The organism is Mucilaginibacter sp. SMC90 (assembly GCF_022811725.1).
Taxonomy (GTDB): domain Bacteria; phylum Bacteroidota; class Bacteroidia; order Sphingobacteriales; family Sphingobacteriaceae; genus Mucilaginibacter.
The window spans coordinates 57,672-115,342 of sequence record NZ_CP094527.1; the positions used below are offsets into that span (position 1 = coordinate 57,672).

53 protein-coding genes (2 of these 53 cut by a window edge) are annotated in these 57,671 nt (G+C 43.6%); 30 read left to right on the plus strand and 23 right to left on the minus strand.

What is annotated here, in order from left to right:
* The 8 genes from MTO98_RS00240 to MTO98_RS00270 form a co-directional block, all read left to right on the plus strand.
* Nucleotides 1–1,369: the 3' portion of a TonB-dependent receptor gene (locus MTO98_RS00240; RefSeq protein WP_243484450.1), read on the plus strand. Its footprint begins 1,148 nt before the window's first position; the window shows 1,369 of its 2,517 coding nt (coding positions 1,149–2,517); its start codon lies beyond the left edge, outside the window; the stop codon is at nucleotides 1,367–1,369.
* 35 nt (nucleotides 1,370–1,404) lie between these two features.
* Nucleotides 1,405–1,572: a hypothetical protein gene (locus MTO98_RS00245; RefSeq protein WP_243484452.1), complete on the plus strand. Its 168-nt coding sequence runs from the start codon at nucleotides 1,405–1,407 to the stop codon at nucleotides 1,570–1,572.
* 121 nt (nucleotides 1,573–1,693) lie between these two features.
* The gene (locus tag MTO98_RS34380; protein WP_371825396.1) at nucleotides 1,694–1,960 is read left to right on the plus strand and encodes a hypothetical protein; all 267 of its coding nucleotides are present in this window, start codon (nucleotides 1,694–1,696) and stop codon (nucleotides 1,958–1,960) included.
* Nucleotides 1,902–2,672 (plus strand): alpha/beta fold hydrolase, encoded by a 771-nt coding sequence (locus tag MTO98_RS00250; protein ID WP_371825397.1) that lies wholly within the window; start codon nucleotides 1,902–1,904, stop codon nucleotides 2,670–2,672. Before MTO98_RS34380 ends, MTO98_RS00250 begins: the two co-directional genes overlap by 59 nt.
* Nucleotides 2,673–2,835: 163 nt before the next feature.
* Nucleotides 2,836–3,252, plus strand: a complete 417-nt coding sequence (tsaE, locus tag MTO98_RS00255) for a tRNA (adenosine(37)-N6)-threonylcarbamoyltransferase complex ATPase subunit type 1 TsaE (RefSeq protein ID WP_243484455.1) — start codon at nucleotides 2,836–2,838, stop codon at nucleotides 3,250–3,252.
* 52 nt (nucleotides 3,253–3,304) lie between these two features.
* A complete protein-coding gene (locus tag MTO98_RS00260) occupies nucleotides 3,305–4,531 on the plus strand; it encodes an alanine dehydrogenase (RefSeq protein ID WP_243484456.1) in 1,227 nt (408 codons plus the stop codon).
* Between the two features lies 1 nt (nucleotide 4,532).
* Nucleotides 4,533–5,216: a M15 family metallopeptidase gene (locus MTO98_RS00265; RefSeq protein ID WP_243484458.1), complete on the plus strand. Its 684-nt coding sequence runs from the start codon at nucleotides 4,533–4,535 to the stop codon at nucleotides 5,214–5,216.
* Nucleotides 5,217–5,326: 110 nt separating this feature from the next.
* Nucleotides 5,327–6,337: a YihY/virulence factor BrkB family protein gene (locus MTO98_RS00270; protein WP_243484460.1), complete on the plus strand. Its 1,011-nt coding sequence runs from the start codon at nucleotides 5,327–5,329 to the stop codon at nucleotides 6,335–6,337.
* 146 nt (nucleotides 6,338–6,483) lie between these two features.
* On the opposite strand, the gene hisS is transcribed toward MTO98_RS00270, so the two are convergent.
* Entirely contained in the window at nucleotides 6,484–7,860 is a 1,377-nt protein-coding gene (hisS, locus tag MTO98_RS00275; RefSeq protein ID WP_243484462.1) for a histidine--tRNA ligase, read from the minus strand.
* 235 nt (nucleotides 7,861–8,095) lie between these two features.
* Nucleotides 8,096–9,148 (minus strand): hypothetical protein, encoded by a 1,053-nt coding sequence (locus MTO98_RS00280; protein WP_243484464.1) that lies wholly within the window; start codon nucleotides 9,146–9,148, stop codon nucleotides 8,096–8,098.
* A 620-nt stretch (nucleotides 9,149–9,768) separates the two neighbouring features.
* On the opposite strand from MTO98_RS00280, the gene MTO98_RS00285 reads away from it, so the two are divergent.
* The 3 genes from MTO98_RS00285 (at nucleotide 9,769) to MTO98_RS00295 (ending at nucleotide 13,044) form a co-directional block, all read left to right on the plus strand.
* Nucleotides 9,769–10,509 carry a DUF1080 domain-containing protein gene (locus MTO98_RS00285; protein WP_243484466.1) on the plus strand — a complete coding sequence of 247 codons (741 nt, stop codon included), beginning with the start codon at nucleotides 9,769–9,771 and terminating at the stop codon, nucleotides 10,507–10,509.
* Nucleotides 10,510–10,639: 130 nt separating this feature from the next.
* Nucleotides 10,640–12,376: a GMC family oxidoreductase gene (locus MTO98_RS00290; RefSeq protein ID WP_243484468.1), complete on the plus strand. Its 1,737-nt coding sequence runs from the start codon at nucleotides 10,640–10,642 to the stop codon at nucleotides 12,374–12,376.
* A 20-nt stretch (nucleotides 12,377–12,396) separates the two neighbouring features.
* Nucleotides 12,397–13,044, plus strand: a complete 648-nt coding sequence (locus MTO98_RS00295; protein ID WP_243484470.1) for a gluconate 2-dehydrogenase subunit 3 family protein — start codon at nucleotides 12,397–12,399, stop codon at nucleotides 13,042–13,044.
* Between the two features lie 239 nt (nucleotides 13,045–13,283).
* Here the strand turns inward: MTO98_RS00295 and MTO98_RS00300 are convergent, their stop codons facing one another.
* Nucleotides 13,284–14,849 carry an alpha-amylase family glycosyl hydrolase gene (locus tag MTO98_RS00300; protein ID WP_243484472.1) on the minus strand — a complete coding sequence of 522 codons (1,566 nt, stop codon included), beginning with the start codon at nucleotides 14,847–14,849 and terminating at the stop codon, nucleotides 13,284–13,286.
* 311 nt (nucleotides 14,850–15,160) lie between these two features.
* On the opposite strand from MTO98_RS00300, the gene MTO98_RS00305 reads away from it, so the two are divergent.
* Nucleotides 15,161–16,279, plus strand: coding sequence for a Zn-dependent alcohol dehydrogenase (locus MTO98_RS00305; protein ID WP_243484474.1), 1,119 nt, complete (start codon nucleotides 15,161–15,163; stop codon nucleotides 16,277–16,279).
* Between the two features lie 8 nt (nucleotides 16,280–16,287).
* Nucleotides 16,288–17,085: an alpha/beta hydrolase family protein gene (locus MTO98_RS00310; RefSeq protein ID WP_243484476.1), complete on the plus strand. Its 798-nt coding sequence runs from the start codon at nucleotides 16,288–16,290 to the stop codon at nucleotides 17,083–17,085.
* Between the two features lie 369 nt (nucleotides 17,086–17,454).
* Here the strand turns inward: MTO98_RS00310 and MTO98_RS00315 are convergent, their stop codons facing one another.
* A complete protein-coding gene (locus MTO98_RS00315; RefSeq protein ID WP_243484478.1) occupies nucleotides 17,455–18,066 on the minus strand; it encodes an imm11 family protein in 612 nt (203 codons plus the stop codon).
* A gap of 220 nt (nucleotides 18,067–18,286) precedes the next feature.
* Between MTO98_RS00315 and MTO98_RS00320 the strand changes: the two genes are divergently transcribed.
* Nucleotides 18,287–18,739, plus strand: coding sequence for a GreA/GreB family elongation factor (locus MTO98_RS00320; protein WP_243484479.1), 453 nt, complete (start codon nucleotides 18,287–18,289; stop codon nucleotides 18,737–18,739).
* A gap of 309 nt (nucleotides 18,740–19,048) precedes the next feature.
* Entirely contained in the window at nucleotides 19,049–19,432 is a 384-nt protein-coding gene (locus tag MTO98_RS00325) for an RNA-binding protein (protein ID WP_243484481.1), read from the plus strand.
* 152 nt (nucleotides 19,433–19,584) lie between these two features.
* On the opposite strand, the gene MTO98_RS00330 is transcribed toward MTO98_RS00325, so the two are convergent.
* Complete coding sequence (locus MTO98_RS00330) at nucleotides 19,585–20,793, minus strand: GAF domain-containing sensor histidine kinase (RefSeq protein ID WP_243484483.1); 1,209 nt, start codon at nucleotides 20,791–20,793, stop codon at nucleotides 19,585–19,587.
* A 214-nt stretch (nucleotides 20,794–21,007) separates the two neighbouring features.
* Between MTO98_RS00330 and MTO98_RS00335 the strand changes: the two genes are divergently transcribed.
* From MTO98_RS00335 to MTO98_RS00365, 7 genes are all read left to right on the plus strand, one after another.
* Nucleotides 21,008–21,853 carry a dienelactone hydrolase family protein gene (locus MTO98_RS00335; RefSeq protein WP_243484485.1) on the plus strand — a complete coding sequence of 282 codons (846 nt, stop codon included), beginning with the start codon at nucleotides 21,008–21,010 and terminating at the stop codon, nucleotides 21,851–21,853.
* 81 nt (nucleotides 21,854–21,934) lie between these two features.
* Nucleotides 21,935–22,909, plus strand: coding sequence for a lysylphosphatidylglycerol synthase domain-containing protein (locus tag MTO98_RS00340; protein WP_243484487.1), 975 nt, complete (start codon nucleotides 21,935–21,937; stop codon nucleotides 22,907–22,909).
* Nucleotides 22,893–24,023: a glycosyltransferase gene (locus MTO98_RS00345; RefSeq protein ID WP_243484489.1), complete on the plus strand. Its 1,131-nt coding sequence runs from the start codon at nucleotides 22,893–22,895 to the stop codon at nucleotides 24,021–24,023. Before MTO98_RS00340 ends, MTO98_RS00345 begins: the two co-directional genes overlap by 17 nt.
* Nucleotides 24,024–24,235: 212 nt before the next feature.
* Nucleotides 24,236–25,495 (plus strand): ABC transporter permease, encoded by a 1,260-nt coding sequence (locus MTO98_RS00350; protein ID WP_371825398.1) that lies wholly within the window; start codon nucleotides 24,236–24,238, stop codon nucleotides 25,493–25,495.
* Between the two features lie 39 nt (nucleotides 25,496–25,534).
* Nucleotides 25,535–26,773, plus strand: coding sequence for a PP2C family protein-serine/threonine phosphatase (locus MTO98_RS00355; protein ID WP_243484492.1), 1,239 nt, complete (start codon nucleotides 25,535–25,537; stop codon nucleotides 26,771–26,773).
* 232 nt (nucleotides 26,774–27,005) lie between these two features.
* Nucleotides 27,006–27,602, plus strand: coding sequence for a ribonuclease HII (locus MTO98_RS00360; RefSeq protein WP_243484493.1), 597 nt, complete (start codon nucleotides 27,006–27,008; stop codon nucleotides 27,600–27,602).
* 57 nt (nucleotides 27,603–27,659) lie between these two features.
* On the plus strand, nucleotides 27,660–28,862 hold the full coding sequence (locus MTO98_RS00365) for a glycosyltransferase family 4 protein (RefSeq protein ID WP_243484495.1): 1,203 nt from the start codon (nucleotides 27,660–27,662) through the stop codon (nucleotides 28,860–28,862).
* A 252-nt stretch (nucleotides 28,863–29,114) separates the two neighbouring features.
* Here the strand turns inward: MTO98_RS00365 and MTO98_RS00370 are convergent, their stop codons facing one another.
* The 4 genes from MTO98_RS00370 to MTO98_RS00385 all read right to left on the minus strand — a co-directional run bounded on the left by MTO98_RS00370 (nucleotide 29,115) and on the right by MTO98_RS00385 (nucleotide 33,738).
* Nucleotides 29,115–30,083 carry a transglutaminase family protein gene (locus MTO98_RS00370; protein WP_243484498.1) on the minus strand — a complete coding sequence of 323 codons (969 nt, stop codon included), beginning with the start codon at nucleotides 30,081–30,083 and terminating at the stop codon, nucleotides 29,115–29,117.
* 125 nt (nucleotides 30,084–30,208) lie between these two features.
* The gene (locus tag MTO98_RS00375) at nucleotides 30,209–31,144 is read right to left on the minus strand and encodes an alpha-E domain-containing protein (protein WP_243484499.1); all 936 of its coding nucleotides are present in this window, start codon (nucleotides 31,142–31,144) and stop codon (nucleotides 30,209–30,211) included.
* Between the two features lie 99 nt (nucleotides 31,145–31,243).
* Nucleotides 31,244–32,692 carry a circularly permuted type 2 ATP-grasp protein gene (locus MTO98_RS00380; protein ID WP_243484501.1) on the minus strand — a complete coding sequence of 483 codons (1,449 nt, stop codon included), beginning with the start codon at nucleotides 32,690–32,692 and terminating at the stop codon, nucleotides 31,244–31,246.
* Between the two features lie 194 nt (nucleotides 32,693–32,886).
* Nucleotides 32,887–33,738, minus strand: coding sequence for an AraC family transcriptional regulator (locus tag MTO98_RS00385; protein WP_243484503.1), 852 nt, complete (start codon nucleotides 33,736–33,738; stop codon nucleotides 32,887–32,889).
* A gap of 95 nt (nucleotides 33,739–33,833) precedes the next feature.
* Between MTO98_RS00385 and MTO98_RS00390 the strand changes: the two genes are divergently transcribed.
* Complete coding sequence (locus MTO98_RS00390; RefSeq protein WP_243484506.1) at nucleotides 33,834–34,844, plus strand: zinc-dependent alcohol dehydrogenase family protein; 1,011 nt, start codon at nucleotides 33,834–33,836, stop codon at nucleotides 34,842–34,844.
* A gap of 119 nt (nucleotides 34,845–34,963) precedes the next feature.
* Here the strand turns inward: MTO98_RS00390 and MTO98_RS00395 are convergent, their stop codons facing one another.
* The 6 genes from MTO98_RS00395 to pdeM form a co-directional block, all read right to left on the minus strand.
* Nucleotides 34,964–36,496 (minus strand): SulP family inorganic anion transporter, encoded by a 1,533-nt coding sequence (locus MTO98_RS00395; RefSeq protein ID WP_243484507.1) that lies wholly within the window; start codon nucleotides 36,494–36,496, stop codon nucleotides 34,964–34,966.
* 314 nt (nucleotides 36,497–36,810) lie between these two features.
* Nucleotides 36,811–37,245, minus strand: coding sequence for a hypothetical protein (locus MTO98_RS00400; protein ID WP_243484509.1), 435 nt, complete (start codon nucleotides 37,243–37,245; stop codon nucleotides 36,811–36,813).
* Between the two features lie 252 nt (nucleotides 37,246–37,497).
* Nucleotides 37,498–38,283 (minus strand): succinate dehydrogenase/fumarate reductase iron-sulfur subunit, encoded by a 786-nt coding sequence (locus MTO98_RS00405; protein ID WP_243484511.1) that lies wholly within the window; start codon nucleotides 38,281–38,283, stop codon nucleotides 37,498–37,500.
* A gap of 117 nt (nucleotides 38,284–38,400) precedes the next feature.
* Complete coding sequence (locus tag MTO98_RS00410) at nucleotides 38,401–40,335, minus strand: fumarate reductase/succinate dehydrogenase flavoprotein subunit (protein WP_243484513.1); 1,935 nt, start codon at nucleotides 40,333–40,335, stop codon at nucleotides 38,401–38,403.
* A 42-nt stretch (nucleotides 40,336–40,377) separates the two neighbouring features.
* The gene (locus MTO98_RS00415; protein WP_243484515.1) at nucleotides 40,378–41,169 is read right to left on the minus strand and encodes a succinate dehydrogenase cytochrome b subunit; all 792 of its coding nucleotides are present in this window, start codon (nucleotides 41,167–41,169) and stop codon (nucleotides 40,378–40,380) included.
* Between the two features lie 182 nt (nucleotides 41,170–41,351).
* Entirely contained in the window at nucleotides 41,352–42,008 is a 657-nt protein-coding gene (gene pdeM / locus MTO98_RS00420; protein WP_243484517.1) for a ligase-associated DNA damage response endonuclease PdeM, read from the minus strand.
* Between the two features lie 171 nt (nucleotides 42,009–42,179).
* On the opposite strand from pdeM, the gene MTO98_RS00425 reads away from it, so the two are divergent.
* On the plus strand, nucleotides 42,180–42,554 hold the full coding sequence (locus MTO98_RS00425; protein WP_243484519.1) for a DUF6249 domain-containing protein: 375 nt from the start codon (nucleotides 42,180–42,182) through the stop codon (nucleotides 42,552–42,554).
* A gap of 98 nt (nucleotides 42,555–42,652) precedes the next feature.
* On the opposite strand, the gene MTO98_RS00430 is transcribed toward MTO98_RS00425, so the two are convergent.
* Entirely contained in the window at nucleotides 42,653–43,168 is a 516-nt protein-coding gene (locus tag MTO98_RS00430) for a DinB family protein (RefSeq protein ID WP_243484520.1), read from the minus strand.
* Nucleotides 43,143–44,360, minus strand: coding sequence for a HAMP domain-containing sensor histidine kinase (locus tag MTO98_RS00435; RefSeq protein ID WP_243484522.1), 1,218 nt, complete (start codon nucleotides 44,358–44,360; stop codon nucleotides 43,143–43,145). The genes MTO98_RS00430 and MTO98_RS00435 overlap by 26 nt, the downstream gene beginning before the upstream one ends.
* 263 nt (nucleotides 44,361–44,623) lie before the next feature.
* Between MTO98_RS00435 and gltX the strand changes: the two genes are divergently transcribed.
* Nucleotides 44,624–46,147, plus strand: a complete 1,524-nt coding sequence (gltX, locus tag MTO98_RS00440; protein WP_243484524.1) for a glutamate--tRNA ligase — start codon at nucleotides 44,624–44,626, stop codon at nucleotides 46,145–46,147.
* Nucleotides 46,148–46,287: 140 nt separating this feature from the next.
* On the opposite strand, the gene MTO98_RS00445 is transcribed toward gltX, so the two are convergent.
* The 5 genes from MTO98_RS00445 to MTO98_RS00465 form a co-directional block, all read right to left on the minus strand.
* Entirely contained in the window at nucleotides 46,288–47,004 is a 717-nt protein-coding gene (locus MTO98_RS00445) for a 2-phosphosulfolactate phosphatase (RefSeq protein WP_243484526.1), read from the minus strand.
* Nucleotides 47,005–47,093: 89 nt separating this feature from the next.
* Nucleotides 47,094–48,173, minus strand: coding sequence for a glycine cleavage system aminomethyltransferase GcvT (gcvT, locus tag MTO98_RS00450; protein ID WP_243484527.1), 1,080 nt, complete (start codon nucleotides 48,171–48,173; stop codon nucleotides 47,094–47,096).
* 726 nt (nucleotides 48,174–48,899) lie between these two features.
* Nucleotides 48,900–49,388 carry a thioredoxin family protein gene (locus tag MTO98_RS00455; RefSeq protein WP_243484529.1) on the minus strand — a complete coding sequence of 163 codons (489 nt, stop codon included), beginning with the start codon at nucleotides 49,386–49,388 and terminating at the stop codon, nucleotides 48,900–48,902.
* 39 nt (nucleotides 49,389–49,427) lie between these two features.
* Nucleotides 49,428–50,444: a Gfo/Idh/MocA family oxidoreductase gene (locus tag MTO98_RS00460; RefSeq protein ID WP_243484531.1), complete on the minus strand. Its 1,017-nt coding sequence runs from the start codon at nucleotides 50,442–50,444 to the stop codon at nucleotides 49,428–49,430.
* A 120-nt stretch (nucleotides 50,445–50,564) separates the two neighbouring features.
* A complete protein-coding gene (locus tag MTO98_RS00465; RefSeq protein WP_243484533.1) occupies nucleotides 50,565–51,170 on the minus strand; it encodes a DUF4142 domain-containing protein in 606 nt (201 codons plus the stop codon).
* Nucleotides 51,171–51,369: 199 nt separating this feature from the next.
* Here MTO98_RS00465 and MTO98_RS00470 point away from each other — a divergent pair, with 199 nt between their 5' ends.
* Nucleotides 51,370–51,975, plus strand: a complete 606-nt coding sequence (locus MTO98_RS00470) for a hypothetical protein (RefSeq protein WP_243484535.1) — start codon at nucleotides 51,370–51,372, stop codon at nucleotides 51,973–51,975.
* 24 nt (nucleotides 51,976–51,999) lie between these two features.
* Here MTO98_RS00470 and MTO98_RS00475 read toward each other — a convergent pair whose 3' ends face one another.
* Complete coding sequence (locus tag MTO98_RS00475) at nucleotides 52,000–53,067, minus strand: tellurite resistance/C4-dicarboxylate transporter family protein (RefSeq protein WP_243484537.1); 1,068 nt, start codon at nucleotides 53,065–53,067, stop codon at nucleotides 52,000–52,002.
* 154 nt (nucleotides 53,068–53,221) lie between these two features.
* On the opposite strand from MTO98_RS00475, the gene MTO98_RS00480 reads away from it, so the two are divergent.
* From MTO98_RS00480 to MTO98_RS00495, 4 genes are all read left to right on the plus strand, one after another.
* Nucleotides 53,222–54,892 (plus strand): molybdopterin-dependent oxidoreductase, encoded by a 1,671-nt coding sequence (locus tag MTO98_RS00480; RefSeq protein WP_243484539.1) that lies wholly within the window; start codon nucleotides 53,222–53,224, stop codon nucleotides 54,890–54,892.
* A 450-nt stretch (nucleotides 54,893–55,342) separates the two neighbouring features.
* On the plus strand, nucleotides 55,343–56,740 hold the full coding sequence (fumC, locus tag MTO98_RS00485) for a class II fumarate hydratase (RefSeq protein ID WP_243484541.1): 1,398 nt from the start codon (nucleotides 55,343–55,345) through the stop codon (nucleotides 56,738–56,740).
* 55 nt (nucleotides 56,741–56,795) lie between these two features.
* Entirely contained in the window at nucleotides 56,796–57,371 is a 576-nt protein-coding gene (locus MTO98_RS00490) for a hypothetical protein (RefSeq protein WP_243484543.1), read from the plus strand.
* Nucleotides 57,371–57,671: the start of a S1/P1 nuclease gene (locus tag MTO98_RS00495; protein WP_243484544.1), read on the plus strand. Its footprint extends 494 nt past the window's final position; 301 of the gene's 795 nt are visible here — the first part of the coding sequence; its start codon is at nucleotides 57,371–57,373; its stop codon lies off the right edge, out of view. The genes MTO98_RS00490 and MTO98_RS00495 overlap by 1 nt, the downstream gene beginning before the upstream one ends.

Here is a 57,671-nt window from a genome sequence, read left to right on the forward strand (position 1 = left end):
GCTTTACCGCATCTATAACAACAGTAACTTCATATTAGGTAACGGAAACCTGGCAGTTAACCTGGGTTATCAATTCAGTCACCGTCGCGAATTTACGCACCCTGAAGCGGGTGATATTGCCGGACTTAACCTGCACCTTACTACCTATACCTATGATGTTAAGTATAACTTTAACATAGGTAATGACTATGAAACAACCTTTGGTATTAATGGTCAGTACCAAAACAACACCATTGGCGATGCCACGGATTTCCCGATCCCCGCTTATCATCAGTTTGATATCGGCCCTTTCTTCGTAATAAAAAAGAGCTTCGGCAAGCTTGATCTTTCTGCTGGTGCAAGGTATGATACCCGCTCGTTCAGCAACAACGCCGCCTATGTTAATACACTCGGCCGAAACGGATTTCCGCAGTTATACACAGGCAGCAATCCCGAAACAGCAGCAAACGTTACCAAGCAGTTTGATTCCTTTAACAAAAGGTTCAGCGGTTTTTCGGGCAGCTTCGGGGCAACCTATAATGTGTCGGATGCATTCCTGATCAAGGGCAATATTTCACGCGGTTTCAGGGCACCAAGTATTGCTGAGATCTCGGCCAACGGACCAGACCCGGGCTCGCAGATCTATCACATCGGCGATAAAAACTTTAAGCCTGAATTTAGCTTGCAGGAAGATATCGGTACCTTCCTAACCCTGCCCAACATTTCGGCCAGCGTTGAGGTGTTTAACAACAACCTGTCAAACTATATTTACCAGCAACAGGTATTAGCTGCCGATGGCAGTCCGGTTTATACTCAGGGTTATACCACATTTACCTATGTACAAAGCAAGGCCCGCATCTACGGCGGCGAAGTTAACGTGGATTTGCACCCCATATCATGGCTTCACTTTGAAAATGCCCTAAGCTTAACCTATGGCGAAAACAAAGGTAACGGCGGCCCGGTTGCTGATAGTTTAAAATACCTGCCTTTTATTCCGCCATTGCATACGCATTCAGAACTGCGCGGTACTTTTAACGGCGGCTTCGGTAAAGTTAAAAGCATTTATGCCTTTGTTGGCTTTGACCATTACAGCGCACAAGACCGCTTTTTCGCAGCATACGGAACAGAAACTTACACAGCGGGCTACAACCTGTTAAGTGCCGGTTTTGGCGGCAACATTGTTAACAAAGCTGGTCAGCCGGTTATTAAGCTTTTTGTTGAAGGCACTAACCTTGCCAATGTTAACTATCAATCAAACATGAGCAGGCTTAAATATTTTGACAATCCTAACGTGCCCGATGGTGTACGCCCTGGTATCTTTAATATGGGCCGCAACATCAGCTTTAAGGTTGTTGTTCCCTTCGGGTTCAACAGCAATAAGAAATCCTGATCGCGTTTAAACTATTAACTGAAAGTCCTGCCGTAATGGTGGGACTTTTTTGTTTGGAGGGTTTTCCGCTTTGTCATCCTGAACGCAGTGAAGGATCTTCTTCAACAAGCATGGCCGCTATACAGGGCGAAGAAGATGCTTCGTGCCTCAGCATGACAAAGGGCAAAGGGCCATTTTTCCCTCCGCTGGCGCAAGTCTTGTGAGGCAGCCTGTGCAAGGCAGGCTTGTGCCTCCTGTAGCAAACCTCATAGTCATCACCACGTCAAACTCCCCCTTTAGGGGGCCGGGGGGCAAACACTTAGCCTTATCACCTGTATTTTCTACATGCGCAAAATACTAACCCTCCTACTCCTGATATCTGCAAGCATCGCGGCCCGCGCCCAGTCCGATACCCTTTCTATCACACTCGAAAATGTAAAATATCCATACCCGGTAAACTTTATGCAGATAAAGGTTGAAGGACAGGACATCCGCATGGCCTATATGGATGTAAAGCCAGCCGCTCCCAATGGTAAAACTATCATGCTTTTCCATGGGAAAAATTTTGGTGGATATTATTGGAAAAGATGTGATAAAGCTATTAGCCGATAAAGGTTACCGGGTAATAGTTCCCGATCAAATAGGGTTTGGTAAATCATCAAAAGCATTTATTCATCATAGTTTTCACCTGTTGGCGAGGTTTAATAAAAACCTGCTGGATAGTTTGGGGATTCAGAAGATCACCTTAATGGGGCACTCTATGGGCGGGATGCTGGCTACCCGTTTTACGCTGATGTACCCAAACACAGTTGAAAAACTGCTGCTTGAAGACCCTATCGGCTTAGAGGATTACCGTACATTTGTACCCTATACCAGTGCCGAAGATGATTATAAAGCCGAGCTGAAAACCAGTTACGAAAGCGTTAAAAAATATTACCAAACATCATATTTTACTTCCTGGAAACCCGAATACGATTATTTAGTTGCCATTGCTGCAGGAGTAAGCAAGAGCGCCGATTTTCCCCGCTATGCCAAGGTTGCCGCGCTTACTTTTGAAATGATATACGAGCAGCCGGTTTGCTATGAGTTTGGTCTTATTAAAGTGCCTGTGATATTGTTTACCGGTAAAGAGGATAAAACAATAGTAGGCAAAGCCTTGCTTAACGATGAAGAAAAAGCCAAACACGGCCAATACAAAATATTGGGCCCTGAAACAGCTAAAAAAATCCCCGGTTGCAAGCTTATTGAGTTTGACAATTGCGGGCATATCCCGCATATTGAAGCAAAAGACGCTTTTTTTAAAGCGCTTACAGCTAATTTATAATTTAGGGATTTTGAGTATTTTTGGTAACCTTACTAATATATAAAACATGCGTCATTGCGAGGCACGAAGCAATCCCAAACTATACAGGGCGGCTCTGCTTAGTTGCTCTGCTAATCGGGGATTGCTTCGTTCCTCGCAATGACGTAAAAGAGAGTCAAACACTGTGCAACTATCTGTAAATTCATTATCCCAAATCCCTCAGGCCGCCGAAGCCATTCTGGCCAACTCGGCAGGGAACAAAATTTTTCTTTTTTATGGCGAAATGGGAGCCGGTAAAACTACGCTTATTAAAACGCTGTGTGAGCAATTGGGGGTAACCGAACAGGCTACCAGTCCAACGTTTTCCATCGTGAACGAATACATTGGCCGTGATAGCCGGATCTTTCATTTTGATTTTTATCGTCTTAAAAATCAAACAGAAGCATTGGATATGGGCTACGAGGAATATTTTTACAGTGGAGCCTACTGCTTTATTGAGTGGCCCGAAAAGATCCCCGATCTGCTCCCGGAGCATTATGCCAACATCCGGATCCAGGTTTTGGACAGCAATTCGCGAGGTATCAGCATCGAAAATATTTAGTTTATCATCCATCGTTTTTTATTATCTTCAACAGCCTTAAAAACAATACATCATGAGTTCAGGGATATACAGTGGGTTTTCGGATATTGCCAAGCAAGCAATGATGCAGCCCCAGGAGTCGTTGCTGGAGGTAAAAAGTAAAAAGAATAAGCTGTACATCGGCATTCCTAAAGAGGTTTCTTTCCAGGAAAACCGGGTGCCCTTAACGCCGCTGTCGGTAGCGTTACTGGTTAATAACGGCCATGATGTATTGCTGGAGAGCAACGCAGGGCAGGCCGCCAATTTTTCAGATAAGGATTACAGCGAGCAGGGTGCCCAGATAGTTTATGATACCAAAAAGGTTTACGAAGCAGATATTATCATAAAAATTGCGCCGCCCACAACCGGTGAAATCGAGATGATGAAGCCCGGACAGATATTGATCTCTACCCTGCAAATGGCTACGCTCAAGGCCGAAAATATCCAGGCGCTGATGGCAAAAAAAATTACAGCCTTAAGCTTTGAGCATCTTCGCGATGAAGGCAATATACTTACCGTGATCAGGGCAATGAGCGAGATTGTAGGTGCTACTTCCATACTTATAGCTGCCGAATATTTAAGCAATGTTTTTGAAGGCAAGGGCTTGATGCTGGGTGGCATAACCGGCGTTCCGCCAACCGAAATTGTGATCCTTGGCGCAGGTACGGTTGGCGAATATGCAGCACGTACAGCCATATCATTGGGTGCAGAGGTTAAGGTGTTTGACCCATCTATATACAAGCTTCGCCGCCTGCAAAACAATATCGGCAGCCGCGTTTTTACTTCGGTTGTACAGCCTATAGTATTGGAAAAGGCCATTACCTCGTGCGACGTAGCTATTGGCGCGCTCCGTGCAGAAGATGGCCGCAGTCCCTGCATTATTTCTGAAGCTACCGTTAGCCGTATGAAGCGCGATTCGGTGATCATTGATGTGAGTATTGACCAGGGCGGCTGCTTTGAAACATCTGAGGTTACTAACCATACCCACCCGGTTTTCCGTAAGTATGATGTGATCCATTATTGTGTACCTAATATAGCATCGCGTGTGGCCCGTACTGCCACTTATGCGCTCACCAATATTTTTGCACCTATACTGCTTGATATTGGCGATATGGGAGGGATCAAAAACCTCATCTGGCAAAAGTCTGGCGTACGTAATGCTGTTTATATTTACCAGGGACAGCTTACCAACAAACACATAGGCGAACGCTTTGCAATTCCCTGTAAGGATCTCGACCTGTTGATCGTATCACACAGATAATATGGTTCGCCGGTATTTGATATTATTGGTGTTTGTTGCCGGGGTATTACGTGTTAGCGCCCAGCATTATAAATACATTGATAGTACAAAAGTTTGCGGCATTGCCCGTTATAAACTACAGGTTAAAGCTAACCCTGATAAACAGCTGGTTGAAATAAAAAAATATATCCCCGAAATAACTTTGGACCTGCGGTACGCCACAACCAATAATTTTATGCACCGCCGCATGTATAAAATTGCCAAAGCCTATGCAAGGCTCCCGGTAGTGAAAGCGCTTCAGCAGGTTGAGGCCGAATTAAAAACACAGGGCCTTGGCCTTAAAATTTATGATGCCTACCGGCCTTATGCTGTCACGGTTAATTTTTACGAGCTTACGCCCGATACCAATTTTGTTGCCGATCCGCGCAAAGGGTCAAAACATAACCGCGGCTGTGCTATTGACCTGTCCCTTATTAGCCTGAAAACAGGTAAAGAACTGGATATGCCAACCGGCTTTGATAGTTTTAGCCGTAAAGCCGGCGCAAACTATATGGATTTATCCGCACAGCAAATAACCAACCGGGAAATGCTGAAAACAGTAATGGCCAAATATGGCTTCAGGGTAATATCAACCGAATGGTGGCATTACGATTTTACGGGCTGGGCCGGTTATGAGCTATTGGATATCCCTGTTGAGTGGCTGTAGCGCTTTTGAACTTCCATTTTAAAACTTACAACTTTTATTACCGTTGCCTAACAAAAGGCACCAATATTGCTTAGCCATATACAAACAGCGTTAACCTTTAATCTATCGGCATGAAGTTTTTTAGCAAAGAATATTTTAAACAACTATGGAAAGTGCTGCTGGCATCGTTCTCCGGGTTTTCAAAAGATAATGGCCTGAAATTAAGTGCATCTTTGGCTTATTACACCGTTTTTTCTATTGCCCCCTTATTGATCATTGTAATATCGGTAGCCGGTCTTGTTTTTGGGCAGGATGCAGCAACCGATCGTTTATATCCTCAAATTGTTCATTATGTTGGTAAAGGACCGGCGGCACAGATTCAGGATATACTAAAGCACCTTGCCTTGTCCGGAAAATCGGGCATAGCGGTTGTTATTGGAGTGGTTACACTTTTACTGGGCGCAAGCAGTATTTTTATCGAGATCCAGGATTCGCTCAACATGATCTGGCGGGTTAAAGCCAAGCCTAAAAGCGGCTGGGTACAGCTGTTAAAAAACCGCTTCGTGTCGTTTTCGCTGATCATTAGCCTGGGTTTTTTACTATTGGCTTCGCTTATAATCAACCTTATAATCAGTGCGCTTCAAAGCCAGATCCAGCGTTTCCTGCCGGGGATAGACTCGGTGACAAAAATATTTGTTGAGATACTTAACCTGGGCATAACCCTGGTTGTGATCACCACCCTGTTTGGTATTATATTTAAGTTTTTGCCCGATGTTAAGATCAAATGGCGTGATGTGCGTAGCGGGGCCATATTTACAGCTGTTTTGTTTATGCTTGGGCAGTATGCCATTAGTCTCTATATTCAATATACTGCCCAGGGCTCGGCCTATGGTGCTGCGGGTTCCATTATCATAATATTGGTTTGGATCTATTACACCTCGGCCATATTGTATATAGGGGCCGAGTTTACCCAGGTTTATGCCGAGGCCAGCGGAAGCCATATTGAACCTGCCGACTACGCAGTTCACATTCAACAAACGGAGGTTGAACATAAGGTAAAGACCCTCCCACCCCAAAACCCGCAACTTGAAGGAAACTTAAAAAAGGATGAGAAGGGAGATGGTAAAGAGGGCAAAGATTAACAACCCTTCATCCTCAGATAAAATATTAAATCCCGTAGCTGTGCATCCTTAAAATTGCACAGCTGCGGGATTCTTTTTTAGTGTTTAGAAATAATGCGGACCAAAATGTTTAACTGTTTACGTCCAGATCGGCGGCCTAAATGCAGTTAATTCTGGCTTACTTTTACTACGATCTCATCTGCAGTCAGTTTCTCCTGTACACCGCTTGCCATGTCCTTAAAGGTTAACAAGCCGGTTTGTATCTCATCGCCGCCGATAACAACCACGTATGGAACGTTTTTATTGTTGGCATACTCCATTTGCTTTTTGATTTTAGCGCCGGCCGGGTAAAGTTCGGCGTTAATATTGTTGCGGCGAAGTTGCTGTAATAGAGGCAGACTATAAAGTTCGCCCTCTTTATCGAAATTGCATATAAGTACCTGAGTGGTTTGGTTGCTGTCGGCAGGGAAAAGGTTAAGCTCTTCCAATACATCATAGATCCTGTCGGCCCCGAAGGAGATGCCGGCGCCGGTAAGGCCTTTTAAACCAAACATGCCGGTTAGGTCGTCATAGCGGCCGCCCCCGCCGATACTACCCATATTTACTTCGTTGGTTTTCACCTCGAAGATAGCGCCGGTGTAATAGTTCAATCCGCGGGCAAGGGTAATATCCAGTTCCAACTTGGCGGTTTGCAGCGGGCAGCGTTCTATATAGCCAAAAACAGTTTCTATCTCGTCGCAGCCTTTTAAGCCGATCTCGGATTGGGCCAGAGCCTCACGGAGGCTTGCCAGCTTCTCGGTATTGTTGCCTTCCAGCAGGATCACGGGTTTTAGTTTATTGATATCATCATCGGTAAAACCTTTTTCAAGCAGTTCTTTGATCACGCCATCAAGGCCTATTTTATCCAGCTTGTCGATAGCTACGGTCAAATCAATGATGTTATCAGCTTTGTCTATAACTTGCGCAATTCCTGATAGTATTTTTCTATTATTGATTTTTATGCTGAAATCTTTAAGGCCAAGTTTGGTTAATGCTTCGTCATAGATCATGATAAACTCAGCCTCGTTCAGTAGGGAATCAGAGCCAACCACATCCGCATCGCACTGGTAAAACTCGCGGTAACGGCCACGCTGAGGCCTGTCTGCACGCCAAACCGGCTGCACCTGGAAACGTTTGAACGGAAAGGTGATCTCGTTTTGGTGCTGTACTACATACCGTGCGAAGGGAACGGTAAGATCGTAACGGAGGGCTTTTTCGGAGATGGCAACCGCTACAGAATTTGAATTGCGTTCAATAAGTTTCTGTTCGTCAACCTTAGCAAGATAGTCGCCGCTGTTGAGTACTTTAAATATCAGCTTATCTCCTTCTTCGCCATATTTTCCCATTAAGGTAGATGAGTTTTCCATGGTCGGTGTTTCTATCTGCTGATAGCCGTATTTGCGGAAAACGGATTTAATAGTATCGAAAATATAATTGCGTTTCACCATTTCGGCCGGTGAAAAATCGCGGGTGCCTTTGGGTACTGATGGTTTAATGGATGCCATGCGGCAAATGTACAAAAAAGAGGGTTATGCGGTAGATTGTCGTGCCGGTTACTATGCATGCGGGCCACAAGCCGGGAGGCTTGCGGCAGCGATTAAAAAAAGAAAAGCGGTTTCGCATGCGAAACCGCTTTTCTTTTTTTAATCATGTCATTGCGAGGAACGAAGCAATCGCACGGGAGCATGGCCGCTCTGAATGGTATGCGATTGCCGCGCTACGCTCGCAATGACATTAAGCTTATCGTCCATGCGTGTGAAAGCTCAAGCTGCTTGCAAAGCCAATGGTAACATAACCATAGCTGTCTTCAAAAAACTGGTTGTAATCATCCTGGCCGCGGTAGCCTCCGCCAACCATAAGGGCGGCATCGGGCATAAACGGAAACTGGTAGTAATATTTCAGGCTTACGTTCAGGCGCTTTTTGAAATCAAAGCTTGAGTAATTATCATACTTGTCGGCAATGTAAGTAAAGTCGAACCGGATGCGCTGCCAGTTTTGGTATACTTTTTTTCTCTTGTCGGTTGGGTCCTCGTAGGCTTTGGCAAAGTTATACATGCGGCTACCGTTAATGCGGATAAAGCCATAATGATCTTTCAGGCCTTCGGATACACCAAGATTAAACAAACCGGCATGAACTTCCAGGCCCAGGTTATCATAACGGTTTATGATCAGGTCCTTTTTATCAAAGCGTTTACCGCTGTAATAAGTTAAAGTATAAAAGTTGGTGGTAAACTTGCCGCTGTCACGGTTAAAGCTGCCATCGGGGTTAAGTGACGGTCCGCGTACCCCGTTTGAGTGGTGCGAGTAACCGAACGAGAAGAATTTAGGATTGTACGTGTCTTCATTTACCCTGAAATATAGCGTGCCACCCGGCATAAAACTTGGTGATTTTACCGGTGCCCCCTGCGAGGCCAGCAGGCGGATCTTCACCCTTGCGGTAAACACGAAAAAGAAGCGTGATTTTGGCGTACTGAACAAAATAAAGTTAGGCGCCAGATCGGCAGTAAGCTGGGTTTTTACTTTGTTGAAGTAATCGTTCCCTCCTTCTGATACGCGCAGGTTTTGCTCATAAATATGATCGAAGGCCTGGTTAATGAGTCGCTTTTTCATCAGCGCGCTATCAGCCAGTGTATCTGCCGGTGCGGTGATATGGTTCACTGCAGCCGCTTTTAAATTATCGACAGCAACAAAAATGAACAGTGCACAAATTGCTTTTAGTGCAACCGTGAATTTGAAACGATGCGTTAAAGCCGACTTCTTAAAAGCCGGTTTTAAAAAATAAAAATTGATCAATGTAGTAAGTATTATTTTACCGATAAGTCTGGGTTGTAGTTAATTATAGCCAACCATGTGTGTTAACGTACGGTTAATTATAACGGCGCAATATTACTTATTATAAGTTTTTTTGCAATCGGGTATATGTCAGCATTAAGTAAATGTATCGGTAATCGGCATCTTGTGACATTAGCCGGAAATTATGAGTGTTTGCTGGCTGTTTCTGTGGCGCGAACGAATAAAAAATTTTTACACTAATTTTTTCGAATTAATCGAGTTACACGAATTTTTCGCTTGCATAAATTTGAAATTCGTGTAATTCGATTAATTGTGTAAAGTCTGAAAATAATTCGTGTGGAAATTTCTTATCGCGATTGCGAGCCGGCGCGAGTATTCGTGACTTTTTTGGGTTGCCTATCTACCGTAAATTGTCCATTGTAACCAAGCTTTTACCTCTGTTTTCGCAGGCTTATACTTTATTTTTGCGATAATCGTTTTAGCATTAAAAAAAAGCCAATATATTTAGCCCGACCTAAAAAAATGTTCGCTTAATTTGTAATTAAAACGTTTTATCAAGTCGTGAACTTTAAAAAGTTTTATACTATTTAAGTCACACACTTTTGTACAGAGCAAATACAATGAAACCAACAGGAGCCGCCTCAACCAACCAAAGCTATTCAAATGGCGGTTCTGATACTATTAAAAACAATTATAACTTTATGAAAAAGATCATGCTTGGCCTTATGGCTATCCCTGCCTTTTGCCTGTCGGTATCGGCGCAAACCAAACTGTTCGACGGCAAAACCACTACTGGCTGGCACACTTATTTGAAAAAAGATGTTGTAGGCTGGAAAGTTGTTGACGGCGCTTTACAGTTAGACCCGAAAGCCGAAGGCCATGGCGATTTGGTTACTGATGGTGAATATGAAAATTACGAACTAACCCTTGAATGGAACATCACCAAAGAAGGTAACAGCGGTGTTATTTTCGGTGTGCATGAAGACCCTCAATTTGGCGCAACCTACCTAACCGGCATGGAAATGCAGGTGCTTGACAACAAAGATGCGGAGGATAACAAAAAAGCTAATCACCTTGCAGGTTCATTATATGATATGATTGCTCCATCAAAAGATGTATGCAAACCGGCCGGCGAATGGAATAAAATTAAATTGCGTAAAAAGGATGGCCAAATCACTTTCTGGCTTAACGGCACCCAGATTGTTGACGTAAAAATTGGCAGCGATGAATGGAACCAGGCATTAAGTACCAGTAAGTTTAAAAACTGGAAAGGTTTTGCTGCTTATCCTAAAGGTCATATCGCTTTACAGGATCATGGTCACCTGGTTAGTTACCGTAACATTAAGCTTAAAGAGCTTTAATATTTTTTATGAACAGGGTGCGTATGTAGTGCCCTGTTTATATCTTTATACCTTAACTTAAATTGTGTTTACATGCACTGGCATGTGTAATTTCCTCTCCGTATAAGAAAGAAGGATACTTTGATATAATATGAGCGATCTGCAAATTAAAAAATCATCAGCCACCTATGATGTGGTGATTGTTGGTTCGGGTGCCGGTGGTGGTATGGCCGGTTACGTTTTGGCCAATGCCGGTATAAAAGTTTTAATGCTTGAAGCCGGTGCTTACTTTGACCCTGCTAAAGATTCACAACAATTAAAATGGCCGTGGGAGTCGCCGCGCCGTGGTGCCGGTACAACCCGCCCTTTCGGCGACTTTGACGCTGCTTATGGCGGCTGGGACATCGATGGCGAGCCTTACACTACAAAAGATCAAACCGAGTTTTTCTGGTTCCGTTCGCGTATGCTGGGTGGCCGCACCAATCACTGGGGGCGTATTTCATTAAGGATGGGCCCGCGCGATTTTCAGGCCAAAGACGGCCTTACAGATGACTGGCCAATCACTTACGATGATGTAAAACCGTACTATGATAAGGTTGACCGTATGATTGGTGTTTACGGTACCAAAGAAGGTTTGGAAAACGAACCGGATGGTATTTTCCTCCCTCCGCCAAAACCGAGGCTTAATGAGCTGTACATTGTACAAGGCGCTCAAAAGGCCGGCGTTAAAATTATTCCTGGTCGTGGTTCGGTATTAACCGAGGCTTTGCCGGGTAATAAAGACCGTGGCGCATGTTTCTTTTGCGGACAGTGCGGCCGCAGCTGTAAAGTTTACGGCGACTTCTCAGCATCGTCATGTTTGGTGATCCCGGCTATAAAAACCGGTAACTTAAAAGTGATCACCAATGCTATGGTGCGCGAAGTTATCACCAATGCCGAAGGCCTGGCCGTAGGTGTATCATATGTTAATAAAGAAGATTTGCAGGAGTACCAGGTTAACGCAAAAACGGTTATCCTTGGTGCAAGCGCAGGCGAATCGGCCAGGATCCTGCTTAACTCAAAATCTGCCCAGCATCCGGGTGGTTTGGCTAACAGCAGCGGTGTTGTTGGTCGTTATCTGCATGACTCTACCGGTTCAAGCGCGGGCGGTTTCCTTCCTCAGCTAATGGATCGTAAGCGCTATAACGAGGATGGTGTTGGCAGTGTGCATATTTACTCGCCATGGTGGCTGGATAATAAGAAACTGGATTTTCCGCGTGGCTACCACATTGAGTATGGCGGTGGTTTACACATGCCTTCATACGGCTTCAGCGGCGGTATCCAGAATATGAATGGTGTTGTTCCCGGTCGCGATGGTAAAATGAAAGAAGCAGGCGGTTACGGAGCTTCGTTAAAAGATGACTACCGTCGTTTTTATGGTACACAGTTTGGTATGGCCGGTCGTGGTACTGCCATTGCCCGCTATGATAACTATTGCGAAATAGATCCAAACGTAGTTGATAAATACGGCATCCCGGTATTGCGTTTTCACTACAAATGGGCTCCCGACGAAATAAAACAGGCTAAGCACATGCAGGAAACCTTCCAGGAGATCATGCATAATATGGGTGGGGCTATATATGGCGGGCCGCAAGGTCCTGAAACCAATTATGGTTTGGAAGCTCCGGGCAAGATCATTCACGAGGTTGGTACTATCCGTATGGGTAACGATCCTAAAAAATCGGCCTTAAATAAATGGTGCCAGGCGCATGATTGTAAAAACCTGTTCGTAGTTGATGCCGCTCCGTTTGTGCAGCAAGGTGATAAAAATGCAACATGGACTATTCTTGCATTGTCAATGCGTACTGCAGAATACATCATTCAGGAAAGAAAAAAATTAAACGTTTAACAAGCTAACATAACAATTTTATGAACAGACGTGACTCCCTTAAAGCCCTTGGCTTAGGAACACTTTCGGCAGGATTATTACTGGAGGCCTGTAAAACCGATACTAAAAAAGGCGCAGAAGAAGCCGTTGCCCCAGCAGCCGGCGACGAAGTTGGCCGCCAGCCGTTTGAGGTTGAGCGCGACAAAAAGCTGCATGCCGATAAATTTTTTACTGCTACAGAAATGGCTACCATCACTGTACTGGCCGATATCATTATCCCTAAGGATGAAAAATCGGGCAGTGCTTCTGATGCTAAAGTGCCCGATTTCATCGAGTTTATTGTAAAAGATATGCCCGATCATCAAACCCCAATGCGCGGTGGTTTACGCTGGCTGGACCTGCAGTGCCTTAACCGTTTTGGCAAGCCTTTTACCGATTGCACTAAAGATCAGCAAATTCAACTGGTTGATATGATTGCTTATCCTAAAAAAGCCAAACCTGAAATGGCCCAGGGTGTAGCCTTCTTTAACCGTATGCGTGATCTTACTGCATCTGGCTTTTTCACCAGCGAAATAGGCGTCAAAGATATTGGCTACGCAGGTAATCAACCCGGCAAATGGACAGGTGTACCTGATGATATCCTGAAGCATTACGGCATGGAAAATGTGAAAGCTTCGGCTTCGATGTAAATTAATTTTTGTCATTGCGGGGAGGGATGACGAAGCAATCTCGTAGCTATGCCGGGCGGCCATGCTTCCGTGCGATTGCCACGCTGCGCTCGCAATGACATTTTTTTAGAACTTACTATTCTTGCGCTCGTTTGTAACGAGTGCTTAACCTGGGTTTGCGTTTATAACGCGACGGGCGATACAATCGCCAAACCATATTAAGCGCTCGTTGCAAACGAGCGCAAGTTTTAAATAGGGTTTTACTTCAACTCCCATGCCCCTACCCCAAACGCAGGCAAATTAACCGACAGCTTCTCTCCTTTTATAACCGGTTTTTCATCTCCAATAATATTAACGGGCTTTCCATTAGCGTCGATAGTTACCCCCGTTTCTTTGTCTGCCAGATTTATAGCCACCAGTATCGTTTGCCCGGCATCTTTCCTCAAAAACGTAAATACGTGATCATTATCATTGCTGATGGTTTTGTAGCTGCCATTAACAAAAGCCGGGTTTGCCTTGCGGATAGCGATCGTCTGCTTATAGTAATGCCATAACGAATTTGGATCCTGTTTTTCTTCTTCAAGGGAGATCCCATCATTAGGTTTATCGTTATTGAACTGATCTTTCCAAGGGCCGGTTTGTTTATACCATAAAGCCATACCCTTGCCTGTATCGCTTTTGTACCATTCAAAGGCCTCCCTGTCGGGAATCTCATTGGCATCGGTAGCGCCGAAGTTTGCCGAAGTGCCGGTCATCCCAAGCTCTTGCCCGTAATAAATTGCCGGGATACCACCCATTAGCAGGTTAAAAGCACAACCTGCCTTCATCTTTGCCAAATCACCCTTTACTGCATAACTAAAACGGGGAACGTCATGATTTTCGATAAAAACAACCTGCTGCTTTCCCGAAGGAAGCATTGCCAGTGTCGAGTCGGCATTGGCCAACAGCAACTTTTTATCAAACGACCGGATAGCAAAACATAACCGCAACCCAAATACCCGGTCAACGCCACCATGTTCAAGGTATTCTGTGCCAAGACTAAACCAGTTGGCCTGCTCGGCTACTATCTTTATTTTAGGATTGATGACCCGCAATTTGGTTAGCAAAGGGTTCCAGAAAGTATCAAATAAATGCGGAAGGCGGCCTTTGTTATCCAGGTTATCCATCATATGATCAAGCCGGAAACCATCTACCCCATCATCAAATTTGCCATCGCCATTAGGGTCTGTCCAATAGCTGAACAGTTTAAGGTTGTAAGCTTTTGAGGCGTCGCTGTTAAGATTGGCGGTAGTTATTTTACGGGTTATACCGTCATAGCCTTTAAGTTCGGTTAGGTTATACACTATGGTTGATGGTTTTTTATTGTCCTTGTCATCCCATAAAATATAATCGCTATACGGCGATTTAGGATTGCCGAAGGCTTCCTTCCACCAGCGCGAATCTTCAGTAACATACTGGGTTTCCATATCCATATAAAACTTCATACCCCGGCGGTGAAGTTCTTTGATCAGTTTAAGATAGTCGGAAAGGGTGCCGTATTTCGGATCGATCTTTTCAAAATCAACAGCAAAATAGTTATGATAAAAAACGGATTCATAAAGCGGGGTTAACAGGACGGATGTTACTCCAAGCTCCTGCAAATAATCGAGCTTTTGGCGGATGCCGTTCAGGTCGCCATGATAATCGCCATTACTGTCATAAAAGCTTCGCTGAAATATATGATAGATGATTTCGTCATTGTCAGCTGTTTTTGCCTGGGCGTTAACTTTAGTAAAAATTAATCCAAACGATAAACAAACTATGGTAAATAGTCCACTTAGTTTCATGGTGTTTTATGATTGGTGTTTAAAGTAACGTAATGTGCTGATAATTAACAATTACTATAGGTGTGAAAAAATGGCTTATTTTATCCTTTGCCGATTTAAATAATAGGCCAAACACACCAAAAGACAATATTGGGGATAAAATATGCCATTTTTTGGACAATTTGCCAAAGTTTTAAAACCGTATGTTAATCTATTTTTGTTGTATAAGTTAAGTGTATTTAACACTACTAAAATGTTAAGCTTATGGCTTTAGCTATTGTTTAGCGCCGGTTTTAGTGGCCTATGAAAAGCACTCAAGACATATCCTAATTATGGCTATAAAATGTAAGGCAGCTATTGCCGATGGAAAGAGTGGTTTTTCGATACAAGATATTGTGGTGAACCAACCCAAAGATGATGAAGTGCTGGTTAAGATAAAGGCAGCGGGACTTTGCCATACAGATCATGACTCATTAAATTGGGGCAAACAACTTATTATAGGGCATGAAGGTGCCGGTGTTGTGGTTTCGGTTGGTAAAAATGTTAGCAGCGTATTACCCGGCGATAAAGTGATTTTAAACTGGGCCATGCACTGCGGCAAATGCTTTCAGTGCCTTGAAGGTAATCAGCATTTGTGTGAAGTAGCCTCGCCGGTTGCAGCCGGCGGCAATGGCTATACCCCGGGTCATGCTGATCTTGAGGGAACAACGCTTAACGGCGAACCTGTTTTGAGGTCTTTCAACATTGGCACAATAGCAGAGTATACGTTGGTAAAGGAGTCGGCTGTGGTAAAAAACACGTCCGAAACCATGTCGTTCCCCGCAGCAAGCATCATCAGTTGCGGTGTGATGACAGGTTACGGTTCGGTAGTAAATGCAGCTAAGCTAAAAGCAGGCTCATCGGCGGTGGTGCTGGGCACAGGCGGCGTGGGCCTTAATGTGATCCAGGGCGCAAAAGTTGCACAAGCCGGTAAGATCATCGCTATTGACATTAATCCCACCAGGCTTGAAATGGCTGTTAAATTTGGTGCCACGCATATAATTTTGGCTGCCAAGGATGATAACGGCTTACTCAAAGCAGCCGAAGAGGTAAAAAAACTTACCGGCGGCCGAGGTGCCGACTATGCATTTGAATGTACCGCGATACCTGAGTTAGGCGCGGCCCCTTTAGCTATGGTGCGCAACGCCGGTACGGCAGTACAGGTAAGCGGTATTGAGCAGGATATCACCATTGATATGCGCCTTTTTGAATGGGATAAAATTTACATCAACCCGCTTTATGGCAAATGCCGCCCGCAAATTGACTTCCCCGAAATAGTACAGCATTATACCGGCGGGAGCTTACTGCTCGAAGAAATGATTACACGTACATACTCTATAAACGAACTTGATAAAGCTTTTGACGATATGCTGAAAGGCAAAAACGCAAAAGGGGTTATCGTTTTCGACTAAACAAGCCCATGCCATTTAAAACTACCGAGATTTCTAATCCGCAATATGAAAGTAATCAGCTACGGTTTATAACTGTAAAAACCCCCAATTTAAAAGGCAGGGGGGATATTTGCGTGTATGTGCCGTCGGGGGCCAATAAAAGCGAGGTTTTACCCATTGTAATATTACTGCACGGCGTGTATGGTAGCGCATGGAGCTGGGCCATGAGCGCAGGCGTGCATTTAAAAACCAATGAGCTTATTCAAAAAGGCGAATTGCCAAGAATGATACTGGCCATGCCATCAGACGGGCTTTGGGGCGATGGCTCGGGCTATTTACCGCATAGCGGGTTTAATTTTGAACAATGGATAGCCGAAGATGTACCTGCAGCTGTAATGGAAAATATCCCTGGTGCTAAGCAAAATTCTCCATTGTTTATTGCCGGCCTTTCTATGGGAGGTTTTGGCGCTTTAAGGATAGGTGCCAAATACGGGCATAAGTTTAAAGCAATTTCTGGCCTTTCATCTATAACAAGTTTGCCGCAAATTAAGCTTTTTGCAGGCGAACCTTTAAAAACTTACGCCCAGGATATCGTGGCCGATGAAGATGTGTTTGCTACGTTTAAAAAATACAGGGACCAACTGCCGCCTGTCCGTTTTGACTGCGGTGTTAATGATTTGCTCATTAACTACAATCGCGACCTGCACAAAAAGCTGAACAAGGAGAAAATACCCCATATTTATGAAGAAAACCCAGGCGGGCACGAATGGTCATACTGGGCGAAGCATATTTTATCAACCCTTAATTTTTTTGTCAGTAAACTGTAAGTAAGGCGGTTAATATAAACTAACCGTTGGGTTATAATGTGCGAATATCATTATTTTGTCAGTTTTGATTAGTCGAACATACCATTATCACTATAAGTAACGTTTATCTACTTTGTAGGTTAACACCTGCAAATAGTGATAAGGTTTAGGTTTAAAGCCCCCAAGCAGCGAGTGCAAGGGGGCTTTTATTTTAGAAAATGTAGAGAAGCTTTGCAAATAACGAGTTAATTCGTCCCGGGCTGTGCTATACATAAACTAAGCATGCATCAAAAATAATCATAGGGGCTGGGTGACAGATGAGTGAAGTCACAAGTTAAAAGCAGTTTGCTTTTCATCACTAATTTACAAACTCGCGACAATGAAAGCCTTTTATGATACTCTAACCTTTTCAAAATTCAAACCTGACATTTGTTCTTTTTGTATAGCTCCTTTCAATTCCTGACTTACATAAATGGCTGATGGTATTTTCCATAAATTGCCGGGAGTAGGTTTTGTGAATACCGTATATCCCTTAATTTTTGAATGCGAAAAGCATGGTACAATTATTCTATCTGTCCCTTTTATAAATATTGTTTTTTCAACGTCTAAAACATCTAATGACTGCTTAAATCGCAACAAAAAATATATTCTCTGTTCATTATTGCCATTTACCTTTACTGAAATCCAATCGACACCTTCATGGCCCGTTAATTTACTATCTATAGTCGCCTTGAGTTTTTCTGAAAACAAAGGTGTTGCAGAGTCATTGGGGAGATAATCTAACCAAATTTTATCTAATGAGCTTAGATCATCATCTCGTTTCAATCCACCTTTTTGTACCGATAATCTAAATAATTTTAACTCGAAAGGTAAATCAGTCGTATTATCTAAATCGTTTATTAATTCATAAACGGATTTGCTTCCTTCCGGAGCAAACGCACTTGCTATAGCTTTGCTATTATTGGGCCCTCCTAATAAAAAATATGAGTTTATTATTTCCATGCTGTTTTACGTAAAAGTTGTAAGGTTTGTATTGCCGGTTGTTTAAAATGTTTTGCTCAAATGAATAAATGTAAAAAACATTTCTATCTCCTCAAGCGGCGTTTGCTATCGATTTCACTTCCTGCAATGTAAAATCATGATATGCGTTAGGGAGGCTTGTTTTTCTTTCAGGCAGATGTTGATCTTTTCGTTTACTTTAGTTGCCTGTTTAATATCCTTAATGAGCGATCTGAAGAAAGAATTACATCAGCTATGTGTTAACCATGTGCGTAAAATTATGGAAGCCACAGAGCTTGCCATTGCCGATGCGCAAAAATCCTCAACTGATGATACGAAAAGCAGCGCGGGCGATAAATACGAAACCGGGCGGGAAATGGCGCAGCAGGAAACCAACCGCAACATGGCGCAGCTTAATGAAGCCAACAAATTGTTAGTGGCCTTAAATCGCATAGGTACAACAGGGGCATCAGTACATGCCGAGCCTGGCAGCGTGATAGTTACCAATAACGGCAATTTTTATCTGGCTATAAGTGCGGGAGCTTTAACGCTTAATGGCAAAACATTTTTTGCGGTGTCTCCTGCATCGCCGGTGGGCAACATGCTTAGTGGTAAAAAGGCCGGAGACGAGTTTGTATTAAATGGGAAGCACTATAAAATAGAATCGGTGCTTTAGTTTTGACGCCGATTTATGGGCGCTGAATAATTTTTTTGTTACGTTAATATTAAAAAAATACTGGCGCGTGCGTTTTTCATAATTATTTTACAAAAACACCCCGTTTTTAAAACAAAACGGATATCCCTTTGTATTAATGGGTTGACTAATGCCAATTATGTTCACAAAACCTGTGAAAAAATAATTTTTTTTAAAATAAAAGCACTCATTCACATAAACATGCAGTAATCATCAAATATCTATTACTATATTTGATGTTAACAAAACGTGGGTAATTAACAAAGCATGCCCATTAAAAACTAAATATTAATGAACATATTCGTAGGAAGTCTTCCTTTTACTTTAGGGGAAGCCGATTTAAAACAGCTTTTCGAAGCTTATGGTGAAGTTAACTCAGTAAAAATTATTATTGACAGGGAATCAGGAAGAAGCAAAGGATTCGGATTCATTGAAATGGCAGATGATGAGGCGGCACAACAAGCTATAAGCAGCCTAAACGGTTCTGAAGTTAAAGGAAGATCAATTGCAGTAAGCCAGGCAGAAGAGAAAAAACCAGGTGGCGATCGCAGAAGCAGTGGCGGTGGCTACGGCGGCGGTAACCGCGGTGGCGGTGGTTACGGTGGTGGCAACCGCGGCGGCGGTGGCGGCGGCTATTCAAGAGATAATCGTGGCGGCGGCGGCAAAAGCTGGTAAAATATAACCTAAAGTAAAATACCGGGCTCATTAAACCGGTATTTTACTTTAGATATTGCATCTGTAAATCTACCTTTCCGGAAAACTTTTTATTAGGAATTTTTGCCTTATCAGGATTTTTGTGCCCTGAAGTTTTTCACACCAAGGGTATACTATACTACTTTTTGAGGTAGCTTCACTTCAAATACTGTCCCTTCGTTGGGTTTTGAGTAAATATTTATTGAGCCTTTAAGGCTTTCAATAAGGTGTTTTACTAAAGCCAGCCCGAAACCAAACCCGGCTTCGCCGGTTGTTCCGTTTGTTGAAGCGGAGTTGCCTTTCAGTATTTTTTCGATACCTTCTTTATCTATACCAACTCCACTGTCTTTTACCTGGATTTGCAATGTGCTGATATGGTCGGTTACTTCCAGGCTTAAGTTAACTACTACATAACCTCCGCCCGGGGTAAATTTTATCGCATTTGAGATCAGGTTTCCGGTTATTTGCAATAGCTTGTTGCGGGCAAATGGTATCCGCTCCGATTCGGACGAGGTATTAACCGTAAGCAAAATGTTTTTATTGCGGGCCTGCGGTACAAACAGCCGTTCTATTTTATCTTTTAAAACCAGGAGGTTAAACTCAGAGCCATTTGAAACGGGCTTATGCTCCTTTTTATCGGCACTCAAAATCTCATCTGCCAGTTCCAGGATTGACCGGCCACTTTTATGGATCAGGTTGATGAATTCAAGTACTTCTTCAATTTGGTTCGCCTCTCCCTGATCGCTGATGAGTTGGGCAAGGCCAATAATGCCGCTTAACGGCCCGCGGATGTCATGGGCTACCTTCTTTTGCGTTTCGTTGGCTTCAGAAAGCTTGTTTTTTAGTTTGCCAATTACTTTAAGGTCTTTTAAGCGGTTTACAATTTCACTGGCGATGATCTTTAAAAGCTCAACCTTTTCGGGTGTGAGCTCTTTAACATTTTTATCAAGTACGCATAGGGCACCAATATTGTGGTTGTCGGTTGTTTTGAGCGGTATTCCATAATAATATCTTAGCCGGGGCTCATCGGTTACATAAAATTTATCCTTAAAGCGCTCGTCGTTTTGCAGGTCCCCCACCTCAAAATATTCTCCGTTTATGATTGTGTATTGGCAAACAGAGTCTTCGCGCGGCATTTGTTCAATTTCCAGGCCGTGGCCGCTGATACTCCATTGGGTATAAGAATCAATAAGGTTTACCAGCGAAATTTCTGTGCCGGTAACCTTAGCGGCCAGCTTGGCGAGGTCTTTAAAACTATCCTGGTGTTCGGTGTAGTCAAGATCAAATTCCGATAGGCTCAAGAGCCTTTCCATTTCATTATCAGGAATTGGCGGGACAGGCATATTAAAATATATATTGGTAATTATTATATACGTGATATTACTCCATAAGGTTATATAGGTAATAGCAGGTGCGCATTAAATTTTAGGTAATTGTATGTTACATTATCATAAATTTATGCTGGTTATTTAAACGGGCCCCGCAACCGAAACCCTATGCCCAGCGTATTTGTTTTAAAATGCATATCAGCTTTTAATTAATGTAAAACTTTCACCCATGAAAAAACTACTTCTCTTAACACTATTTATTGGTTTGGCTACTATCACCTTTGCACAGCGCAAAGTAGTTTGCTGCAGCAATCCGTCGGCAACACAGCAATTTGCCATGCTGGCTTCCAACCCGCAATTTAAAATGTCGCACAAAAATCCTTTACCCATCCGCTTTCAAAGCAGTATCGGCGAGGCCATCACCTACAAAACATCCGATGGAAAACAGGCATCTGCATTTTTTATGAAAGCAAAAAAGCCTACTAATAATTATTTATTGGTAATACATGAATGGTGGGGTCTTAATGATTACGTAAAAAAGGAATCGGAAAAACTGTATAACGATCTGGGGAATGTAAATATCATCGACCTTGATTTGTACGACGGCAAGGTGGCTACCACCCGCGAAGATGCGGGCAAATTTATGCAGGCTGTAAATGACGACAGGGCACGCGCTATAGTAAACGGGGCTATCGCCTATGCCGGCGCTAATGCACATATTGCTACTATTGGCTGGTGCTTTGGCGGTGGATGGAGCCTGCAAACCAGTTTGCTTGCCGGTAAAAAAGCCGTTGCCTGTGTAATGTACTACGGTATGCCCGAGCAGGATGTTAATAAATTAAAAACTTTAAATACCGATGTGCTGGGGAATTTTGCCAACAAAGACCAGTGGATTAACACAAAGGTGGTGGCTAAATTTGATGCCGATATGAAGGCTGCCGGAAAGAAGGTTTACCTGCACCAATATGATGCCGATCACGGATTTGCAAACCCAAGTAATCCTATTTATAACAGCGATGCCACTAAAGATGCTTATGCAAATACCCTGGTATTTTTAAAAGCACGACTGAAGTAAACAAAACTAACGGTGTAGTGTTGTATGGGGCAAGCTTCGGCATGCCCCATTTTTTTGTAACATTGCATAAAATTTATCTACTTGACACGTTCTGCTAAAAAGGTTGTTTCGTATCTTCTTAAGGCCGGTATATTATTAGTTGCGGGGTGGTTTATTTACCGGCAATTCAACAAAAAGAATAACGACCTAAAGCAGTTTGAACATTTTGCATCGCACATAAGTACTGCCCATGTTGTTATTGTCATGGGGCTGGTTGTTTTGCTGATGTTTTTAAACTGGTTTTTGGAAGCACTTAAGTGGCGCTACGTAACCAAAACATTGATCAATATTAGTTTATGGGAGGCAGTTGAGGCTGTTTTTTGTGGCCTTACCTGGGCTGTAACCACACCTAACCGGCTGGGCGAATACGGAGGCCGCGTAATGTTTTTACCGCCCCGCAAACGTGTGCCGGGTATTTTTGCAATGGGGGTGGGCTCATTTAGCCAGGGCTCGGTTACCAACGTTTTGGGGGTGATTGCCATGATCTGGTTTGTTGCCAATTATATACATTCAAATTTGGCGCTGGCCTGGGGGGTAACTGCTGTTTGCGCAGTAATTGTAGCTATACAGCTGGTGTTTTATTTTCATATAAACTGGGCTGTTACCTTGTTGGATAAGGTTCCGTTTATCAAAAAATACCATCGCTTTTTTGAAGTGATGGGGCGTTATCACACTCATGAGCTTATCACGATCATGGGTTTTAGCATTGCCCGTTATATTACGTTTTCGTTTCAGTACTTCCTGGTGTTTCAGTTGCTGGTACCAAACCTGGATATTGCGCCAATGATGATGATGCTGATGTTATTTTTCCTGGTGTCATCTGCCATTCCCTCGCTTGATCTTTTTGATATCGGCGTACGGGGATTTACGGCTTCGCACCTGTTTGTGTATGTAACCGATCAAAATATTGCCGTAATAGCCGGCGTATCATCAATATGGCTTATTAATTTATTTATTCCTGCTATTTTAGGATCCTTATTCGTTTTAAAACTCAAATTCTTTGACCGAGCTGATTAGTATTATTTCGTTGTTTTCTGTAGGGCTTTATGTGGTATTGCTGATCTATCTGCGGATAGGCTGGGCAAAGGTCACGATGCCGCCGGTTATTGCCCAAACACTCAGTACCAAAGTAACAGTGCTTATTGCGGCCCGAAATGAGGAAGAAAAGATCCATCTGACCATCGAAGATATTTTGGCCCAGGATTACCCGAAAGAATTGCTGGAGATCATTATTGTCGACGACCATTCAACAGATAATACTGCCGCCATAATCAACAGTTATTCAAAGCAAGGCGTAACGCTACTGAAGCTCAGTCTTGGTGAAACACTTAATTCGTACAAGAAAAAGGCAATAGCCGAAGCCATTAAACGTTCAACAGGCGATTTGATGGTAGCAACAGATGCCGATTGCCGTATGGGTAATCAATGGCTGCGTACTATTGTTGGCTTTTACGAACAAAATAACCTGGTGATGATCTCGTCGCCGGTAACATATTTCCAGGAGCAATCGGTATTTGAGCGGATGCAAACGCTTGATTTTTCGTCGCTCATTGGCATGGGAGGTTCATTTTTAGGCCATGGTTTTGCCGCTACATGTAACGGGGCAAATTTCGCCTATCGTAAAGACGTGTTTTATGAGGTTGGCGGTTTTACCGGCATTGATGACCTGGCCTCGGGTGATGACGAACTTTTATTGCACAAGGTTGGAGAGCGTTATCCCGGTAAGATAGGATTTTTGAAAAGGCGCGAGGCAATTGTGTATACGCATGCAAAGCCCAATTTGAAAGAGTTTATACAGCAAAGGCGCCGCTGGGCATCAAAATCAACCAAGTACAAAAATAAAAAGATGGTGGCCTTTGCACTCAGTATCTGGTTGTGCAATTTTATGCTGTTGCTTACGGCGGTACTCGGGGTTTTCGATATTTATTTCCTGAAACTGTTTTTGCTTACCATCGGCATTAAATATGCGATAGACCTGTTATACATGACACCCATCATGAACTTTTTAAAACGGCGCGAGCTGCTATTGTACGTAAGCTTTGTTCTGCCGCTTAATATTCTTTATTTCGTTATCATCGGCTTTTTGGGAAAAAACAAAAAGTACGCCTGGAAAGGCAGAATGGTTAAGTAAGCTATAATTAAGCTAAAAGCCGAAGGCTGAAAGCATAAAGCTACCAAACGTAGGTATAGGAAATCTGCTCCGGGCTTGTAAAAGGTTATGTGCTTTGAGCCTTAAGCTTTCTGCTTTTAGCTCCGGATATAGCTTTTGGCTTTCAGCTTTTAGCTCCAAAACAGCTTTCAGCTTCATAATGCGTTTGTAAAGAAATCTGCCATTATTGTTAATTGCTGCTATTTAAGCGATATTTAGCCAATACACATGAAACTATTAGCACATTGGCCGAAATTACACCAGCAAAACGCACCTGGCGTGTTTTTAAGCGTAATAAAATTGCCGTAACCGGGTTGGCATTTATCCTGCTTACTTTGCTTGTTGCCATACTGGGCTACCTCATTATGCCCGATGATACGCCGCTGGCCAATAATATGATTATCCAGCTCAGTATAAAAAAGCCCGGGTCAACCTACATGATGCTCAAACTCCGGAAAACGGAGCCTGTTGATACTATAAATGCGTTTGCCAAAATGCTATACGGCCAGCCATCGTTTTATAAAGAAGTGCCTGTAACCGGTTATCATTTTGTTAAAGATTCCATTTATGTTAATGGTTACATTGGGGATGAAGATAAACCTGAAAAAAAAGCATATAATATTTTTGAAGTTTTAACCGGGCAAAAGCCTGTTTATAAAAACGGGAAGGTTGCGTTTGCCAATAACGGTCAAACAATTATTGAACCTGCTACTATTGCTGTTTATCAAAAATTTGATGCGCAGATCCGGGAAGAGAATATCGGGTTCAAAACCTTTTGGCTTGGTACTGACGGCTATGGCCGCGATATGCTGAGCCGCCTGTTGCTGGGCACCCGGATTTCGCTTGCAGTAGGTTTAATGTCAGTTATCATCAGCATGTTGCTTGGAGTGACTGTTGGGGCCGTAGCCGGCTATTTTGGCGGCTGGGTAGATGCATCGTTAAGCTGGCTGATGAATATTTTATGGGCGCTGCCTGCCCTGTTGCTTGTAATAGCCATATCATTTGCATTAGGCAAAGGCTTGTGGCAGATATTTATAGCTGTTGGCCTGTCTATGTGGGTTGAGGTGGCGCGCCTGGTACGCGGGCAGGTAATGGCCCTTAAACAGGTTGAATACATTGAAGCCGCCAGGGCATTGGGTTTTAGCAACAAGCGCATTATAGCCAAACATATTTTACCAAATATCACCGGACCGATATTGGTACTTGCATCCTCAAATTTTGCATCAGCCATACTTTTGGAAGCAGGGCTTAGTTTTTTAGGCTTTGGCGCACAGCCGCCTATGCCAACCTGGGGCGGTATGATCAAGGAGCATTATGGCTATATTGTTATGGATTCGGCTTTTTTGGCGATAATTCCGGGTTTGGCCATCATGTTACTGGTGTATGCCTTTAACCTTGTTACCGTTGGCCTGCGCGATGCCTTTGATATAAAATCACAAAGTACTCGTATTTAAAAATTATTTCTTCTATTTTAGTCAGCGTACTTAATCAATATGCTGAATATAGACGACGGTTCCGGCGAAGACGAATTGATCAGGCTTTTGCTCAAACGGCAGTCGGAATTAAATTCTTTATTGGAAATTACGCGGGCTATAAACAAAAACACCGCTACTCCTATCCTCATTCAAATGCTGGAAGTTATTCTGCAAAATTATTTGCAGGTAGGTAAACTGCGTTTTTTGATTGAGAAGGACAGTAAATTTGCCTGTATAGCCAAATATGGCGGGGATATTGAATCGTCGGTGGTGCTGGCCCGTGCCTGTAAAAAGCTGAGTAAAGTTAAAGCCCCAATAGCTATAGCCGGGCACCGCGACCCTGTGCTGAAAAAGTATAATTATTTCATCCCGGTATATCACAAAAGTAAAGCACTTGCCTATGCCCTTATCGGCGATTTTAATACTTCGGGCGAGATGCTTAACAATGATCTTAACTTCATCCAAACGCTGATGAATGTGATCATTGTGGCGCTTGAAAATAAAAAGCTTTTTCGTGAGCGACTACAGTCTGAACGTTTTCAGCGCGAAATGGAACTTGCTGTAGAAGTACAAAATATGCTGATCCCCATGCGGGAGCATAAAGACGATAGCGTGGAAATTGGTGCAAAGTATCTTCCGCATCAAAACATCGGGGGCGATTACTTTGATTTTATCCGCCTTAATGAGCATGAGTTTTTGTGGTGTATTGCCGATGTATCGGGTAAAGGTATTTCGGCGGCCTTATTGATGGCCAACTTCCAGGCCAGCCTGCATGCATGGGCAGCAGTAGATGGTGATTTGACCAATATTGTTGACAGGCTAAATAAAATTGTATTAAACAACACTAAAGGCGAGCGGTTTATCACCCTGTTCCTTGCCCGTTATAATCAGAAAAACCGGCGGCTTAACTATATTAACGCCGGGCATAACCCAACCATATTGTATTCGGAAGGGGGGGCTATCCCGCTTAAGCTTGGTACTACCATGATCGGGGTTTTTGAAGATCTTCCTTTTTTAAACGAGGGCGAAGTTGATGTTGAACCAGGCAGCCTCATCTTTAACTATACCGATGGGCTTATGGATTTTGAGTCGCCAAGCTCCAAAGCATGGAATGAGGATAAGTTACTTGATTTTGTGCTGGCACACGGCGAGCTATCGCCCGATAACTTTAACCAGGCTTTGATGGATTATCTGAGCAATGTACATAAAAGCAAGCCTATTGATGATATTACCTTGCTTACGCTGAAGATTTTTTAAGCAAAAGGGTGTTTTTTAAATGTAGAGACGCATAATTGCGTCTCACGAAGGACAAGTCGATTTTAAAACACCTGAGCCGCCGTAAATTGCAAGCGTGAGACGCAATTATGCGTCTCTACATTCAAAAATTATCGTTTTTAAACAACCTCTGAAGATCTAAAGCCCTTTGTTGAAAAACTCATAATACTAATTACTTCACTAACACGTTTACAACACTTATTATATTTGCCGGATGCTATCAGCCAGGTACCAGTACGAGTTTTTAGAAGCAGGATGTGATGAGGCCGGGCGGGGATGCCTTGCCGGCCCTGTTTTTGCCGCTGCGGTTATTTTACCTCCCGATTTTGACCATCACCTGCTGAATGATTCCAAGCAAGTAACTGAGGAAATAAGATATCAGCTCCGTGCCGAAATTGAGGCAAAAGCGGTGGCTTTCGCCGTAGCATCTGTTGATAACCTGGAGATAGATGAGATCAACATCCTGAATGCATCATTTCTGGCTATGCACCGGGCCATTGAAAAATTACATCTTGAGCCCCAGTTTCTGATCATTGATGGTAATCGTTTCAAAAAATACAAAAGCATTCCGCATGAGTGTATTATTAAGGGCGACGGAAAATATTTCAGTATAGCAGCAGCATCCATATTGGCTAAAACCTACCGCGACGATTATATGATGCAAATTGCAGCCGAACATCCGGAGTATGAATGGCATACCAATAAAGGTTATCCTACAATCAAGCATCGCAAAACGGTAATGAAAATTGGTTTTACACCCTACCATCGCCGCACTTTCAGGGTAACAGACCCGCAGTTAAGTATTTTTTAATGAAGTTTTGAATACCCCGTTCAGGATGGTATTTTTGTTAAAAACCAAATCCACCGTTTGAAGATCCTAATTTTAACACATCGTGTACCATTTCCGCAGAATGGCGGTTACGCCATTGTGGTTTGCAATACCATTAAAGGTTTAATTGCGCTTGGGCATGAGGTTGCACTGGTAGCTTTAAACGGCAAAAGATATCACGGCAGTGTACAAACAACTGAAGATGACCTGCTGCAAAAAATCCGTTATACATCCTACGATATCAACATTAATGTATCGGTACTTGATGCTGTAACTAACCTGTTCAGTAAAAAATCAAATGATGTTGACCGCTATTACGATGCTGAATTTGAAAAGCTCCTGCTGCGCGAATTACGCCAGACGGTATACGATGTTATCCAGTTTGAAGGGCTGTTTGTAACGCCCTATCTGGCTGCTACGCGTAAGCATACAAAGGCAAGGTTGATTTACCGGTCGCACAATATTGAGCACCAGGTATGGCTTAGGCTGGCGCAGCGAAAAAGTGACCTTTTTAAGAAATGGTACCTGCATTTGCTGGCCCGCCGGGTTAAGGATTATGAACTGCAGCAGCTCAATAAATTTGATGGTATAGCCGTATTTACCAATGAGGATAAAAAAACGCTGCTATCATACGGAGTTACAATTCCGGTTGATATTTTTCCGGTAGGCATCTCTTTGCCGGATTATAAACCAGATTACAATAAAACGGAGTTCCCAAGTTTGTTTTTTCTGGGCTCGTTAGATTGGATGCCCAACAGGGAAGGGATAGAATGGTTTATTGAGAGTTTTTATAAAGACCTAACCGAGGGCGACCTGCGTGTAAAGTTTTATGTTGCCGGGCATAATATCCCCGATAGCTTTGATGATTACGAGGCTATGGGCAAGATCTTTATCCAGGGAGAAATTGACGATGCTTCTGAATTTGTAAATAGTAAAGCTATCATGGTAGTGCCACTGCTTTCAAGCGGGGGGATGCGGGTTAAAATAGTTGAAGGTATGGCCATGGAAAAGTGTATTATATCCACCTCGCTTGGTGCCGAAGGCATAAACTTTACCAATGGCAGCAACATTCTGATTGCCAATAACCGGCAGGAGTTTTATGATGCCATTGAGCGCTGCATTACCGACGAGGAGTTTTGTCGCAACATTGGCCTCAACGCCCGCCGTTTAATTGAAGAACAGCACGATGTGCATGTTATAGCACCAAGCCTGGTTGCTTTTTATCAAAGTGTTGAACCTTGATTGGCATGATTTAAGGATTGCCTGAGTTTTGTAAAGGCGGTGATGTTTCGCGGTCAACAACGGTGACGAATTATCTCTAAAAAATCATGTCATTGCGAGGCGCGGGATGGGCAAAAGCACTTGGGGCGACGCGGCAATCCCATAGCTATACAGGGCGGACATGCAATGGCTACAAGATTGCCGCGCTGCGCTCGCAATGACATATCTTCTCCATTCCTTCTGTCAAACTGCCACTGCAAACTGCCAACTTCCCTACTGCTGTTGTTGTTGCTGCTGCTGAATGATTTCCATATACCGTTGATAGCTGTTTTTAGAAAATTCGGTTGCCGCGTGCATGGCCGGTGTTTCATGGGCTTTATCTTCGAAAACAATATTGTCGGCATCATCTACAATTACTGATACTTCCAGTTTATGCCTGTATGCACCTTTATAAACACCTTTAACCGGAGAGCAATCAGAAAAATTACGACCTACGGCCAGGCGTACATGAGTTTCATTGGCAATGCAATTATTTGTTGGGTCGATGCCCAGCCATCCATAATCAGGCACATATACTTCGGCCCAGGCGTGAGTAGCGCCCTCGCCGCGCATGGCACTGCTATGCGTGCAGATATAGCCGCTTACATAGCGCGATGGTATTTTAAGCTGGCGCAGCATCACCATTAAAATATGGGCAAAATCCTGGCATACGCCGGCTTTAAGCTTCCATACTTCGTCAAGCGTTGTTTCAACGGTGGTAACCCCCTTTATATATTCAAAGTTTTTGTACACCCAGCTGCAAAACCTAAGTGCTACCTGGAAAGGGGTTTCGTCTTTATGCCGCTCCTGTTCAACTATTTCCTGTAGTTGGGGCAGGCCTTCAAAATACTCCTGCTTCAAAAAATCAATATAGGGTACCATGTATTGAAGCCGCTTAAGGTCCTCCCATTGCTGCTCCGGAAAAATATCATTTACCGGCAGTGGGCGCTGGCGGGTAACAACAACCAGCTTGGAGTTAATGACCAGCATATTGTGTTGATTGCTGTAGGTGAAACTGCCAACTTCGTTGCCATAATAATCAATGTGGGTATCAACTACAGGGTTACCGGTTATATTTAGTTCCTGCTTAATTACTTCCTGGTATTCATCTTTTATCGGGAACAGGATGATCTGGTTGGCACTGTCACGAACAGGCCCCTCATAGGTATATTTCGTAATATGTTGGATCTTAAATTCGGGCATCTTTTCTTTAATTAGTTAATTGGACAATTTGAAGATTTGAAAATGAAAAAAAGTAAACCTGCATTTTCAAATTTTCAAATTTTCAAATCATCACATCTTCAAATTAAGCGGTTTTCAAATCATATTTATGAATTAGCAAAATAATGCTGGTTTAGAGAGTTCCCTACCCCGTACAGCTCGCTCCTTATTTGCGTAAGGAAAAGGTGCAGGCCCTCCTGCTTAATGCTTTTTACCGAACTGTATTTAATGCGGCTTTGCAGCCTCCCTATCTGGAACGACATTTCGCGGTAATCATCAGCATTGCTGTCATTCTTCAGCCTGTCGAAATAACGTTGAATATTGTTTACCGAGTAGATAACCGAACGCGGAAAGTCGTTGTTCAGCACAACCTGTTCCAGTATGTTTTCGGCTTCAAAGCCTTCCCGATAGGTTTTTAAATACAGCTCATAACCACCCAGCGAAAGCAACAGGTGTTTCCAATAGGTAGTATCCGTAAGCAAGTCGGGATTGTCGCTTACCGAGCTGAATTTGGTATCCAGGATATCAACCGACTGAATAGCGCGCTCCAGGTATTTGCCAATATTCATAAACGCCCGGCCTTCGCCGCGTTCCATAGTGATCTCCACGGTGCCATAATAAAGCATCACCTGTTTTATCAAAATATCCAATACGCCTATTGGGTCTTCGCGGTGAAGGGCACGTTCTAGCCGTGGGTCTTTTACGGTATGGTAATATTCATTAAGGCATTGCCATAAATCTTTGGTAATGTGTTCCTGAACGCCGCGGGCGTTTTCACGCGCCAGGGTAATGATGTTGAGTATGGAATTTGGGTTGTTTTTACCGGTAACCATATATTTTAAAACGGACCGGCTGTCATTTTCCAGTTTTTCAGACTCAACGGCATCAAGCCCGGCAAAAATCCTCATTACAGGTTCCCATGTAAATTCCTGCACCGTATCCTGCGATGAGGCATAATTAATTTTGAGCATCCGCAGCATACCATCGCTGCGCTCAATGTAACGGCTTAACCAATAAAAACTTGCTGCAACCCTGCTTAACATATGATCTGTATTTCGGAATTCGGATGTTCAATTTCGGATTTACTTAAACCGCATCCTCGTTTATTTTTGTTTTACTTGAAAAGCCTTTTACCTTTAACCTCAGGTTAAAACCCAGGTGTCCTTACTGCCGCCACCCTGCGAGCTGTTAACCACCAGCGAGCCTTCTTTTAAGGCTACGCGGGTTAGGCCGCCCGGTACTATTTCAATGCCATCGGGCCCAAAAAGGGCGTAAGGCCTTAAATCAACCCGGCGTGGTTTTAACTCGCCCTGCATATAACATGGCGCTGCCGAGAGGCTGATAGTTGGCTGTGCTATGAAATTGCGGGGATCTTTAAGGATCTCTTTTTTATAATCGTCCATTTCCTGTTCGCTTGCCGCATGGCCCATCAGCATACCATAACCACCGCTGCCATTGGTTTTTTTAACCACCATTTTATTGAGGTTTTTAAATACCATTTCACGTTCGTCGGGGTTCCCTAACTGGTGTGTTGGAACGTTTTTGAGGATCGGCTCTTCGTTCAGGTAATAGCGGATCATATCGGGCACGTAGGCATACACCGCTTTATCATCGGCAACACCTGTACCTGTTGCATTTACAATGGCTACGTTTCCCTTGCGATAAGCGCCCATAAGGCCAGCCACGCCCAGCATACTTGCGGGATTAAATACCAGCGGATCAAGAAACTCATCATCCACCCGGCGGTAGATCACATCAACCTGTTGTAGCCCGGTAGTGGTTTTCATATATACCTTGTGGTTGTTCACCACCAGGTCGCGCCCTTCTACCAGTTCAACCCCCATCAGGCGGGCCAGCGTAGTGTGTTCAAAATAGGCCGAGTTATAAATGCCCGGCGTAAGTAAAACAATGGTTGGGTTATGGATTTGCCGCGGCGAAAGCGCCAGCAGGTTTTTATACAATATAGATGGATATTCGGTAACACTGCGTACGCTGCATTGTGGTAAAAGATCGGGGAATAGGCGTTTGGTGATCTCCCTGTTTTCGAGCATGTAGCTTACGCCCGATGGGGTGCGCAGGTTATCTTCAAGTACATAAAAAGCGCCGTCTTCGTCCCGGATCAGGTCGATACCCGAAATGTGTACGTAAATATCATAAGGCACCTGGAGCTGGTACATCTCGCGCAAAAAATGCGGGCACGAATAAATAATATCAATAGGTACTATACCGTCTTTGACGATAAACTGGTTGTGGTAAATATCTTTCAGGAAAAGATTGAGGGCATTGAGACGCTGTTTGATGCCCCGTTCAACAAAAGCCCATTCATCGGCCGTGATAATACGGGGAATGATATCAAAAGGAAAAATCTTTTCAATGCCTTCGCCACTGTTGTAAACGGTGAAGGTAATACCTTGGCTCATGAACAGGCGTTTGGCAAGCTCCTCTTTTTTGTTCAGGTCATCGGCCGATTCTTTTGAAATATAGTCAATAACTTTGCGGTAATGTTCGCGAACATTAGCGTCTGAGCCATACATTTCGTCCCAAACATTGTTTATTGGGTTGTATTTGTCAAAATAAGCTGATTCTTCCATGAAAAATTACAATAGTTTAAAAATTGACAATCAGTTATCTTTAAGAATTGTAATTTATGAAGTGTTTTTGATAAAAAAGCAAATTATTTTGAATATTTTAAAGAAATTTCAATATAATTTATAATTTCAATCAAAATTCAGAATATAAATTGACTGGTTTGTGGGCGATAGCTGGAGGTTTCTGAGATGAAAATCTATTTTTCAACAGCGTTTCCTGCTTTCCTGAACTCTGATGGGTTCATGCTCCTGTACTTTTTAAAAATCCGGTTCAGGTGGCTTTCATCATTAAAACCAAGCTCATTGGCAATTTCAACCATACGCATGTTACTATGCAGCAGGCGGTTTTCGACAAGCTTAAGCTTATAATTAATGATGTATTGCTGCAGGGTTTCGTTTGTGTGTTTTTTAAAGTAACGGCCAACGTAGGTTTCTGAAATCCCCATCTTGTCGGCGATAGACTCAGCCCTTAGTTTTTCGGGGAAATAGATATTTGCCTGAACATACTGGAGAATATCAAGCGCCTTTTCTTCGGTATTTTCATCTACTTCATCGGGCATGCTCATGGCCACATTACGGGCAACAATTACAATAATGGTATTAATGTACTGCTGTAAAAGCTCTTTACTATAAAGCCCGTTTTTTTGCCGCTCGCTGATGATGGCTTGCATAATGGGTTTTACAACAGCGCTGTCTTCATGGGTTTTTAATACACAACCCGGTGCCTGCGCTGCGTTTTTCAGGATAAATTCAAGGTGCTTAATGGCATCGCCCGGCAGCTTATAGTCTTTTATATAAGCCATATTAAAACGGACAAACAGAAACTGAGTAGCTGTTTGTATCTCGAAATAATGCGAATCATCAGGAGTGAGTAAAAACAGGTGCCCTGGCTTATATGCAAATTTGCTTTTATTAATGCATTGTTTCCCGGTGCCGCTTACAATGTAAATAAACTCGAAAAAGCTATGTGAATGTTCATTGCGGGGGCAGGTATCGAGCGGCTCGCGCAATACGATCTCGAAAGGTTGGTATAAATTATCTTTAACCATAGTGTAAATGTACAAATGTTACGAGGATTTGTACAAGAAACGGGGCAGGCCTATTGTATAATTTTGTATTATAATTAAACAACAGGATTACTAAAATGGAAAATCAAAATAAACCCACCATGCAGGCACTTATAGCAACTGAAGCAAATGCGCCTTTTACCCTTACAGAAGTTGAACGTCCGGTTCTTTCAGATAACCAGGTACTGGTGCGTATTGCGGCCAGCGGCGTAAGTGTGCTTGATAACAAGATCCGTACCGGTAAAGGGGGGCACGCCAAGCAACCGCTGCCTGCTATTTTAGGGATGGATTTTGCCGGTGTTATTGAAGCTGTAGGTGCGGCTGTTACCCGCTTTAAAGCAGGCGACGAAGTATATGGCCTTGCAGGTGGTATTGGTGGTTTACAGGGCACTTATGCGCAATATGCTGCTTTTGATGCCGATTTGCTTGCGGTTAAGCCAGCTAAGCTAAGTATGCGCCAATCTGCTTCAATGCCGCTTAATTTTATAACAGCATGGGAAGGCTTGGTTGACCGCGCAAATGTACATGAAGGGCAAAAGGTACTGGTACATGGGGGTGCCGGTGGCGTTGGTCATTTAGCGGTTCAGATCGCTAAAGCGTTAGGGGCAGATGTTTATGCTACCGGGAGCGCGGCCCAGCAGCAATATATTGAAAGTATCGGCGCTGTTTTTATTGATTACCGTGAAAAAACGGTTGAACAATACGTGAATGAATACACCGGCGGCGAAGGGTTTGATATTGTTTACGATACTTTGGGCGGTGCTACGTTAGATGCTTCATTTGCGGCCGCGAAGTATTATACCGGCCATGTAGTAAGTTGTTTAGGTTGGGGAGAACATAAACTGGCACCATTATCATTCCGTGGTGCAACTTATTCCGGCGTGTTTACCCTGATGCCAATGATCAGCGGCAGGGGCCGCAAACATCATGGCGAAATTATGCAGGCGGCTACCAAACTTGCCGAAGCTGGTAAAATTGTTCCGCTGGTTGACGAGCGTTCTTTCACACTGGCCACCGCTAATGAGGCTCATGATATATTAGAGAATGGCAAGGCGAATGGTAAGCTGGTGATTGACGTGGCTGAATAAACAGTGTAAAAAAGCAATGTAGAGACGCATTACATGTGTCTTTCTTAAGGCAGACAATTAAGAGCTTACCGGTGTGATTTGCAAAGCGAGAGACGCATGTGATGCGTCTCTACAGAAAATTATTTCTCAACCACCCTGTACGAGGGATCTTCCAGAATATTTACATGGATGATCCCTTCGGCGTTTTTGAGCAGTGTTACACAATCGTCACTTACATGTTTTAGCTGCAGTTTTTTTCCGGCCTGACGATATTTTTCGGTAAGCTTGTTTAGGGCTTCAATACCCGACATATCTGCAATACGGCTATCTTTAAAATCGATCACTACCTCTTCAGGATCTGCCTCGATATCAAACTTTTCATTAAAAGCCATCACCGAACCAAAAAACAACGGCCCATATATTTCATAATGCTTTACGCCTGCTTCGTTAATGTATTTGCGGGCGCGGATGCGCTTGGCGCTTTCCCAGGCAAAAACCAATGCCGAAATAATGACACCGATCAATACCGCAAGCGCAAGGTTGTGAAGCCATACCGTGATTAGCGCTACCAGGATCCCTACAAACACATCCTGTTTAGGCATTTTATTAATTATCCTGAAACTGATCCATTCAAAAGTGCTCACTGCCACCATGATCATTACGCCGGTAAGCGCGGCCATGGGTAATTTTTCAATAACCGGTGCGCCGAAAAGTATAATAAGCAGAATAGTTAATGAAGCAATAATGCCAGCCAGTCTTGCCCGTGCCCCTGCCGATAGATTTACCAGCGTTTGAGCAATCATAGGGCAGCCGCCCATACCCGAAAAGAAACCATTAAGGATGTTGGCACTTCCCTGTGCAATACACTCGCGGTTGCTATTGCCGCGGGTGGCGGTCATTTCATCAACCAGGTTTAATGTTAATAACCCTTCGGTAAGGCCAACGCCGGCCATGATGAGCGCATAGGGGAATATGATTTGCAAGGTATCCATATTGAAAGTAATAGCAGGGATATGAAATGGCGGGAAGCCTCCGCTTACTGCTGCTATATCACGCACTGTTTTAGTATGTATCCCGAAGCCGAAAACCAACGCAAATACCACAATAATAGCAACGAGCGATGGCGGCACCGCTTTGGTAAATTTGGGTAAAATGATGACAATGGCTATGGTGAGTGCTACCAAAGCCGCCATGATCATTAAAGGGGGCCCGCTAAGCCATGCCTCGTGGCCATTAACCACGGTTTTAAATTGCTCCAGCTGGGCCATGAAAATAATAACTGCCAGGCCGTTAACAAAGCCATACATAACAGGCTGAGGCACCAGGCGGATAAACTTACCCAGTTTAAACAAACCAACGAATATCTGAACCACACCCGCCAAAGCAACTGCCGCAAAAACATATTCCAACCCGTGCGATTTCATAAGCGCAATCAGCACCACAACGGTTGCTCCAGCCCCGCCCGATACCAGCCCCGGCCGTCCGCCGAATATAGACGTAGTCAGGCCCATGATAAATGCAGCATACAGGCCCATTAACGGCGGAAAGCCGGCAAGTATGGCGAAAGATAATGATTCGGGCATCATGGTCATGGCAACGGTTAATCCAGCCAGGATCTCGTTTTTATAATTGATTTTTTGCGAAAAGTCGAAAAGACGTAAAGAGAATTTCATCCAGAGTGGTTAAGTATTAAGTAGCCTTTATTGAAGACTTGTAGATAAGCTAATGAATAATGGGATGTGAGCAAACCATCAAAATTTAGTCGCCCCGCAAAAATATACAAAAATGCCGGACTGAGGCGAAGCGAGGATATTGAGGCTTTTTAATATGCTGAAGTAAAATTTCATTGCTGTTGGTTTTAACCAACGGAATAAGCTAAGATGATAAGCGGCTTTAGCCAAAATAAACATGCGGGATTTGAGCTGAAGCCCTTTTGCTTAGTTGTTTGTTATCCGTTGGTTAAAACCAATGGCAATGAAGGAGGGACTTATCTTGTATTTGATTGAACACGCTCTATGCCATTATTAATTCCGGCTTTGATCATATTACCATAACCATCGTCGGGTAAGAAGCTGGTATAGCTAAGGGCCGACTGATAGTTTTCACGCGCTTTATCAAAGTCTTCCAAATCCTCATGGCATTTGGCAATATTAAGATAAAGTGAAGGATAAACCCCTTTTATCTCCTGCCCTTCTATTTCAAAAGCGAATTTTAACGCGGTTTCGTCCCATTTTAATTTATCTGCAACACTCTGTTGATGCCGTGCTACATAGTGTGCGGCAATGAGCTTCTCAAGGGCATTTGTTGCTTCATTCCAGGCTTGATGAAACAATGCGGCAGCTTCATCTCGTTTGGCTTCGCCTTCCAATAACATTCCTTGGGCACAAAGTTTGTTAACATGGTTTTCCGGGTCGAATTGCATAGGGTGCTTGTAGTTTTTGTGGTTTAAATTTATGCTTTTGGGAAGATATATAAACAAAGGACAATTAAAAAAAGAGTGACGTCAAAAACTATGTCATTGCGAGCGTAGCGCGGCAATCGCATGCTATACAGAGCGGCTATGCTTCCGTGCGATTGCCGCGCTACGCTCGCAATGACATGGTTTATATCACTCCCAAAACAAAAACGGCCCGGTGAAACCGGGCCGTTTGCTATATTCAAAACAGAAAATCAATTAATGATTTTGTTCGTGTACTTCCTCTTCCCTGAACAGTTTCGCACTGAAAAAGTCATTGTTCATGCGGGCGATGTTGGTCAGCTTAATTTCCTTAGGACATTCCGCTTCGCAGGCACCGGTGTTGGTACAGCTTCCGAATCCTTCTTCGTCCATTTGGGCAACCATTGACTGCACACGACGGTAACGCTCAGGCTGACCTTGCGGCAATAAACCTAACTGAGTGATCTTGGCCGATACAAATAGCATAGCCGAAGCATTTTTACAAGCAGCAACGCAGGCTCCGCAACCGATACAAGTAGCCGAGTTGAAAGCCTCATCAGCAATAACCTTCGGAATTGGGATAGCATTGCCATCAGGTACACCACCGGTGTTCACCGAAACATAGCCGCCTGCCTGTTGGATCCTATCGAATGCAGAGCGGTCAACCGCTAAGTCTTTTACAATCGGGAATGCTTCTGCGCGCCATGGTTCAATGGTGATGGTTTCGCCATCATGGAAAGTACGCATGTGCAGCTGGCAGGTAGTGATACCGCGTTTCGGTCCGTGTGGGTGACCGTTGATATATAATGAACACATACCGCAAATACCTTCGCGGCAGTCGTGGTCAAAGTTAATTGGCTCATCGCCTTTGTGGGTCAGGCTTTCGTTAACCACGTCGAGCATTTCAAGGAACGACATGTCGGGCGAAATATTTTCAGCTTTGTAGCTTACAAATTTACCCGCGGTTTGAGCATTTTTTTGACGCCATACTTTAAGCGTCAGGTTCATATTTCCGTTACTCATCTTTGTTTTAGATTTGAGTTATCGTTGTTTTTGTTGATTGGGAGAATGGTTGATTAGGAGAGTGGTTTTGTTGGATAGAAAACCTATCAACTACTCACTTAATCAACCATTCACTAACTATGCGTAATTACGTTGCGATAAATGAACTGCTTCAAATACCAGTTGCTCTTTGTGCAATTCTTCAGGCTGATTTTCGCCTTTAAACTCCCAGGCAGCTACAAACGCAAAGTTTTCGTCATCGCGCAATGCTTCGCCATCTGGTGTTTGTGATTCAACCCTGAAGTGGCCACCGCATGATTCTTTACGCATTAAAGCGTCGTCAACCATCAGTTCGCCAAGCTCAATAAAGTCGGCCACGCGACCAGCTCTTTCCAACGAAGCATTTACTTCTTCATTTTCGCCGGTTACGATAGCATTTTTCCAGAAATCGGCTTTCAATGCCTGGATCAAACCTTTTGCTTTTTTCAGACCTTCTTCGGTACGGGCCATACCGCAATATTCCCACATAATGTGGCCAAGTTCGCGGTGGTACTCGTTAGTGGTTTTAGTGCCTTTAAGCGATAATAATTTATTTACGTGTGCAATTACATCCTGTTTGGTTTTTTCAAAAGCAGGATGGCTGGTATCAACCTTTTTAGGGCCAATTTTAGCCAGGTAATCGCCAAGGGTGTAAGGGATCACAAAGTAACCGTCAGATAAACCTTGCATCAGCGCCGAAGCACCAAGGCGGTTTGCGCCGTGGTCGGAGAAGTTACACTCACCCAAAGCATATAAACCAGGAATGGTAGTGCTCAGGTTATAATCAACCCAAAGGCCACCCATGGTATAGTGAACCGCCGGGTAAATACGCATTGGTTGTTTATATGGGTTTTCGTCGGTGATCTGGATATACATATCAAACAGGTTACCGTATTTAGCTTTAACGGTTTCTTCACCTAAACGTTTGATCGCATCGGCAAAGTCAAGGAATACCGCGAAGCCCGAGCCGCCCACACCTTTACCTTCTTCAACCATTTCCTTGGCATTACGTGAAGCCACGTCGCGCGGAACAAGGTTACCGAAAGCCGGATATTTACGCTCTAAGAAGTAATCGCGATCGTCTTCTTTAACCTGGTCGGCTTTCAATGTGCCTTTGCGTAATTGCTCGGCAATTTCAACCGTTTTTGGTGCCCATACCCTACCGTCGTTACGCAATGATTCAGACATCAGCGTAAGTTTCGACTGATGGTCGCCGGTTACCGGGATACAGGTTGGGTGAATTTGAGTATAGCAAGGGTTACCAAAGAAAGCACCACGTTTGTGTGCCCTCCAGGCTGCCGTTACGTTTGAGCCAATGGCGTTTGTTGACAGGTAAAACACGTTGCTGTAGCCACCGGTACATAACAATACCGCATGACCGGCATGGGTATCAATAGCGCCGGTAAGCATGTTGCGGGTAACAATACCTTTGGCATGGCCATCGATAGTTACTACGTCAAGCATTTCGTGACGGGTGTAAACTTTTACTTTGCCGGCATGGATCTGGCGGTTAAGCGCAGAGTATGCACCTAATAATAATTGCTGTCCTGTTTGGCCCCTCGCGTAGAAGGTACGCGATACCTGCGAACCACCGAATGAACGGTTATCCAGCAAGCCGCCGTACTCGCGGGCAAAAGGAACTCCCTGTGCAACGCACTGGTCAATGATGTTTACCGAAACTTCGGCCAAACGGTGAACGTTTGATTCGCGGGCGCGGTAGTCACCTCCTTTAATAGTATCGTAAAATAAACGGAAAACACTGTCGCCGTCGTTCTGGTAGTTTTTAGCAGCATTGATACCACCCTGTGCAGCAATAGAGTGCGCACGGCGGGGGCTGTCCTGGAAACAAAATGCCTTCACATTGTAACCCAGCTCGGCCAGTGTTGCAGCCGCCGAAGCTCCGGCCAAACCTGTACCTACGATGATGATATCGTATTTACGTTTGTTGGCAGGGTTAACCAGCTTCAGATCAAATTTATGCTTGCTCCATTTTTCGGCTAATGGGCCTTGAGGAATTTTAGCATCTAATGTCATCTCTTCTTTGTATTTATGTTTGTGGCTTTTGGCCAGCTAAACTTAGTGAGCTCCCTGGGTTGATAAATAGTAATAATAAACCGGCATGGCGGCGAAAGCTAACGGGATAATAACCGCAAAAAGCCACGTGCCAATAAAGTAAACTACCGGGGTATATTTACGGTGTACCCAGCCCAGCGTACGAAACGCGCTCTGGAAACCATGCAGCAAGTGAAATGCTACGGCACCCATGGCTATTACGTAAAATATTACGTAAATGATGTTGCTAAAGCTATAAGCAACACGTGCGTGCAAATCTTTTACCCTAACAACTTCCACATTATTTTCGGTTGATACAGAGTGGCTGAATTCGGCGTTAGCCGGTGTGTAATCACTAACTTTTGTTTCGCCGGTTGCCAGGTCGGTACGGTACTCTTTAAAGCCCATGGTTTTGTCGTTATGGTAACGGAACCAGAAATCGCCCATGTGAATAACGATGAACAGGAACATGATTGAACCCAGCAGGCCCATGTTTTTTGATGACCATGAGGCATCAGATTTTGCCGCTACTGCATAGCGTACAGGACGTGCTTTACGGTTTTTGACAGTCAGGATCAAACCGTATAGTGCATGCACTAAAATGGAAAGGTACAACAGGTATGCAATAACCTCAATAGGCGGAAAATGCGTAAGGAAGTTGGCATACACGTTAAAACTGAAACCGTTATCGTTGTTAAACAACAGCAGGTTGCCGCCTACGTGCACAATTAAAAACGTGCACAGAAACAAGCCTGTTAAAGCCATGATCAGCTTTTTGCCCAGCGACGAGTTTAAGGTTTGTTTGAATTCGCTCATTATGAATTGGATTTATTAGGCAAAAGTATTTATTAAATAACAAAACATAGAAGAGGTTTTGGCTTATTGAAGATCAAAAAGCTATTTAGAATCAATCTAAAGCAATGCGCTGGTGTTCAATGCGTAAATACAATGCTATGACAGGTAAATTATTGAATTAAAGGGCATTTTGAAGATGGAAATCAAGCTATAGCTACAACTTTATCCTTCAGTACGGCAAAGATCCTGTCGTTTTGAAGGCTCCTGATAGCTACGCGCCCGGTAAATTTACCAAAAGAAGGCAGTATTGCCTGTTTGCTGCCAAAAGCAAAACAAGGCAGGGTTAAGCTTTGCCTTCCTTTGCCGCTCAGGTTTACGCCCGGATGGATGTGTCCGCAAAAAACATAGCCCGGAGCCTGCTTATCATTGGCGAGCGGATGGTGCATCATCAAAAAAGGGCCCATCAATAGCTCGTCGTGCAGTTGGATGTTGAGATCATGATAATGTTTGTCTGCAATGATATCATGGTTGCCGCGGATGAGGATGATCTGCAAGGCCGGGAACTGACTTCGCCAAAGGATAAACCAATCCCAATCATTGTTCATGTCGCTGTGAAACAGATCGCCCAGAAAAATTAGCTTTTGAGGCTTGTGTTCATAAATGAGGTCTGAAAGTACAGCAAGATCGCTTTGTTCCATATCACGTGGTACCGCTATGCCCGCTTTGCGAAAATGGCCAACCTTGCCCAGATGTACATCTGCAATTATCAGGGCATTTTGTTGTTGCCAGTAAATAGCTTTTTGTGGAAGCAATAAAAGATCCTGCCCGAGCAGGTTAAAAGGAGTAGCCGCACTTATCATTAAAGCAAAGGTAATAAAAGCCTCCCGGGCCCCTAAAGGGGGAGTGGAAAATATTTTTTTGATCAGGGTGTAACCTGTTTAAAAAACATGTGGTCATAGTTTACAAATACACCACAACGGGGTATTTGCAGAGAGAAAAAACAATATTACTTAATTAAAAAAACAAATATTATGGGACCTGGACAATTGGGCGTATTAGCCGGAATAATAATACCCCTCAGCTTATTCGCAATGATCTTCGGCATTGTTTACTTAAATAAACGGGAGAAATTAGCAATGATTGAACGAAATATGGATCCAAGGAGTTATAAACCGCAATCGGCTCCTTATCAAAATTTAAAATGGGGTTTACTGCTCATCGGTTCGGGCATCGGCTTGTTTTTAGCCTATGTTTTAAACCGCAGTGTATTCAATAGTTTTGATGATGACGTTTTCTTTTTATATGTATCGCTGATAGCTATTTTTGGAGGAGCAGGTTTGTTTTTATCTTACCGCATCGAAAAAAGAGAAGTGCTGGATAAAGAAGAAATATACAAAGAGAAATAATAGTTCCCTTGTTATCCAGACTTACGAAGTTCACAAAAACCTCGTAAGTCTTTTATTTTTACCGCTATCTTAATCCTCCGCTCTTAAGGGAGGATTTTTTATTCAATTCCGTATCGCTCCTTAAATAAGTTTAAATGGTGGCGCTCATGCCCAGCCAGCATAAACACAAATGCGGCCACAGTAAACAAATGGTTGCTGGCTATCCCGGTACGGGCCAATTGATCATCGGTGAAGGCCTTAACCATATACAGGTTAGCCTGGCGTAATGCCCGGAATTCATCGGCAAGGTGTTTTATTTCCTGACTGTTAAAATCAGTATTGTTCACATATATGTCCTGATCAAAACCGGGCAGCTCGATATGGTTGCGTGAAAATACCAGGGCGCGGTAAGCAAAAGTACGTTCGGTATCAATCATATGGCCCAGCGCCTGCTTAACCGTCCATTTTCCGGGTGCATATGCATATAAACCCTGTTGGTTGGTTAAATTGCTGAAAAGCTGGTAACTGGTATCCATTTGCTGTTCAAGCATATTGATTACATCATTGTCGCCAACAAGCCCTACATATCCCGCTGCAAATGGCGAATAATCACCTGGTTTTGGTTTTGTTATCATTGCGCGTGTTTTTTAGTACTATCCTGAAAGTTGTACCCTTTCCTACTTCCGAATCTTTTACAAAGATCTGCCCGTTGTGATAATTTTCAACTATACGCTTGGTAAGCGATAAGCCCAGCCCCCAGCCGCGCTTGCGGGTGGTATAACCCGGTTGAAAAACGGTATCGAATTTAGAACGGGGAATGCCTTTGCCGGTATCGGTAATGTCGATAAAAATCTGGTTTTTTACCTTATTTCCGCTAATTTCCACTTTGATATTTCCCTTCCCCTCGATAGCATTAACTGCATTTTTTAACAGGTTCTCTACTACCCAATCAAACAGCGGAACGTTTAGCCCCGCTTTCAGGTGTGGGTTACCGGTGAGTTCAAAACTGATGTTTTTGCTTACCCTGACTTTAAAATAGTCAACAAAATCTTTCACTACCGCATATACACCATGCTCTTCCAGTACTGATTTGGAGCCTATTTTTGAAAAACGATCGGCTACAATCTCCAGGCGCTTTACATCGTTTTCCATTTCGGCCATCAGTACATCATCTTCGGCGTTGAATTTTTCTTTCATCAGCTCTATCCAGGCCATAAGCGATGATATTGGCGTGCCCAGCTGGTGCGCGGTTTCTTTGGCCAGGCCAACCCAAACCTGGTCCTGTTCCGATTTTCGCGAGGAACTAAAGGCCGTATAAGCCATCAATAAAAATATGGCAATTACCGTAAGCTGTACGTAAGGAAATAGCCGAAGTTGTGTTAATAATGCCGAATCCTTATAATAAACATAGTTGTCGTCGCCTAAAACTTTAAACTTTATAGGCGCGTGCTGGCCTTTCATATACTGCAGCTCGTTTTCAAAATAGGTAGGGTCGTATTTCTTCCCTTTTTTATTCTCGGCTTCCAGCTTGTTGTAAGTTTTGGTAGTATCTAATCCGCGCCATAAAATAATCTCGTCCTTTTCGTCGGTGATAATTGCGGGTACGGTTAAGCTGTCACGTACAGAAATTACATAACTGAAAAAATCGTCATCGTCTGAGTTTAATAATTGCCTCATGGTCATGGCCCAAACCTGGGCCCGGGTACGCTCAGAGCGGGCAATGTTTTTTACCAGGTAGCTGGTGTAAAATAATGAACCGCTGGCAATTACTACTGCGAAAGCGAGGAGCAAATATTTCCAACGTTTTTTCTGTTGATATGGGTTCATGCTGGGCACAGCCCAAATAACGTAAAATTATTTCAGATGTGCAGATGTGCGGATTGCAAATGTGCAGATGATAGATGTGCAAATTGAGGAGGCTCAATTATCATGTATAAAGGTTGTAGTATCCAGGTCATAAAAATGCCGCCATTTGACGCTGTATCTTAAAAACAACCCAATTAACAATTATTAACATTTTTCATCTGCATATCTGCACATCTGCAATCCGCACATCTACCATCTGAAATATAAACTATCTTTGCCCCATCATGACCGATAAAAAAGTAAGAGTCCGTTTTGCGCCGAGCCCTACAGGTGGTTTACACCTTGGCGGTGTGCGTACAGTGTTGTTTAACTATTTATTCGCCAAAAAACATGGCGGTGATTTTGTGTTACGAATTGAGGATACCGACCAGACACGCTATGTGGAAGGTGCCGAAGAATATATTTTAAACTGCCTTAAATGGTGTGGCCTTCACCCCGATGAAAGCCCGGTTGCCGGAGGCCCTTATGCCCCCTATCGCCAAAGTGAACGCAAGCCGCTTTACCGCGAATATGCCGAACGCCTGGTTATGGAAGGCCATGCATATTACGCCTTTGACACTGCCGAAGAACTGGACAAGAACCGTAAGGAGATCCCTAACTTTCAATATGGATTGGCTTATCGCCATACTTTACGTAACTCGTTATCATTGCCGCAACATGAGGTTGATGAGCTGCTTGCTGCCGGAACGCCGCACGTTATCCGTATCAAAATGCCCGAAGGCGAAACCGTGAGTTTCAATGATATGATCCGCGGGCATGTGAGCTTTGAGACCAGCCTGGTTGACGATAAAGTATTGTTAAAGGCTGATGGTATGCCTACATACCATCTGGCTGTTGTGGTTGATGATTTCCTGATGAAGATCACTCACGCTTTCCGCGGCGAGGAATGGCTGCCTTCGGCCCCAGTGCATTTGCTGCTTTGGGAGTACCTGGGCTGGAAAGCCGATATGCCGCAATGGGCGCACCTGCCGCTGATATTGAAACCGGATGGTCATGGAAAACTTAGCAAGCGCGATGGCGCAAGATTAGGTTTCCCTGTTTATGCCATGAACTGGTTTGATGCAAAATCGGGCGAGTTAACTCCGGGTTTCCGTGAGCTTGGCTTTTTGCCGGAGGCATTCTTGAACCTGCTGGCTACTTTAGGCTGGAACGATGGTACCGAACAGGAAATTTTTACGCTTGATGAACTGATCGATAAATTTTCGATAGAGCGGGTTAATAAATCGGGTGCTAAGTTTGATTTTGAAAAAGCCAAATGGTTCAACGCCGAGTGGATTAAGAAGTTGGAAGCCGAAAATCTGAAGCCGGGAGTTTCTAATGTATTGGCTGATAAAGGAATTGTTGTTAAGGATGGGGAATATCTTGTAAAAGTGATCAACCTGATCAAAGATCGTTGTGTGCTATTACCAGATTTTTATCAGCAGGCTGGATTCTTTTTTGAACAGCCTGCAGCATATGACCTCAATGCCGTAAAACCTAAATGGACAGATACCAAAACAGAATTTTACCGGGAGTTCATTGCTTTATTAAATAATGAAACTACGATTGACGCGCACGAACTGGAAGCTAAATTCAAAGCACTTGGCGAACAAAAAGGCCTAAAAGTTGGCGACGTGATGCTGCCATTCCGCATTATGCTGGTAGGCGGTAAATTTGGCCCGCATGTGTTTGATATCGTTGCCCTGCTTGGTAAAGAAGAAACTATCAGCAGGATTGAAAAGGCGCTTGTGGAGTTTACTGCAGCGTAATATAACAACTATGTCATTGCGAGCGCAGCGCGGCAATCTCGTAGCTATGCATATTCAATATGCCTGGCTACGAGATTGCCACGTCGCTCCTGATGCTTTTACCCAGGCCGCTCCTCGCAATGACATGGTTTTTAAGAGGGTTATTTAAGCTTCACCAACTTCTCCCCTTCCAAAACGGGAATTGCAGTAGTCAGATCAACCTGTAAACAAAACTCAATATCTTTTTCGATGCCTAATTTTTTAAGGCGTTCGCCGTGCGATGTTTTCTTGAGATAAGCATTGATATCCGTTTTGCCGATCTGGAAAAGATCATTTGCGGCTATAGCAGCATCATCCAGTACGAATCCTTTATCTTTTAATTGTTCAATTACAGCGCCGGCAAACAGGGTATCCTCCAGGTTGAAATTGTTTTTCCAGCCGGCACAAACCAGCAATACATTTTCGTTTTGGGTGTTAAGCCAGTTGCTTAAAGCAGTAAGGTTCAGAAACGAACCGATAACAATTTTTTTAGCACTGCGCGATAAATGAAGTGCATGAGTGCCGTTGGTAGTAGTTAGCACTATTGTTTTACCAGCTACTTTTTCTTTAGTGTATGAAAATGGCGAGTTGCCAAAATCAAAACCTTCAACTACCGATCCGTCGCGTTCGGCGGCAAGAAGGTAATCCAGCCCTTTCTCTCTATACGCGGCACACTCCTCAACTTGTGATACCGGTATAATAGCCTCAGCACCGTTTTCAATACCATAACATATAGATGATGTTGCCCTGAAAATATCAATAACCACCACAATATAATCTTCCACATTAAATAGCGGCAATAGTGCAGGGGTCAGGCAAACGTTTAATTCCTTTTTCATTTGTGATTGGTCATTATGTCATTGAGTCATCAGGTCATTGGTTGAGTCAAAAAAATGACTTAATGACCCAATGACCTGAAAGAAATGACCTATTTATAAAACGGTGGTTTTACAATTTTAGCCTTGATTTTATTATCCCTGATGCTGATGTAGATCTCGGTGCCTTCTTTGGCGAAAGCGGTGTCTACATAGCCCATACCAATGGCTTTTTGTAACGATGGCGATTGAGTGCCAGAAGTTACTTTACCAATGGTATTGCCATCGGCATCAACTATCACATAATCGTGACGTGGAATGCCGCGGTCAATCATTTCAAAACCTACCAGTTTACGACTTACACCAGCTTGTTTTTGTGCTTGGAGTGCTTCAGCATTGGTAAATTCTTTATTGAATTTGGTTACCCAGCCTAAACCGGCTTCGAGCGGAGAGGTAGTATCATCTATGTCATTACCATAGAGGCAAAAGCCCATTTCCAAACGCAGGGTATCGCGCGCGCCCAATCCAATTGGCTTAATGCCGAATGGTTCGCCTGCTTTGAAAATAGCCTCCCAGATCTGTTCAGCATATTGATTTTCAAAATAGATCTCGAAACCGCCAGCACCGGTATAACCGGTAGCAGATATCACTACGTTATCAACGCCGGCAAATGTTCCTTTGGTAAAGGTGTAGTATTCCATCGATACCAGGTCGGTATCGGTAAGGCTTTGTAAAGCTTCGGCAGCTTTGGGGCCCTGGATAGCCAGCAGTGATGTACGGTCGGATATGTTTTTCATATCTACACCGTTGGTATTGTATTTGGAGATCCAGTCCCAGTCTTTTTCAATGTTTGAGGCGTTGACAACCAGCATGTAGGTTTTCTCGTCGATACGATAAACTAACAGGTCATCAACAATACCACCATCTTCATTGGGCAGGCATGAGTACTGCACTTTGCCATCATATAATTTTGAGGCATCGTTGCTGGTAACACGCTGAATGAGGTCAAGCGCGTTCTCGCCTTTTAAAATGAATTCGCCCATGTGGCTCACGTCAAAAACACCAACAGCCTTACGCACTGTTTCGTGCTCTGCGTTAATTCCGGCGTATTGAACTGGCATATTGTAACCGGCAAATGGAACCATTTTGGCACCGGTTTTTACGTGGATATCGGTTAATGCGGTATTCTTCATCGTCAACTTTAATAATGGCCGCAAAGGTAACTATTCTGAACCGTAATCAGTACCGCTGATCGGTTTTGATGCCGTTGATTTTGCTGATTGTTTTAAATTGTATTGAAAGCAAAAAAGCCTGATGTATTCCCTCGGGACCCTCTGGGAGTTTAAGTTAACCAACGAAATTCACCAACCTAAAATTTCAATAGGAGGCACCTACGGAGCCAAAAAATGTGCTTTTTTAAAGCTATAAACACGTGGCCCCGCTGGGGCCGGCAAGGTTTTACAACATAATCTGATAATAATTGAGATGCTTAAGGACAAATGCACCAGAGGTGCAAAAGGTTTGCAGCATAAAAAGGATAGAAATACCCATTGCCCCGGTGGGCAATGTCATTAAGTTAAGGGCTTGACAGGTTGCACCAGAGGTGCAAAAGGTTTGTAGCAATTAAAGATTCGTTTGTCTTGGTGTGCCAGAGGTACACAACTCTGAGTGTTCCGCTCCTCTAACACGGTTATTTTCGGTATATGATATTACTACAAACCTGTTCCCCCTGTGGGGAATTTCCCCTTAACCTAATGACATTGCTCAGAGGGGCAAAACAAAACGCCTTGCTGATTAAACGGCAAAACAATTTGGCGGGTTAACTTAGATCTGCGAGAGGTTCCCTGATGGAACGTTAAATAAAAAAGCCGGCTAAAACTTAGTTGAGTTTAACCGGCTTTATATTAAAGTAAAATACTTTACACTTTTTTAAGCGCTTCCATCAGCACCGGAATTTTGGGCACTTTGGGGTACGACTGAAATAATTTGCCATACTTATCATATACGGCTATGTAAGGAGTAGTTTGTACGTTATAAAACCGTTGCACCAAATAAGTATAACCCTCGGTACCAATAGTGATGTTATGGTATTTGGCCAGGTCAAAGTCGCGCTGAAAAGTTTGGATCCCTTTAAGCATTGGCATAAAAGTGATCATTACTATCTGCACATCTTTTAACTTAGGCAGCTCGGGTTTCAGATCATACATCAGGTGTTGGCAATGGCTGCAATCAGGCGAAAAATAGATCACCATTACCGGTTTGTTTTTTTTAAGGTTGGCAGGAGTAACGTAAACACTGTCTGTAGTGAGGATGTGATATGGCGGTAAGCCCGAGTTTGCAGGCGGCGTTTGTGCCTGGCTGCACCCGGTGGCAATGATCAGACAAAGCAGTAAATACAGTTTCTTCATTATTTTAATTAGCGTTTAATAAGCATAGTTACAACATTTTTAGCTTTCAAGCAATTCAATTTGCCAGGCAACATGCTCTTCGGTTACGGGGAATAACGCATTTTCGCGTATGGTATGATACACCGCATCAAATATCCCGTTATAATTACCTTTTGGTGACTTTAGCCACTCTATGGTTTTTTGTCCGTCGGCCCCCATGAGTACCAGTTTGCCGTCGCTGCCTTCGGGTTCAATGCCAAAGCCTTCGTCGGTTGGCATCATATCAGCATCAAGCTGGGCTTCCTGCACGTCGGTACGCATTTTAACAAAGCTGCCTAATGTGCCATGTACAACAAAGCCATAGGTATGCTCGGCAATCAGTAGTCCCGAAGTAAGGTAAACATTAAGCTGGTTAGGGTATTTTAGGTGGATGTTAAAGTAATCGTCAACCTGCGAGTCGGGCCGGTGTGCGGCAGTGGTTTTTGCGTAACTCAACGGGCGGCCAAAAATACTGATGGCATTATCAACCAGGTGTGCGCCAAGGTCATAAGTGAGGCCGCCTCCCGGAACGCCGGCTGTTTCCTTGAATTTTTTAACGCCGATGGCCATGCGGTACCTGTCCAGCCTGAAATGCACTTCGATCAGCTCCCCTAACCTGCCGCTTTCAATCACTTCTTTTACCGAAAGAAAACCGCTATCGTAACGGCGGTTTTGGTAGGTCATCACTTTCAGATCAAGCTTTTTACCCAGGTCATACAGCGCTTTTACCTCATGAGAAGTTACCGCAGCCGGCTTTTCGATCAACACATGCTTGCCGGCGTTAAGTGCCTGTACGGCATAGTCAAAATGGGTATTGTTGGGTGTGTTAACTATAATGAGTTCTATCTCATCGTCATTAAGCAGCTCATCGATGGTATCATAGCTGATCACATCCGGATATTTTTTTCCGGCCTTTTTTTCATGACGTTCAACCACAGCCTTGAAAGTAAAGCCGGGGTTGGTGGTTAAAAACGGGGCGTGAAAAATCCTGCCCGACATTCCGTAGGCCATGAGGCCGGTTACTATTGGTTTCGACATATTAAAAGTAGATTTTGCTGTGTTAAAAGTATCGTTTTAGCCACATCTGTACAAGCAATTAAAAAGAAAAAGGGAGATTGTTACATCTCCCTTTTTCTTACCGAAGTAATCAATAGCTGATTATTTCATGCCTTTTTGTATGGCCTCAATTTCGGCCAGGTGGTGCTGAATGGTAGGTAATGTTTTGGCTGCCCATGCTTTAAGATCGGCATCCTTGCAATTTTTTGAAGCATCTTCAAACATGGAAGCTACTTTTTTATGACCATCAACCATGGCATCAACATAAGCCTTGTCAAAGGCGGCACCCGATTTTGCGGCAAGCTCTGTTTTCTTTTTCTGATGATCAGCATCTGGCTCAGATGGTAAGCTGATGTTTTTTGTTTTGGCAAGTGCCATCAGTTCATCATTTGCTTTGGTGTGGTCGGTAACCATCATTTTGGCAAATTCTTTTACTTTGGCATTGGTTGCTTTTTCGCTGGCCAATTGCCCTATGGCAACCTCGGCCAGGCCTGCATTAGCTGCGCCAGTGGCAAATTTGGCATCATCGGCAGTAACAGCAATGCCTGTTGCGCCTGTAGTTGTGGTGTCTTTAACTTTGTTGGCGCTGTCGGCAGTATCTTTTACAGCTGCCGAGCTATCGGTAGCGCCATTTTTAGCGCCGCCATTACACGCCTGGAACGATAGGGCTGCAAGTGCCATCATCGCTATTAAACTTAACTTTTTCATAGTAGGTGTTTTATATGTTTATTTTTCAGTTATAACATTTTATAGTTAATTAAGTTTCATTTTCTTAATTGTAAAATTTAATAACTGTATTAGAGGCGGCTTCAACGCTCTTATTTGCATTTTAATGAATATTTAACATTTGTTTAAAAGCACTTTTATAAGTTGTGGTTTATAATAACGCGACTAAATTATACCCGATATGTTAATAGGATCATTGTTTTTGGGCAAAGTGCATGAAGTAAACGGGCAGTGGATAGAGACCAAATTTGTGGTTATTGGCATTCCGCTGTTTCCCACCAGTTCTATGTTGGTAACCCGCGCGGCCTGGCGAAGCCGTAACGGATTTAATATTCCGCTAAACAGCCAAAGTATTATTGCGGGGTACGCACGTATGTTTTCGCTTATCACTGCGTTTATAGCTTTTATATTCTTTTTTATTGAGCGCGACTCAACCGCCTCTGTTATTGGAGGGGCAGGCTTATTGGTATGGCTGTATTTTTATTTTGTATTTGGCAGTGCTGATACAGCCGAAGCAGAGGAACGGAAAAAAATGGGCGATCTGACGGGCCTTTATATCAAACCCGAATGGCTTGATCATGATGATGCATTGCGTATTTATGAGCGCCTTGAAAAAAAATACCGCACCGAATTTGATAATGCCGACTGGTTTACCGATTTACAGCAAAAGGAAATAGCGCCGGCCAAATTGCCATTGTTGTATGCATTATCAAGGTTTAACTACTCATTAGGGGCAACAGAGTGCAATAAAAAGTTGTTTGAAAAGGCCGATAGTTTATACTTGTGATAGGGTTTTTTGTGTTGGCTTAGATTATTTAGGTGGTAAAACAAACCGGATAAAGCTTCGTACCATCCCGATAAAAACGATTACCCATGCCGCCATCGATAAATAAATAAAAACGTTTGAGATGGGCATAACAAATGGCAGGTGGAGCACTTTTGAAAAGTTAAACGTAGCCACTGTGTACATGCTGGCCGGGAATACCAGCGACCAATACTGCGGATCATATTTAAGGGGCACCCGCTGTAAAACGTGCCGCCATATAGGGAGCAGAAACAATATGGGGATCCACCAGGTGGCAAATGCCCAAAACAAAACAGTAAAGCCCGGCAAAAAGTATTGGACCCCGGCAATCCATTCATGGGTATGCGCATAAAGCAGTAACCGCGATCCGGCCAGGGTGGTTATGGCAACTGCCCCCATATTTATCCAATAGGGCGGCGTAAGTAATTCGGCCTTCATACTCATAAAAAGCCAGCGGTATATAATAAGTGAAATAAATACCATGTAATGCATGCCCCCGATCAGGAAAGCACAAAATGAAATAAAGATCACAATATCCTGATGGGGTGTGTAGTCGGCAATTAAAGCACCCAGTACAGCAACTGATTCGGCAGCTACTACGATAAGCAGCCAGGCCCCGCTTAGGCTGGCCTCTACCCCTTGCTTGGGTTCTTTTGCGGTGATGACAATAAAAAAGGTGTAGGTGATGAGCACCCATAATATGATGCCCAGCCACCATAAAAATACAGCGATATCTTGTTGTTTTGTCATTAAAGCAAACTGATTGCCCAAAACATTATTGGCGGCAACCATGGTTAAGAAAGTTACTCCGCGCGATGAACTGCTGATATCTTTCCAAACAGCCATAGGATATTTGATTACCCGCAAAAAGAAAATTCCCCATAGCACTATATAAAAACCAATGTTGGCTGCAAACAGGGCGTTGGCAATGGCAGGCATATTATATAAAAAAGCACCAATGGAAATGATGCCGGTTGCCATCACCAAAGCAAAATATCCCGGGAAAAAGGACTGGAGCGAATGGCCCGTAATTGGCTCACCCGGCTTGGATAAGGGCGGATGTTGTTCTGTCATTTACAATAGGTTGTTTATTTACAATAGCGGTAGTGCTTAAACATTTGTATTTCAGGCTGGTCTTTAATAAAGATCCACAAATTATTAATTACCTTTAACAGTATTGCAATACTTTAAATAATATATAAGTTTTTACTTAAAACACCTACCTTATATGTTTACCAATTTTAACGCAGCGGAGCAAGCGGTTCATTTCCCGGCAGACAGAAGATTGTTTTTAGGAATCAAACCTTACATATTTATTGCTATCGGTGTTTTGCTGCTGGCAACTGTTGGCGTAGCATGGCTGCAGTACCTTATCGGGGGGCTTCCTGCCGATCCATCCGCTTCTTTTGCCCCGGTTGCTGAAGCCGATCCGAAAGGCTTCCCGTGGTGGTTATGCCTGAGCCACTGGGTCAACTTTTTCTTTTTAATTATCATCATCAGAAGCGGGCTTTCCATCCTGGCCGATCATCCCCGGTTATATTGGAACAACGACTGTACGCCCGATTCTGAATGGATTAAATTCACCCCCTTAAAAATACCCGACAATAAAATATGGACGGCAAAGGATGAAGCCCGTTATTTAAGTCCGGTTGTTGGCCTGCCCGGTTACCGCCATACTGTGGGGCTTGCCCGTTGCTGGCATTTTATCAATGTGCCGTTTTTTCTTTTGAATGGCGTTGTATTTACCGTTCTGCTTTTTACTACCAATCAATGGAAACGACTTGTACCTGTATCCTGGCAAATACTGCCCGATTCATGGAACGTATTTGTTCACTATGCCACCCTGAACATGCCGGTTGAGCCTAATGGCTTTTACCATTACAATGCGTTGCAGCAACTCTCCTATTTCGGAGTGGTATTTATACTTGCGCCTGTTGCCATGCTTAGCGGCATGGCCATGTCGCCGGCTATTGAAAACAGGTTTCACTGGCTGCCAAAGCTTTTCGGGAACAGGCAGGGTGCGCGTTCTGTCCATTTTTTAGTGATGCTTGCCTACCTGGCCTTTATCTTGATCCATGTAAGTATGGTTGCGGCAACAGGGCTCGTCCGTAACATGAACCACATTATACACGGAACTGATAGCCCAACTGATACCTCGGGGCTTTACATTGGTTTGGGCTTTATATTATTTATAGTCGCGTTTGGTTTTTTTGCGCACTGGTTATCATGGAAAAGGCCGCGGCTGCTTCAAAAAGCAGAAGCCGCTATCAACGGAACGCTTTGGAAGCTTTCCATCAATAAATTTAAGCCCCATATATATTATAGCCCTAAAGATATATCACCCTATTTTTGGGCAAATGGAAAAGTCCCTGAGTGTGAAGAATGGCGCAACATGGCTGCCGATGGATTTAAAGATTATAAGCTGAAAGTTGGCGGCCTGGTTGATAAGCCCGTAGAGCTATCAATTACAGATTTGATAGAACTTGGCAAGGAGCAAAATATAACCATGCACCATTGCATCCAGGGATGGTCGGGTATTGCAGAGTGGGGAGGTGTACCCATAAAAGCACTTGTTGAATTGGTTAAACCCCATGCAAATGTTACAACTGTAGCTTTTTATTCATTTGGCGAAGGGTTGTACGGCGGCACTTATTATGATACTCATACGCTTGATAATTGTATGAAACCAGCCTCAATTTTAGCCTGGGAAATGAATTACGAACCGCTTACCCCTGCTTATGGCGCTCCGCTCAGGCTCCGGATAGAAAACCAGTTGGGTTATAAAATGGTAAAATGGATTGCCCGTATTGATTTTGTAGAAAGTCATGAAACTATAGGTAAAGGTTTTGGCGGCAAAAACGAAGATGATGAATATTTTGATTTGATTGCGAATACCTGATTTAACAGGATGTGTGTTAAATCACGTATTTGCGTTAGGGATTGCAGCGGATACCGGCCAAGAGCGTAATGCCTGCAGGCGTATGAGCGTAAAGCCCTGCCGCAGGCAACGCCATTATCTGAACCATGATTGTTAGGATTTTGGGATTGTTAGGATTTTTTGCTGTTGGAGTCTTTGTTAGTGACAACATCCCACAACGGCGAGCAGGTGTTCGGAAGATGCATGTCAGTAAAATGTAGGCTTGAAAAATCATGTCATTGCTTCGTCGTTCCTCCTCGCAATGACATGGTTTTTAATTTTGCTGTTGTTAGCGCGTCTTCACCAACTTTTCTCAATTATTGACTTGACGACAAAAAAGCATGCTATCTAACTCTCCTATCAAAAAGTTTACACCCTGCATTCCCCCGCATCATATAAAAGCATAACTTTGCCCCTGCAAAAATTAATACCATGAGTTTCAGAACCGAACACGATACCATGGGCGAGGTACAAGTACCTGCCGACAAATACTGGGGAGCGCAAACCGAACGCTCACGCAATAATTTTAAAATTGGTCCCGAGGCGTCAATGCCAAAGGAAATTATCGACGCTTTCGCTTACCTGAAAAAGGCCGCTGCCTTTACCAATACCGATTTAGGGGTATTACCGTCAGAGAAACGCGATCTGATTGCACAAGTGTGCGATGAGATCCTGACCGGCTCGCTGGCTTCAGAGTTTCCGCTGGTGATCTGGCAAACAGGTTCGGGCACGCAATCAAACATGAACGTGAATGAGGTTGTTGCTAACCGCGCCCATGTATTACAAGGCAATAAACTGGGCGAAGGTAAAACCTTCATCCACCCCAATGATGACGTGAATAAATCACAATCATCAAATGATACCTACCCAACTGCCATGCACATTGCGGCGTATAAGATCCTGATCGATGTAACCATTCCGGGTATCGAAAAACTGCGCGATACTTTGCAGGCTAAGGTTGAAGCTTTTAAATCGGTAGTAAAAATCGGTCGTACCCACCTGATGGATGCTACCCCGCTTACTTTAGGCCAGGAGTTTTCAGGTTATGTATCACAGCTTAATCACGGTTTAAAAGCACTGCGCAACACGCTTGATCACCTTTCGGAACTTGCCCTTGGCGGTACCGCGGTAGGTACAGGCATTAACACGCCAAAAGGTTATGATGTTAAAGTTGCTGAGTACATTGCTCAGTTTACCGGTTTGCCATTCATCACTGCCGAAAATAAATTTGAGGCGCTTGCCGCTCATGATGCTATTGTTGAAAGCCATGGTGCGCTGAAACAAATTGCGGTTTCATTAATGAAAATCGCCAATGATATCAGGATGCTGGCATCTGGTCCGCGTTCGGGTATTGGCGAAATCCATATTCCGGATAACGAGCCTGGTTCATCTATTATGCCGGGTAAAGTTAACCCAACCCAAAACGAGGCTGTTACCATGGTAGCTGCACAGGTTATGGGTAATGATGTGGCTATCTCTATTGGCGGTTCAAACGGGCATTACGAGTTGAACGTATTTAAACCGGTTATGGCAGCTAACTTCCTGCAGTCGGCAAGGTTAATTGGTGATGCCTGCGTATCATTCAATGATCATTGCGCTGTAGGTATTGAGCCTAACTACGAAGGCATCAAAAAACATCTTGAAAACTCATTGATGCTGGTAACTGCACTTAACCCGCATATCGGTTACGAAAACGCAGCAAAAATTGCTAAAACAGCCCTTAAAAACGGCAGCTCACTGCGCGAAGCAGCTATTGGTTTAGGCTTACTAACCAACGAGCAGTTTGACGAGTGGGTACGCCCCGAAAATATGATAGGCAGCTTAAAATAGGCCTCACCCCAACCCCTCTCCTTCAGGAGAGGGGCTTTTTTAATGCATTCGGTTTATGCCAAAACGCTTTGATTTGCGCCATTTCTTCTTTACTAAGGCTTTAAGCCTTCCGCTTTCAGCTTTCAGCTCAAAGAAAGCCTTTCGCCTTTTACCTTTCGCCTTTTGCCTAATCGCAGCAGCTTCCTGCAGCAGGAATCCCGACATGCAGGAACCTGGCGATAGCAAATTGCAGGGCGAGTGGAGGCAGGATAGTGTGCCTGCACAAAAAAGCCTGGTAACATATTCGCTATACGACATTAAATTCAGCTGCGATTCATTTCTTTTGAAGATCAGTACTGTTAGTAAGGTTAATTATGGGGCTGATACCTGTATGAGCAAAGGACACTGGGATGAATACGTGCGCGGAACTTATTCGCAAAGGCAGGACACCCTACATATAAAAGGCCAGTTTTGCAATGCCGATGGCTCTTATAAAAATGAACAGGGATGTTTCAGATTTGGCGATTATGAAGAATATTTCAAAGTTCATCAGCAAGGCGATTCACTCATCAGGTTTGTAAGTACATCCAATGTAATACCCATTAACGCGCATTTGATAAAAAGAACAAGCTGTATTCCAAAACCATTGTAATGAAAACACAAATTTTAAAAAAACTTTTACTGCTGGTAGCTATATTTTACATCCCCCTGCAAAGCATGGCCTGGGGTACCAACGGTCACCGCATTTGCGGACAAATTGCCGATAGCTACCTTACTCCACAGGCCCGTAAAGCTGTTCAGGCTATTTTAGGAGATGAGTCAATAGCAATTACCAGCAACTGGGCCGATTTTATTAAATCCGACCCGGCTTATGGTTATCTGTATAACTGGCATTTTATCGATCTGGATAAAGCTTATACTTATCCCGAACTACAAGGCTACTTAAAAGCGG

What these genes read in the sequence shown, in the direction of transcription:
- MTO98_RS00410 (WP_243484513.1), bottom strand. Translation starts at nt 40,335, where the DNA reads ATGACATTAGATGCTAAAATTCCTCAAGGCCCATTAGCCGAAAAATGG.
- MTO98_RS00315 (WP_243484478.1), bottom strand. Translation starts at nt 18,066, where the DNA reads ATGGAAATAATAAACTCATATTTTTTATTAGGAGGGCCCAATAATAGC.
- MTO98_RS00415 (WP_243484515.1), bottom strand. Translation starts at nt 41,169, where the DNA reads ATGAGCGAATTCAAACAAACCTTAAACTCGTCGCTGGGCAAAAAGCTG.
- MTO98_RS00480 (WP_243484539.1), top strand. Translation starts at nt 53,222, where the DNA reads ATGTTTACCAATTTTAACGCAGCGGAGCAAGCGGTTCATTTCCCGGCA.
- MTO98_RS00270 (WP_243484460.1), top strand. Translation starts at nt 5,327, where the DNA reads ATGAAGTTTTTTAGCAAAGAATATTTTAAACAACTATGGAAAGTGCTG.
- hisS (WP_243484462.1), bottom strand. Translation starts at nt 7,860, where the DNA reads ATGGCATCCATTAAACCATCAGTACCCAAAGGCACCCGCGATTTTTCA.
- MTO98_RS00300 (WP_243484472.1), bottom strand. Translation starts at nt 14,849, where the DNA reads ATGAAACTAAGTGGACTATTTACCATAGTTTGTTTATCGTTTGGATTA.
- MTO98_RS00395 (WP_243484507.1), bottom strand. Translation starts at nt 36,496, where the DNA reads ATGAAATTCTCTTTACGTCTTTTCGACTTTTCGCAAAAAATCAATTAT.
- MTO98_RS00305 (WP_243484474.1), top strand. Translation starts at nt 15,161, where the DNA reads ATGGCTATAAAATGTAAGGCAGCTATTGCCGATGGAAAGAGTGGTTTT.
- MTO98_RS00370 (WP_243484498.1), bottom strand. Translation starts at nt 30,083, where the DNA reads ATGCCCGAATTTAAGATCCAACATATTACGAAATATACCTATGAGGGG.
- MTO98_RS00435 (WP_243484522.1), bottom strand. Translation starts at nt 44,360, where the DNA reads ATGAACCCATATCAACAGAAAAAACGTTGGAAATATTTGCTCCTCGCT.
- MTO98_RS00375 (WP_243484499.1), bottom strand. Translation starts at nt 31,144, where the DNA reads ATGTTAAGCAGGGTTGCAGCAAGTTTTTATTGGTTAAGCCGTTACATT.
- MTO98_RS00320 (WP_243484479.1), top strand. Translation starts at nt 18,287, where the DNA reads ATGAGCGATCTGAAGAAAGAATTACATCAGCTATGTGTTAACCATGTG.
- MTO98_RS00475 (WP_243484537.1), bottom strand. Translation starts at nt 53,067, where the DNA reads ATGACAGAACAACATCCGCCCTTATCCAAGCCGGGTGAGCCAATTACG.
- MTO98_RS00250 (WP_371825397.1), top strand. Translation starts at nt 1,902, where the DNA reads ATGGGAAAAATTTTGGTGGATATTATTGGAAAAGATGTGATAAAGCTA.
- MTO98_RS00430 (WP_243484520.1), bottom strand. Translation starts at nt 43,168, where the DNA reads ATGATAACAAAACCAAAACCAGGTGATTATTCGCCATTTGCAGCGGGA.
- MTO98_RS00470 (WP_243484535.1), top strand. Translation starts at nt 51,370, where the DNA reads ATGTTAATAGGATCATTGTTTTTGGGCAAAGTGCATGAAGTAAACGGG.
- MTO98_RS00290 (WP_243484468.1), top strand. Translation starts at nt 10,640, where the DNA reads ATGAGCGATCTGCAAATTAAAAAATCATCAGCCACCTATGATGTGGTG.
- pdeM (WP_243484517.1), bottom strand. Translation starts at nt 42,008, where the DNA reads ATGATAAGTGCGGCTACTCCTTTTAACCTGCTCGGGCAGGATCTTTTA.
- MTO98_RS00425 (WP_243484519.1), top strand. Translation starts at nt 42,180, where the DNA reads ATGGGACCTGGACAATTGGGCGTATTAGCCGGAATAATAATACCCCTC.
- MTO98_RS00445 (WP_243484526.1), bottom strand. Translation starts at nt 47,004, where the DNA reads ATGAAAAAGGAATTAAACGTTTGCCTGACCCCTGCACTATTGCCGCTA.
- MTO98_RS00460 (WP_243484531.1), bottom strand. Translation starts at nt 50,444, where the DNA reads ATGTCGAAACCAATAGTAACCGGCCTCATGGCCTACGGAATGTCGGGC.
- fumC (WP_243484541.1), top strand. Translation starts at nt 55,343, where the DNA reads ATGAGTTTCAGAACCGAACACGATACCATGGGCGAGGTACAAGTACCT.
- MTO98_RS34380 (WP_371825396.1), top strand. Translation starts at nt 1,694, where the DNA reads ATGCGCAAAATACTAACCCTCCTACTCCTGATATCTGCAAGCATCGCG.
- MTO98_RS00405 (WP_243484511.1), bottom strand. Translation starts at nt 38,283, where the DNA reads ATGAGTAACGGAAATATGAACCTGACGCTTAAAGTATGGCGTCAAAAA.
- MTO98_RS00380 (WP_243484501.1), bottom strand. Translation starts at nt 32,692, where the DNA reads ATGGAAGAATCAGCTTATTTTGACAAATACAACCCAATAAACAATGTT.
- MTO98_RS00355 (WP_243484492.1), top strand. Translation starts at nt 25,535, where the DNA reads ATGCTGAATATAGACGACGGTTCCGGCGAAGACGAATTGATCAGGCTT.
- gltX (WP_243484524.1), top strand. Translation starts at nt 44,624, where the DNA reads ATGACCGATAAAAAAGTAAGAGTCCGTTTTGCGCCGAGCCCTACAGGT.
- MTO98_RS00310 (WP_243484476.1), top strand. Translation starts at nt 16,288, where the DNA reads ATGCCATTTAAAACTACCGAGATTTCTAATCCGCAATATGAAAGTAAT.
- MTO98_RS00330 (WP_243484483.1), bottom strand. Translation starts at nt 20,793, where the DNA reads ATGCCTGTCCCGCCAATTCCTGATAATGAAATGGAAAGGCTCTTGAGC.
- MTO98_RS00390 (WP_243484506.1), top strand. Translation starts at nt 33,834, where the DNA reads ATGGAAAATCAAAATAAACCCACCATGCAGGCACTTATAGCAACTGAA.
- MTO98_RS00400 (WP_243484509.1), bottom strand. Translation starts at nt 37,245, where the DNA reads ATGCAATTCGACCCGGAAAACCATGTTAACAAACTTTGTGCCCAAGGA.
- gcvT (WP_243484527.1), bottom strand. Translation starts at nt 48,173, where the DNA reads ATGAAGAATACCGCATTAACCGATATCCACGTAAAAACCGGTGCCAAA.
- MTO98_RS00245 (WP_243484452.1), top strand. Translation starts at nt 1,405, where the DNA reads ATGGTGGGACTTTTTTGTTTGGAGGGTTTTCCGCTTTGTCATCCTGAA.
- MTO98_RS00360 (WP_243484493.1), top strand. Translation starts at nt 27,006, where the DNA reads ATGCTATCAGCCAGGTACCAGTACGAGTTTTTAGAAGCAGGATGTGAT.
- MTO98_RS00260 (WP_243484456.1), top strand. Translation starts at nt 3,305, where the DNA reads ATGAGTTCAGGGATATACAGTGGGTTTTCGGATATTGCCAAGCAAGCA.
- MTO98_RS00490 (WP_243484543.1), top strand. Translation starts at nt 56,796, where the DNA reads ATGCCAAAACGCTTTGATTTGCGCCATTTCTTCTTTACTAAGGCTTTA.
- MTO98_RS00465 (WP_243484533.1), bottom strand. Translation starts at nt 51,170, where the DNA reads ATGAAAAAGTTAAGTTTAATAGCGATGATGGCACTTGCAGCCCTATCG.
- MTO98_RS00385 (WP_243484503.1), bottom strand. Translation starts at nt 33,738, where the DNA reads ATGGTTAAAGATAATTTATACCAACCTTTCGAGATCGTATTGCGCGAG.
- MTO98_RS00295 (WP_243484470.1), top strand. Translation starts at nt 12,397, where the DNA reads ATGAACAGACGTGACTCCCTTAAAGCCCTTGGCTTAGGAACACTTTCG.
- MTO98_RS00335 (WP_243484485.1), top strand. Translation starts at nt 21,008, where the DNA reads ATGAAAAAACTACTTCTCTTAACACTATTTATTGGTTTGGCTACTATC.
- MTO98_RS00455 (WP_243484529.1), bottom strand. Translation starts at nt 49,388, where the DNA reads ATGAAGAAACTGTATTTACTGCTTTGTCTGATCATTGCCACCGGGTGC.
- MTO98_RS00285 (WP_243484466.1), top strand. Translation starts at nt 9,769, where the DNA reads ATGAAACCAACAGGAGCCGCCTCAACCAACCAAAGCTATTCAAATGGC.
- MTO98_RS00325 (WP_243484481.1), top strand. Translation starts at nt 19,049, where the DNA reads ATGAACATATTCGTAGGAAGTCTTCCTTTTACTTTAGGGGAAGCCGAT.
- MTO98_RS00265 (WP_243484458.1), top strand. Translation starts at nt 4,533, where the DNA reads ATGGTTCGCCGGTATTTGATATTATTGGTGTTTGTTGCCGGGGTATTA.